Origin of the sequence: Kitasatospora cineracea (assembly GCF_003751605.1) — a bacterium.
Classification (GTDB): Bacteria; Actinomycetota; Actinomycetes; order Streptomycetales; family Streptomycetaceae; genus Kitasatospora; species Kitasatospora cineracea.
This window is the reverse complement of the sequence record NZ_RJVJ01000001.1, coordinates 2,151,302-2,208,261: the sequence shown is the minus strand read 5'-3', so window position 1 is coordinate 2,208,261 and position 56,960 is coordinate 2,151,302. Positions and strand designations below refer to the sequence as shown.

Genomic DNA, 56,960 nt, shown 5'->3' with positions numbered 1-56,960 from the left:
CTCCGGCCGCGCCAACAGTTTCGGCCTGCTGCGACTGGCGCTGGCTACCTCCGTGGTGGTCTCGCACCTGTACCCGCTGGGCTACGGGCACCTCGACCCGCTGTGGAAGCACAGCGGCGAGCAGACCGACATCGGGAAGATGGCGGTGGTCGGCTTCTTCGTGCTCTCCGGCTTCATGATCACCGGCAGTGGCCGGCGGACCGGCATCGGCCGCTACAGCTGGCACCGGGTGCTGCGCATCATGCCCGGGCTGTGGGGGTCGCTGCTGATCTCCACCCTGGTGATCATGCCGCTGCTGTACCAGTACCTGCACGGCACCATGGACGGCTTCTGGAACCACCCGGCCGGACCCTGGCACTACCTGAAGGGCACCTGGAACACCTCGCTGACCAGCGGCTGGGACGTCTCCGGCGTCATCGCCGACGGCGTCCACCGGGGCACCAACCACGACCAGAGCGTGAACGGCGCGCTGTGGTCGCTCAAGTACGAGCTGCTCTGCTACGTGATGGTCGGCATGCTCGCGGCCGGCGGCGTGCTGCTCAAGGCCCGCCGCTTCGTGCCGCTGGCCGCGCTCGCGCTCTGGGTGCTGATCGTCAACGACTGGCTGGACGCGCCGAGCATGCGCCACGGCATCCCCGGCGACATGAGCACCTCGGTCAACGTGCCGCTGCTGGGCCCGATGTCGACGCACTTCCTGATCCACCTGGGCTTCGTCTTCCTGCTGGGCGCGACCGTCCAGCTCTACCGGGAGAAGGTCCCGGTGCACGACGGGCTGGCCCTGCTCTCGCTGGTCGCCCTGGCCGTCACCATGCGCTACGGCGGCCTGTTCGTGATCGGCTACCCGGCCTTCGCCTACCTGCTGTTCTGGCTCGCGATCCGGCTGCCGAGCCCGTTCCAGCGGATCGGCCGCAACCGGGACTTCTCGTACGGCATCTACATCTACGGCTTCACCGTGGAGCAGGCACTGGCCATGCTCGGCTTCGTGAAGTACGGCAAGATCGGCTTCCTCGCCTGCGCGCTGGCCGGGACGGTGGTGCTGGCCGCGATCTCCTGGTACCTGGTCGAATCGCCCGCGATGAGGCTGAAGAACTGGACGCCGCGCCCGCTGGCCCGCCGGCAGGAGCGCCGCGCGGCCGCCGCCGCGGCGGCCGGTCCGCAGGGCGAGGACGCGGAGGGCGTCCGGGCCGGCCACTCGGACCACCCCTCGGTCCGGGCCTGACCGACAAAACCGGGCCCCGGGCCCGGACGCGCGAGAGGCGCGTCACCGTTCCCACGGTGCCGCGCCTCTCGCGTTCCGCACGTGCCGCTCGCCCCCACCCGCAGCGCGACGGGGGCTGGAACGCCGGAGGGCCCGGCCCCCTCCCTCGCGGGACGGGGCCGGGCCCTCCTGGATGACCAGGGGTCAGATCGGCAATTACTTGACGATCTTGGTGACCTGGCCGGCGCCGACGGTGCGGCCACCCTCACGGATGGCGAACTTCAGGCCCTCCTCCATGGCGACGGGCTGGATCAGCGCGACGGTCATGGCGGTGTTGTCGCCCGGCATGACCATCTCGGTGCCCTCGGGGAGGGTCACGACGCCGGTCACGTCCGTGGTACGGAAGTAGAACTGCGGGCGGTAGTTGTTGAAGAAGGGGGTGTGACGGCCACCCTCGTCCTTCGACAGGATGTAGGCCTGGGCCTCGAAGTCGGTGTGCGGGGTGACCGAACCCGGCTTGATGATGACCTGGCCGCGCTCGACGTCCTCGCGCTTGATGCCGCGGAGCAGCAGGCCGACGTTCTCACCGGCCTGGCCCTCGTCGAGCAGCTTGCGGAACATCTCGATACCGGTGACCGTGGTGGTGGTCTTGGTGGTCTTGATGCCGATGATGTCGACGGTCTCGTTGACCTTGAGGATGCCGCGCTCGATGCGGCCGGTGACGACGGTGCCACGACCGGTGATCGTGAAGACGTCCTCGATCGGCATCAGGAACGGCTGGTCGGTGAGGCGGGCCGGGGTCGGGATGGCCTCGTCGACGGCGTGCATGAGGCCGAGGAGCTTCTCGCCCCACTCCTTGTCGCCCTCGAGCGCCTTCAGCGCCGAGACGCGGACGACCGGCAGGTCGTCGCCCGGGAACTCGTACTCGGAGAGGAGCTCGCGGACCTCGAGCTCGACGAGCTCCAGGATCTCCTCGTCGTCCACCATGTCGGCCTTGTTCAGGGCGACGACGATGTAGGGGACGCCGACCTGGCGGGCCAGGAGGACGTGCTCCTTGGTCTGCGGCATCGGGCCGTCGGTGGCGGCGACGACGAGGATCGCACCGTCCATCTGGGCCGCACCGGTGATCATGTTCTTGATGTAGTCCGCGTGACCCGGGCAGTCGACGTGGGCGTAGTGACGCGCCTCGGTCTGGTACTCGACGTGCGCGATCGAGATGGTGATACCGCGCTGACGCTCCTCCGGCGCCTTGTCGATCTGGTCGAACGGCGTGAAGGGGTTGATGTCCGGGTACGCGTCGTGCAGCACCTTGGTGATGGCCGCGGTCAGCGTGGTCTTACCGTGGTCGATGTGACCGATGGTGCCGATGTTGACGTGGGGCTTCGTCCGCTCGAACTTCGCCTTCGCCACTGCAGTCCTCCTGAGGACAGTTCTGTACGCCGTACGACGTCAGTTGGTCTGGATCGGGTTTTTGGTAACGGGGCGCTGGTGTCGCGCCCCGTAGCCGTCCCGCGGGTGGGGGGTGCCGGAGGGCTCCCGGGCGGAACCCGGACGGGCAAACGTCCGGGTGCCCTCCTTCTAGCCTAAAGGGTCTGATTCATCCCGATTACCGGGACGTCACTCGCCCTTGGCCTTGGCGATGATGTCGTCCGCCACGTTCCGCGGAACCTCGGCGTACGAGTCGAACTGCATCGAGTAGCTCGCGCGACCAGAGGTCTTGCTGCGCAGGTCACCGACGTAGCCGAACATCTCGGAGAGCGGCACCAGCGCCTTGACGACGCGGGCACCGTGGCGCTCCTCCATGGCCCGGATCTGGCCACGGCGGGAGTTGATGTCGCCGATCACGTCGCCCATGTAGTCCTCGGGGGTGGTGACCTCGACGGCCATCATCGGCTCGAGCAGAGCCGGCGACGCCTTGCGGGCACCTTCCTTGAACGCCATGGAACCGGCGATCTTGAACGCCAGCTCGGACGAGTCGACGTCGTGCGACGCACCGTCGAGCAGGATCACGCGGACGCCCTGGAGCGGGTAGCCGGCGAGCACGCCGAACTCCATGGCCTCCTGGCAACCGGCGTCCACCGAGGGGATGTACTCCCTCGGCACACGGCCACCGGTGACCTTGTTGAGGAACTCGTAGCCCTCGCCGGACTCCAGCGGCTCGATCGCGATCTGGATCTTCGCGAACTGGCCGGAGCCACCGGTCTGCTTCTTGTGCGTGTAGTCGATGCGCTCGACGGCCTTGCGGATCGTCTCGCGGTACGCCACCTGCGGCTTGCCGACGTTGGCCTCGACCTTGAACTCGCGGCGCATGCGGTCGACCAGCACCTCGAGGTGCAGCTCGCCCATGCCGGCGATGATCGTCTGGCCGGTCTCCTCGTCGGTGTTGACCTGGAAGGAGGGGTCCTCCTCGGCCAGGCGCTGGATGGCGACACCCAGCTTCTCCTGGTCGCCCTTGGACTTGGGCTCGATCGCGACGCGGATGACCGGGGCCGGGAAGTCCATGGACTCCAGGATGACCGGGTTCTTCTCGTCGGACAGCGTCTCACCGGTGGTGGTCTGCTTGAGGCCCATGACGGCGATGATGTCGCCGGCGCCCACCGAGTCGATCTCCTCACGCTTGTTCGCGTGCATGCGGTAGATCTTGCCGATGCGCTCCTTCTTGCCCTTGACGGAGTTCAGCACCGAGGTGCCGGACTCCAGGCGGCCGGAGTACACGCGGACGAAGGTGAGCTTGCCCAGGTGCGGGTCCGACATGATCTTGAACGCGAGCGCGGCGAGCGGCTCGTCGTCCGAGGCCTGACGGACGATCTTCTCGTCGGGGTTGTTCGGCTTCGTGCCCTCGATGCCCTCGATGTCGAGGGGCGACGGCAGGTACTTCACAACCGCGTCGAGCAGGGGCTGGACGCCCTTGTTCTTGAACGCCGAGCCGCAGAAGATCGGGGTGAAGTCCGAGTTCAGCGTGCCCTTGCGGATCGCGGCGACGATCAGCTCCTCGGGGATGTCCTCGCCCTCCAGGGCGAGCTCCATCACCTCGTCGCTGACGTTCGACACGGTGTCGATCAGGGCCTCGCGGTACTCCGCGGCCTGCTCGGCGAGGTCGGCCGGGATGTCGACGGTGTCGTACATCTCGCCCTTGGGCGCGTCGGCCGAGTAGACCAGGGCCTTCATCTTCACCAGGTCGACGACGCCGGTGAAGTCACCCTCGGCGCCGATCGGCAGCTGCATGACCAGCGGGGTGGCGCCGAGGCGGTCCACGATGGTCTGCACGCAGAAGAAGAAGTTGGCGCCCGTGCGGTCCAGCTTGTTGATGAAGCAGATGCGCGGAACGCCGTAGCGGTCGGCCTGCCGCCACACGGTCTCGGACTGGGGCTCGACACCGGCGACGCCGTCGAACACCGTCACGCCACCGTCGAGCACGCGCAGCGAGCGCTCCACCTCGACGGTGAAGTCGACGTGGCCCGGGGTGTCGATGATGTTGATGGTGTTGTCGACACCGTCGAGGGTCCAGTGACAGGTCGTCGCGGCCGACGTGATGGTGATGCCGCGCTCCTGCTCCTGCTCCATCCAGTCCATCGTGGCAGCGCCGTCGTGGACCTCACCGATCTTGTACGAGACACCGGTGTAGAACAGGATCCGCTCGGTGGTGGTGGTCTTGCCCGCGTCGATGTGCGCCATGATCCCGATGTTGCGGACCTTGGCGAGGTCAAGGGAGGTTGCAGCCATGGTGGCTCGTTCTCTCTCTGTCTAGTGACGGGGTTGGGACTACCAGCGGTAGTGCGCGAAGGCCTTGTTGGACTCGGCCATCTTGTGGGTGTCCTCGCGACGCTTCACGGAAGCGCCCAGGCCGTTGCTGGCGTCGAGGATCTCGTTGAGCAGACGCTCGGTCATGGTCTTCTCGCGACGGGCGCGGGAGTAGCCGACCAGCCAGCGCAGCGCCAGGGTGTTGGCGCGGCCCGGACGGACCTCGACCGGCACCTGGTAGGTGGCGCCGCCGACGCGGCGGGACTTGACCTCGAGGGTCGGCTTGACGTTCTCCAGCGCGCGCTTGAGCGCGATCACCGGGTCGGCACTGGTCTTCTCGCGGACACCCTCGAGGGCGCCGTAGACGATCCGCTCGGCGGTGGAGCGCTTGCCGTGCAGCAGGATCTTGTTGACCAGCGAGGTCACCAGGGGGGAGCCGTAGACCGGGTCGATGATGACCGGGCGCTTCGGGGCGGGGCCCTTACGAGGCATTCTTACTTCTCCTTCTTGGCGCCGTAGCGGCTGCGGGCCTGCTTGCGGTTCTTGACAGCCTGGGTGTCAAGAGCGCCGCGGATGATCTTGTAACGCACACCCGGCAGGTCCTTCACGCGACCGCCACGCACGAGCACGATGGAGTGCTCCTGCAGGTTGTGGCCCTCGCCCGGAATGTAAGCGGTGACCTCGATCCCGCTGGTGAGGCGCACACGGGCGACCTTGCGGAGAGCCGAGTTCGGCTTCTTCGGGGTGGTCGTGTACACACGCGTGCAGACACCGCGGCGCTGGGGCGATGCCTCAAGCGCGGGGGTCTTGGTCTTCTGGACCTTGTCCTGCCGGCCCTTTCGGACCAGCTGCTGGATCGTAGGCACCGTTTCTCCGTTTTCTGTGTGCCAAGGCTCGGTGGAACTAACCTGCGGTGTGGCCCCGCACTCTCCGACCCACGCGGTCGGGTGTGTTGGGCCTTCTTCGGGGAAGAATCGCGGAATCCCATGAGCTGCGCTGCGGCTACGGCACACACCGAGCGGGTGGAGTCTCCGCTGCGGCGGCCGATCTGCTGGCACGCACAAGGACCCGGGCACACCCCAGGCACAAGGTCAGAGCGTACCTAGCGCACAGGCGGCGGTCAAAACAAATGGAGTGCGCCCGGGTGGGCGGGCGTCCGGGTCCGGCACGGGACCGGGCCGCACGGAGTGTGCGGCGGCCGCGGTACGGCGCGGGGCGCGCGCGGGCGGGCGGGTTCAGCCGGACGCGACGGCCAGCAGGAAGAACAGCAGCCAGCCGGCCACCGAGAGCCAGCCCAGCACCAGGCCGAGCACGGCCAGGCCGTCGCCGTCCTCGCCGGTGGTGCGCAGCTTGGCCCGGGCCAGGTGGCCGGTGACCACGGCGGGCAGGCCGGTGGCGCCGAGGGTGAGCACGGTGAGGCAGCCGAGCGTCGCGGAGGCCACCGCGAGGCCGTTGTTGCGGGCGGGCGGCGGCGGCAGGAAGGCCGGCATCGGCATGAAGGTCGGCGGCACCACCGGGACGGGCGCGCCGAACGGCTGCACCATCGGCCCGGACGGCAGGTCGGCCACCAGCGCGGCCAACTGCCCGTAGGTGGCGGCCTGGTGGGTCGCGGACATCCGGTGCTCGTACTCGGCCGCGGTCAGCCGGCCCTCGGCGAAGGCGGCCTTCAGCACGTCGATGGTGCGCTCGCGGTCGGAGTTGGCGGCCCGCATCGCGGACTGCGGCGTCGGCGCCGGCTGCCAGGGCTGCTGCCCGTACGGCGCCGGCGGTCCCCATTGTCCTGCCACCGCGGCCTCCTCCCGTTCCCCCCTGCTGCGTGTGCGCTCCCAGGATGCAGGACGAACGGAGGGGCCGGGTAGTTGCCGGTCCCGGCGGGGGAGGGGTGGCGTACCGCCGAACGGGGGATGTCCGGGTAAAGGAATGATCATAGGGTCACGTCAGGCACGCCCTCGGCCACCGCTCCCCCGTGCAGGAACCCGTCGGAAGAATCCGTCCGGACCGCCGTCGACAAGGAGACCACCCGCCATGGAGGCGACCACCCCGCCGCCCGCCGTCTCGATCCGCGACCTGTGGAAGCGCTTCGGCGCGCAGACCGCCGTCGCCGGGCTCAGCCTCGACCTGCCCGCCGGGTCGTTCATCGGCCTGGTCGGCCCGAACGGGGCCGGCAAGACCACCACGCTGTCGATGGCCACCGGACTGCTGCGGCCCGACCGGGGGACGGTGCTGGTGCACGGCGCGGACGTCTGGCAGGACCCGGTCGCGGTGAAGGCCCGGATCGGCATCCTGCCCGAGGGGCTGCGGATGTTCGAGCGGCTCAGCGGACGCGAACTGCTGCGCTTCAACGGCCGGTTGCGCGGCCTGGACGGCGCGGAGACCGACCGGCGGGCCGAGGAGCTGCTGGCGGTGCTCGACCTGACCGGCGCCGCCGACAAGCTGGTCGCCGACTACTCCACCGGCATGCGCAAGAAGATCGGCCTGGCCGCCGCGCTGCTGCACAACCCGGACGTGCTGTTCCTGGACGAGCCGTTCGAGGGCGTCGACCCGGTCTCCGCGCAGACCATCCGCGGCGTGCTGACCCGGTACGCGGCCTCCGGGTCGACGGTGGTGTTCTCCAGCCACGTGATGGAGCTGGTCGAGTCGCTGTGCGACTGGGTCGCCGTGGTGAACGCCGGGCAGGTGGTCGCCGCCGGGCCCATCGACCGGGTGCGCGGCGGGACTTCGCTGCACCAGGCGTTCCTCGGGCTGGTCGGCGTCCGCGCGGACGACGGCCAGGCGCTCGACTGGCTGGGCGGGGGCCACCGTTGACCCCCGCCACCGCCCCCGCCACCGCTACCGCCGACGACCGGGCGGTCGTCCGCACCCTCGTCGCCCTGAAGCTCCGGCTGCTGCGCAACGGGCTGCGGCGCAGCCCCGGGCTGGCCGCCGGGTACCTGATCGGGCTGCTGGTCGGGCTGCTGTTCGGCCTGTCCGCGGCCCTCGGGCTGGCCGTGCTGCACGGCCGGACGGGGGCGGCGGACGCGGCCGCGGTGCTGGTCGCCGGGCTGACCGGGTGCTGGGCGGCGATGCCGCTGTTCTTCTTCTCCAGCGACGAGAGCGCCGACCCGACCCGGCTGACCATGCTGCCGCTGCGGCCCGCCGTGCTGCTGCGCGGCAGCCTGCTGGGCGGGCTGGTCGGGCCGGGGCCGCTGATCAACCTGCTGCTGCTGACCGGCGCCGCGGTCGCGGCCGGGCGGGGCGCGGCCTCGGCGGCGGTGGCGGTGCTCGCGGTGCCGCTGACCCTGCTGGTGCTGGTCGCGCTGATCCGGGCGATCGGGGCGGCCAACGCCCGGATGCTGTCCAGTCGGCGCGGCAAGGACTTCGCCGTCTTCGGCGGCCTGCTGTTCGCGGTGCTGGCGCAGGGCGGCAACCTCGCCCTGCAGAGCTCGCTGAACGGCTCCGGCCCGGGCGTCGACCTGTCGGTGCTGCACCCGTACGCCTCGGTGGTGCGGTGGCTGCCGCCGGTCGCGGCGATCGACGCGGTGCGCTCGGCCGGGGAGGGCGCGTACGCCGTCGCGGCCGGGCAGCTGCTGCTGACCGCGGCCCTGCTGGCGGTGCTGCTGCGCTGGTGGCTGCGCAGTCTGCGGGACCTGATGGTGAGCGGCGACTCCTCGACGCTGCTGGAGAGTTCGCCCGCCGCGGCGGCCCGGGCGGCGGGCCTGTGGCGGCTGCTGCCCGCGGGCCGGGTCGGCACCGTCGCCCAGCGGCAGCTGCGGTACGTCTGGCGGGAGCCGCGGGCGAAGGCCGCGGTGTTCACCGGCATCGGGATGACCGCGGTGTTCGCGGCGCTGTCGGTGGTGCAGGGCTGGAGCTCGGTGTACGTGATCGCCATCGGCGGCCTGATGCTCGGCCTGCAGTCCGGCAACCTGTTCGGCATGGACGGCTCCGGGTTCTGGATGATCGCCGCCACCCTGGCCACCCGGCGGGACGCCCGGGACGAACTGCGCGGCCGGGCCCTGGCCGTGGCGGCGTACGGCGTGCCGGTCCTGGTGCTGTTCGGGCCGCCGGTGGCCGCCCTCACCGGCGACTGGACCGGCCTGGCCCCCGCCCTCGGACTGGCCCTGGCCGTGCTCGGCACCGCGATCGGCCTGGGCTGCCTGCTCAGCGTGCACGCGCCGTACGCGCTGCCCGCCGACGGCAACCCGATGCGCAACGCGGCGCCCGGGCAGAACGGCGCGGTGATGCTCAACGCGTTCGGCTCGATGGTCGGCGTGGCGCTGCTCTGCCTGCCCTTCGGGGCCCTGCTCGGCTTCCTGCTGCTCGGCCACCACCCCGCCTGGCCGGTGCTGCCGGTGGGCGCGCTGTACGGGGCGGGCGCGGCCCTGCTGGGCGTCCGGCTGGCCTCGGGACGGCTGCTGGCGCGGGCGCCGGAGATCCTCGCCAAGGTCGTTGAGCGGTGACCGGCGGCGCGGGCTGAGGGCCGGACGGGCGGACGGGCCCGCTCCGGCATCATGGAGGGCGTCCCCTCCCCTCGTGTCCCCCCGTCCCCCGCAGGAAGCAGGAACCGCCGTGGCCAGCACCGATCAGCCCGTGGACGAGCTGGTGGCGGAGGCGGTGGCCCGGGTGGCGGGTGCGCAGCCCGGGGGCCTGGAGTACGTGGTGGACGGGGCGGCGTCGCTGCTGGCGGCCTCCGCGGACCGGTGGCCGGGGGTGAGCCGGGCGCTGCTGGGGGTGGCCGAGCGGGCGGTGGGCCGCTGCTGGGCGGCCGGCTGGCAGCCCGCCGACCTGGTGCGGGTGGCCCGGCGGGAGCTGGGCCCGGTGCAGGTCGCGCTGGCGGTGGACCTGATCGCGGCGGAGGGCCGGCGGCACCCGGCGGCGGCGCTGGACCGGCGCTGGCGGGAGCAGGTGCGGGAGTTGGACGCCCGGCCGTGGTGGCCGTCGGACGAGGCGTTCCTGCCGGAGTTCGCGGCCCGGCACCGGCTGGACCGGTTCGCGCTGGCGACGGCGGCGCTGGAGCTGCTGCGGGCCTGGGCGCTGCTGCCGCCGGTCCAGCCGGTGGGCCCGGTGCCCGGGCAGTCCGCGCCGCGGGCGAGCGAGCCCCGGTCGGGCGAGCCGCGGATGCTGGGCCGGATCCGGGCGCTGCTGGCGAAGGCCGAGTCGACCGGGTTCCCGGACGAGGCTGAGGCGCTGACCGCGAAGGCGCAGGAGCTGATGGCCCGGCACTCGATCGACGAGGCGCTGCTGGCGGCGGGGGGCGGCCGGTCGGCGGACGACCCGGCGGCGGTGCGGATCGGCGTGGACAACCCGTACGAGGGCCCGAAGACGATGCTGCTGGACGCGGTGGCGGCGGCGAACCGGTGCCGGGTGGTGTGGGCGAAGGAGTTCGGGTTCTGCACGGTGGTCGGCTTCGACGCCGACCTGGACGCGGTGGAGCTGCTGTACACCTCGCTGCTGGTGCAGGCGACGGCGGCGATGCACCGGGCGGGCAGCCGCAAGCACAAGGACGGCGCGGCCCGCACCAAGGCGTTCCGGCAGTCCTTCCTGGTGGCGTACGCGGCGCGGATCCGGGAGCGGCTGGCCGAGGCCACCGAGCGGGCCACCGAGGAGGCCGCGGCGGGCCGCCCGGACGGTGCCGGGAGCGGTGCCGGGGACGGTGCCGGGCCGGACGGCGGGCCGCTGCCGGCCGTCCCGGCCGGGGGCCTGCTGCCGGTACTGGCGGCCCGGGCGGAGGCCGTCGACGACGCGGTGGGCAAGATGTTCCCCAAACTGGTGTCGCAGCGCGTGCGGGTGAGCGACGGCGAGGGCTGGGTCGAGGGCCGGGCCGCCGCCGACCGCGCCTCCCTGCACCGCGGCTCGGGGCGCATCGCGCGCTGACCGGCCGGCGGCACCCGACCGAGGGGGAAGAGCGATGGACTTCACGGACCGGGTACGGGGCGCGCTGCTCGGCGGCGCGCTGGGCGACGCGCTGGGCTGGCCGGTCGAGTTCCAGCGGCTGGACCAGATCCGGGCCCGGTTCGGGCCGGACGGCCTGACCGACCTGGCGGACGCCGGGCTCGGCGGGCAGGTCACCGACGACACCCAGATGACCCTGTTCACCGCGGAGGGCCTGCTGCGCGGCGGCCGCCCGGAGGACCTGCACGCCGCGTACCGGCGCTGGTTCCTCACCCAGCGGCTGCCCGAGCCGGGCCGCGACCCGGACGGCTGGCTGGCCGCCCAGGACTTCCTGTACGCCTCCCGGGCCCCCGGCAACGCCTGCACCACCGGGGTGGCCACCGACTACCGGCCCGCCGCCCCGTTCGGCCAGGACGGCCCGGTCAACCCCGGTTCCAAGGGCTGCGGGACGGTGATGCGCTCGGCCCCGTTCGGCCTGTTCGGGCTGGGCCCGCAGGAGGCGTTCCGGCAGGCCGCGGTGGCCGCCCAGCTCACCCACGGCCACCCCACCGGCTACCTCGCGGCGGGCGCGTTCGCCGCCCTGGTCGCCCGGGTCGCCGCCGGGACGCCGCTGCGCGCGGCGCTCGACGCGGTCCTGGCCCAGGTCGACGCGCAGTACCTGGGGCAGGAGACCGGCGACGCGCTGCGCCGGGCCGTCCGGATCGCCGACGAGGGCCCCGGCAGCGCGGAGGGCGTGGAGCGGGTCGGCCTCGGCTGGATCGCCGAGGAGTGCCTGGCCGTCGCCGTGTACGCGGCCCTGGCCGCCCCGGACGCCCGCACCGCCCTGGTGCTCTCCGTCAACCACTCCGGCGACAGCGACTCCACCGGAGCGGTCTGCGGCAACCTGGTCGGCGCCCTGCACGGCCTGTCCGGCCTGCCGGCCGACTGGTGCGCCCTGGTGGAGGGCCGCGACGTCGTCCTGCAGGTGGCCGACGACCTGGTCACCGCGGCCACCCACGGCGACCGGTCGGCCCTGGCCGCTCGCTACCCGCAGGCGGCCGTCGCCGCGGCTGCCCCCGCTCCCGCCGCTCCCCCCGCCGCCGTTGTCGTCCCGGCCGACCCGTCCGGGCGGACGCGGTTCCGGCAGCGCGACACCGGCGTCTGACGGGCTGTCCGTCCGGCGGTTCAGTCCCAGTGGGCGCCGAAGAACAGCAGGTCCTCGCGGTACTCGATCCGGTCGGTCCAGTCGGCCGGCCAGGCGTCCGCGCCGCAGTGGGCGCCGGCGAAGGCTCCGGCCAGGCAGGCCAGCGAGTCGGAGTCGCCGGAGGAGACGGCGGCGCGGCGGACGGCGGCGACCGGGTCGTCGGGGAACAGCAGGAAGCAGAGCAGCGCGCCGGCGAAGGCCTCCTCGGCGACCCAGCCCCCGCCGGTGCGCTCGCACGGGTCGGCCTCGGGGTCGGCGGCGGCCAGTGCGGCGTCGAGCCGGTCGAGGGCGAGCAGGCACTCGTCCCAGCCGCGGGCGATGAACTCCTCCGGGGAGCCGAAGTGGTCCCGGGCGGAGAGGTCGCCGAGCCAGAACCCGTCGTAGCGGGTGCGCTGTTCGCGGGCGTGGGCGCGCAGCCGGGCGGGGAGTTCGGCGGGGTCGGCGCCCTGGGCGAGCCAGCGGACGGTGAAGGCGGTGAGTTCGCTGGCGGCCAGCGCGGTGGGGTGGCCGTGGGTGAGGCCGGACTGCAGCTGGGACGCGCCGGATACCTGACGGTCCGTCAGTTCGCGGACCAGGCCGAGCGGGGCGACCCGCATGTTCGCGCCGCAGCCCTTGGAGCCGAGGTCGCTGGCGGCCTGCCAGGGGCCGCCGGTGGAGAGCCGGGAGCAGGAGCGCAGGCAGGTCATGCCGGGGGCGCGGTCGTTGTCCGGGGAGCGCCACCAGTCCACGAACTCCTCGCGCAGCGGGAGTTCGAGGCGCAGCGGGACGAGCGGGCCCTCGGCGAGGGCGGCGCGCAGGGCGCGGGCGAGGGCCAGGGTCATCTGGGTGTCGTCGGTGACCTGGGCCTTCTTCGGGAGCGGGAGCCGCCGCCAGTCGGGGCTGAGCAGCCCGATCTCGTCGAGGTTCAGGAACTCGGTGCGCTTGCCCAGCGCGTCCCCGATCGCCAGTCCCAGCATCGCGCCCGTCGCCCGTCGCATCGCGTGTTCCCCCTCAGATCTCGACCAGCAGTTGCTCCAGTCCGCGGATCACGTAGCCGGGGCGCCAGTCGGGTTCGCGTCGCAGCGTCAGCCCGGGGGCCTTGCGGAGCAGTGCGCCGTAGGACTCGGTGAGTTCCATTCTGGCGAGCGGGGCGCCGAGGCAGAAGTGGATTCCGGCGCCGAAGGTGAGGTGCGGGTTGTCGGTGCGGCCGAGGTCGAGCCGCTCGGGGTCGGTGAAGCGGTCGGGGTCGTGGTTGGCGGAGCCGAACAGCAGGGCGACCTCGGCGCCGCGCGGGATGCGGGTGCCGGCCACCTCGATGTCGTCCAGCACCCAGCGTTCGAACATCTGCAGCGGGGTGTCGTACCGCATGAGTTCCTCGACGGCGGTGGGCAGCAGTTCGTCCACGGCGCCGCGCAGCCGGGCGAGTTCGCCGGGGTTGCGGAACAGGGCGAGCCAGCCGTTGCCGGTGGTGTTGACGGTGGCCTCGTGGCCGGCGTTGAGCAGCAGGACGCAGGTGGAGACCGTCTCCTGCTCGCTGAGCACCTGCCCGTCCTCGGCGGCCAGGGCCAGCGCGCTGATCAGGTCGGGGCCCGGGTCGGCGCGCCGGCGGAGGATCAACTCCCGCAGGTAAGACGAGAATTCGAGGCTGGCGGTGACGGCGCGGCGGGCGGTCTGCTCGCTCGGGTGGAGTTCGAACATGCCGGTGATGTCGGCGGACCAGGGGCGCAGCAGGTGCCGGTCGGACTCCGGGACGCCCAGCATCTCGGCGATCACCGCGACCGGCAGCGGTTCGGCGACCTCGGCGATCAGGTCGCCGCCGCCGTCGGCGAGCAGGCCGTCGACGAGTTCGCCGGCCAGCCGCCGGACGGTGGGGCGCAGCGACTCGACCATCCGCGGGGTGAACGCCTTGGCGACCAGGCGGCGGATCCGGGTGTGGTCGGGGCCCTCCAGGTCGAGCAGGCCGTGGTCGTTGAGGGTGTGGAACGGCTCGTGCGCGGGGTTCGGCGCGGGCTGCCCGAACTCCTCGTGGGTGAACCGGTGGGTGTAGGTGCGGCCGAGCCGCCGGTCCCGCAGCAGCGCGTTGACGTCGGCGTACCGGGAGACCAGCCACTGGCCGGTCGGCGCGTAGTGGTGGACGGGCGCCTGCTCGCGCAGCGCGGCGTACGCCGGGTAGGGGCGGGCCACGAACGCGGCCGACCACGGGTCGAAGGCGTCGATCGACATGGGGGTCCTCCCTGCTCGTCGGGCCGTCATGCTACGTCGCCGTCCCACCGTGCCCGTCCCGCTCCCCCGCGGCTCACACCTCGGACAGGTCGCCGTCCACCAGCCGGGCCACCAGCTCGGGCAGCGCCTGCGAGATCGGCACCTGGATCACCTCGTGCGCGGCCCAGTCCCACGGCGTGGGCTCGCCGTTGACCACGATCAGCCGCGCGTCGTGCTCCAGCGCGATCCTCGGCAGCAGCGCCGCCGGGTGCACCTGCAGCGAGCTGCCGATCGCCAGGAACACCTGGCAGTTCCTGGCGATCGCGTCCGCCTGCTGCAGCACCCGCTCGTCCAGTGCCTCGCCGAACATCACGGTGCGCGGCCGCAGCACCCCGCCGCACTGCTCGCACGCCGGGTCGTCCTCGCCCGCGGCGACCCGTTCCAGCGCCGCCGCCATCGGGCCGGTCACCCGGCAGCGCACGCACTGCACCTCGGTGGCCGTCCCGTGCAGTTCGACCACCTTGCGGGCCGGGAGCCCGGCCGCCTGGTGCAGCCCGTCCACGTTCTGCGTCAGCACCCGCATCGGGACGCCGGCCCGTTCCAGGTCCACCAGCGCCCGGTGCCCGGCGTTCGGCTCGGCGCCGATCGCGCCCGCGTCCCGCCGCATCAGCCAGGACCGGCGCCGCACCTCGCCGCTCGCCAGGTACGGGCCGATCGTCACCAGGTCCTGCGCGCCCGGGTCCCGCTGCCAGAGCCCCTGCGGTCCCCGGTAGTCGGGGATCCCCGAGTCCGTGGAGATGCCCGCACCCGTCAACACCGCCACCAGCGGCCGCTTCCCAGTCATTCCCCGGACGGTACGGCCCGCAGCCCGCCGCGGCCACCGGTTATCACCGGCCGGAACGCCAGCAGGTACAGCACCGCGCCGAGCGCCAGCAGGTCCAGCGACGCCCCCATCGCCAGGGTGCCCAGCAGCACCAGCGCCGGGCTCCACCACGGGACGGTCCGGTGCAGCGCCAGCCGCACCAGCAGCGCGAGCAGGCCGACGTACAGCAGCATCGGCACCACCGAGTACACCAGCGGCATCACCCCGGGCACCGACTGCACCCGGTCGAACAGCTCCGAGCGGGCCGCCCGGTCGGCCGAGACCGCGTTGGCGTACAGGTCGATGCCGGCCTGCGCGAGCCCCGCCGCGACCCCGGCGCAGCCGAGGCCGAGCCAGGTCCGGCCCCACGCCCCGGTGCGGCCGCCGAGCCGCCACAGTTCCACCAGCCCCGCACCCAGCAGGGCCAGTCCGGCGAACAGTGCCAGGTGCCCCACCGTCCAGCCGATGCCCACTCCGCGCGAGCCCGGCAGCAGCCGCACCAGCCCGTACACCGCCAGCAGTCCCGTTGCCCAGCCCAGTGCCCGTCGTCCCGCCGCCATTGTCCCAACCGCCTTGTGAGAGTGCCTTCTTGCCGACACCTCAACCCTCCTCCGCCGGGCGGCGCGGCGCCTCCCCCGCGCCGGTGAGAGTGCCCGCTCCCTCCTGCGGAGGAGCCCCTCGGGGCCTTCTCGGGGGCCGCCCGGAGCCCGGCGGGGGCACCCTGCCGCCCCCTAGGGGCCCGGGGAGTGCGGGCGGCCTACTCCCCCGCCGTGACCGCCCCCGCCTCGTACGCGAAGACCACCGCGTGCACCCGGTCGCGGAGGCCGAGTTTCTGCAGCAGGTTGCTGACGTGCGTCTTGACGGTGTGTTCGCTGACCACCAGTTCGGCGGCGATCTCGGCGTTGGACATGCCCCGGGCGACCAGCCGCAGGGTCTCCAACTCCCGTGCGGTGAGCGACTCCAGGAGCCGGCCGAGGATCCGCGGGACGACCGGCGCGGCGCCGGCCTTGCGGGCGGTGACCTCGCCGATGACGCGGCGGGTGACGGACGGGGCGAGCAGGGCCTCGCCGGAGTCGACGACCCGGACGGCGTGGACCAGGTCGTCGCGGCGGACGTCCTTGAGCAGGAAGCCGCTGGCCCCGGCGTGCAGCGCGTCGAAGACGTAGTCGTCGACGTCGAAGGTGGTGAGCATGATGACCTTGCAGGCGGGGTGTTCGGCGCAGACCCGGCGGGCGGCCTCGATGCCGTCCATGACGGGCATCCGGACGTCGAGCAGCAGCACGTCGGGGGCGTGGGCGCGGACGGCCTCGACGGCCTGCTGCCCGTCGCCGGCCTCGGCCACGACCTCGATGTCGGGCTGGGCGTCGAGGATCATGCCGAAGCCGGCCCGGACCAGCTCCTGGTCGTCGGCGATCACTACACGAATGGTCAACTCGCTTGCCTTTCTGGGGAGTTGTTCAGGCGTTGAGCGGCAGCACGGCGGCCACCAGGTAGCCGGGTCCGTCGGTCCGGGGCCCGGTCTCGGCGCTGCCGCCGCAGGCCGCCGCGCGCTCCCGGATGGAGAGCAGGCCGCGCCCGCCGGAGCGCCCGTCGATCCCGGCCCCGGCCCCGGCCCCGCTCCCGGCCGCGCCCGCCGCCCCGGCCCCGGCCCCGTCGTCGGCGACCTCGACCGCGAGCCGGGCCCCGTCCCGGACCGCGACCCGGACGCTGACGTGCCGGGCCCCGGCGTGCTTGACCACGTTGGTGAGGGCCTCCTGGACGATCCGGAAGGCCGCCGCCTGCACCTCGGCCGGCCCGGCCTCCTCGATCTCGGCGTCGACCGCCACCCCGGAGTCGCGGACCCGCTGCAGCACGCCCGCGAGTTCCGCCAGCCGGGGCTGCGGGGCGAGCGCGGGGGCCGCCCCCTCCTCCTTCAACACGCCGAGCACCCGCCGGAGTTGCACCATCGCGTCGCGCCCGGAGTCGGCGATCGCGTCGAACGCGCGGATCGCCCGGTCGGGGTTGCCGCGCACCACCAGCGGCCCGGCCTCGGCCTGGATCACCATCAGGGAGACCGCGTGGGCGAGGATGTCGTGCATCTCGCGGGCGATCCGGGCACGCTCCTCGGCGACGGCCCGGGCGGCGTCGCTGGCGGCCCGCAGCCCGGCCTGCCGGGCCCGTTCGGCCTCGACGCCGGCCAGTCGGCGCAGTTCCCGCACCAGCGAGCCGATGGCGAAGCTGCCCACCGACACCACCAGGCTGAACAGCATGCCGCCGAAGGACCGGGTGCCGACCACGTTGCCGACCACCACGAAGGCCAGCAGCACGGCGCGCTGCCAGTCCCGGCCGCGGTCGGCGACGGTGTAGATGGCGACCGCGGTGGCGACCTGGATCTGCGGCATGGCGAAGTGCGCGGTCACCGACAGCACCGCGGTGGGGACGGCGGTGACCACCATCACCGCCCACGGCGCCCGCTGCCGCCACCACAGCGGCAGCGACCCGGCCAGCGCCAACGCGTAGGCCCACCACTGGCGTTCGTCGTCGTGCTGGTCGGCGTACACCCCCCAGAGCGAGACGCCGACGGCGAGCGCCACCAGCGGCCCGTTCACCGCCCACGGCCGGGCCCGCCCCCAGGCCAGCAGGCCCTCCGTCCACTTCCCCATGCCGCGCATCCTCTCGCACCGTCGGCCGGCCGCCGCAGGGCCCTCCCGCACGCGCGAGGGGCGCCCCCGACCGGGAGCGCCCCTGCCCGGGTGTCAGGGCGTCACAGCAGCCGCTTGATCTCGCCGCGGGCCCGGTAGAACCCGCCGGACTCGGACCGGCGCACCTCGGCGACCAGGTACCTGGCCCCGGCGACCCGGACGTCCTTCGGGAACTGCACCCGCAGCGCCGCGTCGTAGCCGGGCGTGACCACCCGGACCCGCAGCCGCCCGCCCTCGGCCACGCACTCCACCTCGATGCCCCCGGCGCCCGTCCCGGCGGCCACCGCACCGGCGCTGACGGTCTCCAGCTCGGCGCCGGCCGCGACCCGTTCGACGCCCGCGCCGCTCACCTCGGCGGTGGCCGGCAGGGTGCCCTGCTCGGCGGCCCGCACGGCGCCCGGGGAGGCGTCCAGGCAGGCCAGCGAGCCGTCGGTGGTGACCAGGTACAGCCGCCCGTCGCGGTACTGCATGCTGTACGCGGAGCCGCAGCCGGTGCCGAGCTTCCACAGCCGGGTGCCGTCGGCGGCGAAGCAGTAGACGGAGGAGTGGTTGTCGCCCGCGAACACGAACTCCCCGTCGGGGGAGGCCGCGCAGGAGAACACCGCGGCGTCGCACTTGTACGCGGCGGCCTCCGAGCCGTCGGCCTTGCGCAGCCGGTGCACCCAGCCCTGCGAGGTGCCCGCGAACACCTCGTCCTCCTCCTGCCAGCCGAACAGCACCTGGCCCTTGGTCCGGGTGTGCCAGAGCTGGTCGCCGCCGCGCTTGGCGTACCGGGCGACGCCCGCCGACCAGCCGTGGTAGACCGAGTCGGCGTCGCAGCGCACCATCCAGCCGGACGAGCCCTGGGCGTTGCGCCGCCACTGGAACTCGTCCTCGTGGTCGACGGTGGTCAGCCCGCCGCGCTCGTCGGCGACGCCGAGCACCCCGTCGTGGATGTCCAGCCAGTAGATGTCCACGTCCTGGGCGATCTCGTACGCCACCCGCGGCACCTTCCCGCCGAGGTCGTACACCTTGCCGTCGTCGCAGCCCGCGTAGATCCACCAGTCGTCGGCGACGATGCACTTGACGCCGTCGGGCAGCCCGAACCGGCCGGTGACCTGCCCGTCGGTGGTCAGCGTGTAGACGTCGCCCTGCTCGTTGCCGACCCAGGCGTGCTCCTCGCCGACGTACACGCCGAAGGCGGGCGAGCCGGAGCGGAAGCGCCACAGCAGCGGCGCCTGGTGGGCGGTGGAGCGGCTGGAGGTGATCTGCCGGCGGGTCACGGACCGGCGCTGGCGCACGCCCCGGACGGCCGGCGCGTAGCCCTTGCGGACCTTCTCGCCGATCTTCTTCGCGGCCTGCGCGGCGGCCTTCTCGGGGCTCGCGCACACCGTGGTCTTGGTGGTGCCGCTCTCACCGATCCGCCCGTAGCGGATGGTCAACTCGGCTTCCTTGACCGTGACTTCGTAGAACTTGTGGGCGCTCCCCTGGTCCTCGGAGAGTTCCAGGTAGGTCACCTGCGGGTCCGCGGAAACGGTGGCAGCCATGGCCGACGCCCCTTTCGGGCACAGAGTTCGGGGGGAGCCGGCGGGGCCTGCGCCCTCCTGCCGACACCGCTCAACCTACGGCCCCGCACCGACAGCCGTCGATCAGCCGGTGGTGACCTTCACGCCGCCGGTGTTCGCCTGCGCGACCAGCGTGCGGCCCGCCCCGGCCTGCGAGGGGACGCTCACCTGGGTCCCGCCGGTCCGGGCCCGGGCGTCCACCGCGTACGCCTCCCCGGCGGGCACGGTCAGCTCCACCCCGCCGGTGTCGGTGCGCAGTTCGGCCCGGGTCGGCGCCGCGGCGAACCGCGCCGTCACCCCGCCGGTCTCGGCCTCCAGCGTGACGTTGGCGGCGCGCAGCCCGCTGGCCTCCACCCCGCCGGTGACGGTCCGCGCGGTGATGTCGCCCGCCATCCCGTGCAGCGAGATGCCGCCGGTGGTCTCCTTCAGCCGCAGCACCGTCCCGGCCGGCACCCGCACCCGGTAGCCGATCCCGCACTGCGAGCAGGAGTACGCCAGTTTCAGCACCCCGTCGGCGAGCACGTGGGTGGACTGCGGCTCCTGGTCCCGCCAGGTGCGCTTCTCCACCACCTGCACCGGCCCGTCCCCGGCCCGCACCTCGATCCCGCCGACCTGCCCGTCCACCTCCAACTCGGTGACCTGGCCGGGCACTTCGTACGACACCGTCTTCTTCTGGTCGTCCCACGGCCCGCACCCGACCGCCCCGACCGCCAGCAGCGCCACGACCGCCGCCGCCCCCATCAACCGCTTCACCGCGGCCTCCTCTCGACACCCACCAGTCTCCCGGCCGGCCCCCCGCCGCCGCCTCCCTCCAGGGAGTGGTTCCCCCGCCTCCGTCCCCAGGGGGATCCCCTAGTGGGAACGCCGCAGGGCGGCCACCCCGAGTGGGGTGACCGCCCTGCGGTGCAGCCGTGCCGGATCAGCCGGTGTACGGGCCGTAGTCGTAGTCGTCCAGCGGGACGGCCTGACCGGAGCCCGCGCCGAACGGCGACAGGTCGTAGTCGTCGTAGCCGACGGCCGAGTACATCGCGGCCTTGGCCTCCTCGGTCGGCTCGACCCGGATGTTGCGGTAGCGGGGCAGACCCGTACCGGCCGGGATGAGCTTGCCGAGGATGACGTTCTCCTTGAGGCCCAGCAGCGGGTCCGACTTGGCGTGGATCGCCGCGTCGGTGAGCACCCGGGTCGTCTCCTGGAAGGAGGCGGCCGACAGCCAGGACTCGGTGGCCAGCGAGGCCTTGGTGATACCCATCAGCTGCGGACGGCCGGAGGCGGGGTGGCCGCCCTCGGAGACCACACGACGGTTCTCCTGCTCGAAGCGGCCGCGCTCGACGAGCTCGCCCGGGAGCAGCTCGGCGTCGCCCGACTCGATGATCGTCACGCGGCGGAGCATCTGCCGGATGATGATCTCGATGTGCTTGTCGTGGATCGACACGCCCTGCGAGTTGTAGACCTTCTGGACCTCGGCCACCAGGTGGATCTGGACGGCACGCTGGCCCATGATGCGCAGCACGTCGTGCGGGTTGGTGGCGCCGACGGTCAGCTTCTGGCCGACCTCGACCGCCTCGCCCTCGCTGACCAGCAGCTTGACGCGCTTGGAGACCGGGTAGGCGATCTCGTCGCTGCCGTCGTCGGGGGTGACGACGACCTTGCGGGTCTTCTCGGTGTCCTCGATGCGGACCCGGCCCTGGGCCTCCGAGATCGGGGCGACACCCTTGGGGGTGCGGGCCTCGAAGAGCTCGACGACACGGGGCAGACCCTGGGTGATGTCGTCACCGGCCACACCACCGGTGTGGAAGGTGCGCATGGTCAGCTGGGTGCCGGGCTCACCGATGGACTGGGCGGCGATGATGCCGACCGCCTCACCGATGTCGACCAGCTTGCCGGTGGCCAGCGAGCGGCCGTAGCAGAAGGCGCAGGTGCCGACCGCGGACTCGCAGGTCAGGATCGAGCGGACCTTGACCTCGCTCACGCCGTGCCGGATCAGCTCGTCCATCAGGACGTCGCCGAGGTCGGTGTTGGCGGTGGCGATCAGCTTGCCGTCGACGGTGATGTCCTCGGCGAGCATGCGGGCGTAGACGCTGGTCTCGACGTCGTCGGCCTTGCGCAGCACGCCGTCCGCGCCGACCGAGCCGATCGACAGCTTGAGGCCGCGCTCGGTGCCGCAGTCCTCCTCGCGGATGATCACGTCCTGCGAGACGTCCACCAGACGACGGGTCAGGTAACCCGAGTCGGCGGTGCGCAGCGCGGTGTCGGCCAGACCCTTGCGGGCACCGTGGGTGGAGATGAAGTACTCCAGCACGGACAGGCCCTCACGGAACGAGGCCTTGATGGGACGCGCGATGGTCTCGTTCTTCGCGTTCGACACCAGACCACGCATACCGGCGATCTGACGCATCTGCATCATGTTTCCGCGGGCGCCCGAGTCGACCATCATGAAGATGGGGTTCGTCTTCGGGAAGTTCGCGGCCATCGCGTCGGCGACCTCGTTGGTCGCGCGGGTCCAGATGCCGATGAGCTCGGACTTGCGCTCGTTGTCGGTGATCAGACCGCGCTCGTACTGGCGCTGGACCTTCTCCGCCTGCGCCTCGTAGCCCTCCAGGATGGCGGGCTTGCTCGGCGGGACGATGACGTCCGAGATCGAGACGGTGACACCGGAACGGGTCGACCAGTGGAAGCCGGCCGCCTTCAGGTTGTCGAGCGCCGCGGCGACGACGACCTTCGGGTAGCGCTCGGCGAGGTCGTTGACGATCGCCGAGAGCTGCTTCTTGCCGATCTCGTAGTCGACGAACGGGTAGTCCTCGGGCAGCAGCTCGTTGAAGAGCGCCCGGCCCAGCGTGGTGGTGATCCGGAACGGCTCACCCTCGTGCCAGGTCGGCTGCCCGTCCTCGTCCACCGGCGGGGTCCAGCCGCGGGGCGGGACGGTGCCGGCGGCCATCCGCAGGTCGATGGTGGCCTGGACGTCCAGCTCGCGGGCGTCGAAGGCCATGATCGCCTCGGCGGTCGAGGAGAAGGAACGGCCCTTGCCCTTGACCTCCTCGCGGTCCGAGGTGAGGAAGAACAGGCCCAGCACCATGTCCTGGGTCGGCATGGTGACGGGGCGGCCGTCGGCCGGCTTCAGGATGTTGTTCGAGGACAGCATCAGGATGCGGGCCTCGGCCTGCGCCTCCGCGGACAGCGGCAGGTGCACGGCCATCTGGTCGCCGTCGAAGTCCGCGTTGAACGCGGTGCAGACGAGCGGGTGGATCTGGATGGCCTTGCCCTCGACCAGCTGCGGCTCGAAGGCCTGGATGCCGAGGCGGTGCAGGGTGGGCGCGCGGTTCAGCAGCACCGGGTGCTCGGCGATGACCTCTTCGAGGACGTCCCACACCACGGGGCGGGCGCGCTCGACCATGCGCTTGGCCGACTTGATGTTCTGCGCGTGGTTCAGGTCGACCAGGCGCTTCATCACGAACGGCTTGAAGAGCTCCAGCGCCATGGCCTTGGGCAGGCCGCACTGGTGCAGCTTGAGCTGCGGGCCGACGACGATGACCGAACGGGCCGAGTAGTCGACGCGCTTGCCGAGCAGGTTCTGGCGGAAACGACCCTGCTTGCCCTTGAGCATGTCGGACAGCGACTTCAGCGGACGGTTGCCGGGGCCCGTGACCGGGCGGCCGCGGCGGCCGTTGTCGAAGAGCGCGTCGACGGCCTCCTGGAGCATGCGCTTCTCGTTGTTCACGATGATCTCGGGCGCGCCGAGGTCGAGAAGCCGCTTCAGGCGGTTGTTGCGGTTGATGACGCGGCGGTACAGGTCGTTCAGGTCGGAGGTGGCGAAGCGGCCACCGTCGAGCTGGACCATCGGGCGCAGGTCCGGCGGGATCACCGGGACGCAGTCGAGCACCATGCCCTTGGGCTTGTTGCTGGTCTGCAGGAAGGCGGAGACGACCTTGAGGCGCTTGAGCGCGCGGGTCTTCTTCTGGCCCTTGCCGGTGCGGATGATCTCGCGGAGGCGCTCGGCCTCCTCGCCCAGGTCGAAGGACTCCAGGCGGTCCTTGAGGGCCGCGGCGCCCATCGAGCCGGAGAAGTAGGTGCCGAAGCGGTCGCGCAGCTCGCGGTAGAGCAGCTCGTCGCCCTCCAAGTCCTGGACCTTGAGGTTCTTGAACCGGGTCCAGACCTCGTCGAGGCGGTCGATCTCGCGCTGCGTGCGGTCGCGCAGCTGCTTCATCTCGCGCTCGGCGCCCTCGCGCACCTTGCGGCGCACGTCGGCCTTGGCGCCCTCGGCCTCCAGCTCGGCCAGGTCGGACTCGGCCTTCTTGGCCCGGGCCTCCAGGTCGCTGTCGCGCCGGTTCTCGATCTGCTGGCGCTCGACCGAGACGTGCGCCTCCAGGGACGGCAGGTCGCGCTGGCGGCGCTCGTCGTCGACCCAGGTGATCATGTAGGCGGCGAAGTAGATGACCTTCTCGAGGTCCTTCGGCGCCAGGTCCAGCAGGTAGCCCAGGCGCGACGGGACGCCCTTGAAGTACCAGATGTGGGTGACCGGGGCGGCCAGCTCGATGTGGCCCATCCGCTCGCGGCGCACCTTGGCGCGGGTCACCTCGACGCCGCAGCGCTCACAGATGATGCCCTTGAAGCGGACGCGCTTGTACTTGCCGCAGTAGCACTCCCAGTCCCGGGTGGGACCGAAGATCTTCTCGCAGAAGAGGCCGTCCTTTTCCGGCTTCAGCGTGCGGTAGTTGATGGTCTCCGGCTTCTTCACCTCGCCGTGCGACCACTGGCGGATGTCGTCGGCGGTGGCCAGTCCGATGCGGAGCTCGTCGAAGAAGTTGACGTCAAGCACTGGTCGTCAAGCCCTCTTTCGTGATTCGAGAGTCTGTCTGTTGGTCTGAGGGGGGCCTGGGGGCGGGCCGGCCGTTCGGGAACGGCCGGCCCGGCCTCCGTCAGACCTCTTCGACGCTGCTCGGCTCGCGCCGGGACAGGTCAATGCCGAGCTCCTCGGCGGCGCGGAACACGTCCTCGTCGCTGTCGCGCATCTCGATGGACTGGCCGTCCGAGGACAGCACCTCCACGTTGAGGCAGAGCGACTGCATTTCCTTGATGAGGACCTTGAAGGACTCGGGAATGCCGGGCTCGGGAATGTTCTCGCCCTTGACGATGGCCTCGTAGACCTTCACGCGGCCCAGGACGTCGTCGGACTTGATGGTGAGCAGCTCCTGCAGCGCGTAAGCGGCGCCGTACGCCTCAAGGGCCCACACCTCCATCTCACCGAAGCGCTGACCACCGAACTGCGCCTTACCACCGAGCGGCTGCTGGGTGATCATCGAGTACGGACCGGTCGAACGGGCGTGCAGCTTGTCGTCGACCAGGTGGTGCAGCTTGAGGATGTACATGTAGCCGACCGAGACCGGCATCGGGAACGGCTCGCCGGAGCGGCCGTCGAACAGGCGGGCCTTGCCGGTGGAGTTCACCAGGCGCTCACCGTCACGGGTGAGGGTGGTGTTGTCCAGCAGGCCGGTGATCTCGTCCTCGCGGGCGCCGTCGAAGACCGGGGTGGCGAGGTTGGTGCCGCCCTGGACCGTGTCGGCGCCGATCGCCTGGAGCCGCTTGGCCCACTCGTCGGCGAGGCCGGAGACGTCCCAGCCCTGCATGGCGAGCCAGCCGAGGTGGATCTCCAGGACCTGTCCCGGGTTCATTCGGGACGGGACGCCCAGCGGGTTCAGGATGATGTCGACCGGGGTGCCGTCCTCCAGGAACGGCATGTCCTCGACCGGCAGGATCTTGGAGATGACGCCCTTGTTGCCGTGGCGGCCGGCCAGCTTGTCACCGTTGGTGATCTTGCGCTTCTGGGCGACGTAGACGCGGACCAGCTGGTTCACGCCGGGGGGGAGCTCGTCCCCCTCCTCGCGGTCGAAGACGCGGACGCCGATGACCTTGCCGGACTCGCCGTGCGGCACCTTCAGCGAGGTGTCGCGGACCTCGCGGGCCTTCTCGCCGAAGATCGCGCGGAGCAGGCGCTCCTCCGGGGTCAGCTCGGTCTCGCCCTTCGGGGTGACCTTGCCGACCAGGATGTCGCCGGTGACGACGTCGGCGCCGATCCGGATGATGCCGCGCTCGTCGAGGTCGGCGAGGACCTCCTCGGAGACGTTCGGGATGTCCCGGGTGATCTCCTCGGGGCCCAGCTTGGTGTCACGGGCGTCGACCTCGTGCTCCTCGATGTGGATCGAGGAGAGGACGTCGTCCTGGACGAGGCGCTGCGACAGGATGATCGCGTCCTCGTAGTTGTGGCCCTCCCACGACATGAACGCCACGAGGAGGTTCTTGCCGAGGGCCATCTCGCCCTCGTCGGTGCACGGGCCGTCGGCCAGCACCTGGTTGACCTCGACCCGCTGGCCCTCGTCCACGAGCACCTTCTGGTTGAAGGCGGTGCCCTGGTTGGAGCGGGTGAACTTTGCGGCCCGGTAGGTGTTGTACGTGCCGTCGTCGTTGGCGACGGTGACGTAGTCGGCCGAGACCTCCTGCACCACGCCGGCCTTGTCGGCGGTGATCACGTCCGCGGCGTCGACGGCGCAGCGGTACTCCATGCCGGTGCCGACCAGCGGCGCCTCGCTGCGCAGCAGCGGGACGGCCTGGCGCATCATGTTCGAGCCCATCAGCGCGCGGTTGGCGTCGTCGTGCTCGAGGAAGGGGATCATGGCGGTCGCGACCGACACCATCTGGCGCGGCGAGACGTCCATGTAGTCGATCTCGGTGCCGGGGATGTAGTCGATCTCGCCGCCGCGGCGGCGGACCAGGACGCGCGGCTCGGCGAAGGTCAGCTCCGCGGTGAGCGGGGCGTTGGCCTGCGCGATGACGTACCGGTCCTCCTCGTCCGCGGTCAGGTAGTCGACGGCCTCGGTGACGACACCGTCGACGACCTTGCGGTACGGGGTCTCGATGAAGCCGAACGCGTTGACCCGGCCGTACGAGGCGAGCGAGCCGATCAGACCGATGTTCGGGCCTTCGGGGGTCTCGATCGGACACATGCGGCCGTAGTGCGAGGGGTGCACGTCACGGACCTCGAAGCCGGCCCGCTCGCGGGACAGACCACCGGGGCCGAGCGCGGACAGACGGCGCTTGTGGGTCAGGCCCGACAGCGGGTTCGTCTGGTCCATGAACTGCGACAGCTGGCTGGTGCCGAAGAACTCCTTGATGGAGGCGACGACCGGCCGGATGTTGATCAGGGTCTGCGGCGTGATCGCCTCGACGTCCTGGGTGGTCATCCGCTCGCGGACCACGCGCTCCATGCGGGCGAGGCCGGTGCGGACCTGGTTCTGGATCAGCTCGCCGACGTTGCGCAGGCGGCGGTTGCCGAAGTGGTCGATGTCGTCGACCTCGATGACGATGTCGCGGCTCGTGTCGTCGCGCCACTCGGTCTCGCCGGCGTGCAGCTTCACCAGGTACTTGATCGTCCCGATGATGTCCGGCTCGGTGAGCACGCCGGAGTCGAGCGACTCGGCGTTGCCCAGCTTCCGGTTCACCTTGTAGCGGCCGACCTTGGCGAGGTCGTAGCGCTTCGGGTTGAAGTACAGGTTCTCCAGCAGCGTCTGCGCGGCCTCGCGGGTCGGCGGCTCGCCCGGGCGCAGCTTGCGGTAGATGTCGAGCAGCGCGTCGTCCTGGCCCTGGGTGTGGTCCTTCTCCAGGGTGGCGCGCATGGACTCGTACTCGCCGAACTCCTCGAGGATCATCTCGGTGGTCCAGCCGAGGGCCTTGAGCAGCACGGTGACCGACTGCTTGCGCTTGCGGTCGATGCGGACACCGACCATGTCGCGCTTGTCGATCTCCATCTCCAGCCAGGCACCGCGGGAGGGGATGATCTTGGCGGAGAAGATGTCCTTGTCGGAGACCTTGTCCAGGGTGGAGTCGAAGTAGACGCCGGGGGAACGCACCAGCTGGGACACGACGACACGCTCGGTGCCGTTGATGATGAACGTGCCCTTGTTGGTCATGAGCGGGAAGTCGCCCATGAACACGGTCTGGGACTTGATCTCACCGGTCTCGTTGTTGGTGAACTCCGCGGTGACGAAGAGCGGGGCCGCGAAGGTGAAGTCGCGGTCCTTGCACTCGTCGATGGAGTTCTTGGGCGGCTCGAAACGGTGGTCCCGGAAGGTCAGGGACATCGACCCGCTGAAGTCCTCGATCGGGGAGATCTCTTCGAAGATCTCCTCCAGACCGGACTTGGTGGGGACGTCCTGACCGCTCTCCAGGGCAGCCTCGACCCGGGACTTCCAGGCCGCGTTCCCGAGCAGCCAGTCGAAGCTCTCGGTCTGCAGGGCGAGGAGGTTGGGGACCTCGAGGGGCTCCTTGATCTTCGCGAACGAGACGCGGAGCGGGGCGGTGGATGCGGAATTGTTCGAGGCGTTGCGCGGCGCGGCCAAGAGGGGGGTCCTTCCGAGGGCTCGGAGCTCACTACGCGCATACCGGCCGGGCCTTGGCCGAGGCGGAAAACCCCAGGTCAGGACAGGGACCACTCCGGGCGACGAGTCACGGAGCAGCTAACAGGCAGCGCAAAGGGACAGTGTAGCCAAAGGCGACACTGCTAGCAAGCCCTGATTCGGAGACCGAATCGGACGCTCCTCCCGTACAACCGACAACCCGGGCAGTGATCCCTCACCGGCCGGGCCGTCGCACCCACTTCTGCGTCACCGGGAACCTTCCCAGTGCCGCCGCCGAATATGCATCGGAGACGGTTCCGCTTGGGCACGCGCCTTGAGAATCGCGCGCCGCGTGCTGTTCGTCAAGGCCCGCACCAGGGTGTGGACCTCGTACTGCCCATCGTCCGGACCGCCCGGCGCGTTACACGCTGCCCGTGTCCGGGGGCCGACGACAGCGATCACCCTACTCCCGGCCGCCGACAGGAGCCGAGTCCGGCTTGGGCCATCGGGAGCAACCCGGCCGCCCCGGCCCGGAACGCGAGCAGGCCGGGCCGGCCACCCCGAAGGGTGGCCGGCCCGGCCGGAGGAGCACCTCTCAGAGAGAGGGACGAGTCACTTGACGGTGACCTTGGCGCCAGCGCCCTCGAGCTGGGCCTTCGCCTTCTCGGCGACGTCCTTGGCGACCTTCTCGAGAACCTTCGCACCGGCGGTGTCGACGAGGTCCTTGGCCTCCTTCAGGCCGAGGGAGGTGAGGGCGCGCACCTCCTTGATGACCTGGATCTTCTTGTCGCCGGCACCGTCGAGGATGACGTCGAACTCGTCCTGCTCCTCGACGGCCTCGGCGACGGCGCCCGGGCCGGCAACGCCGGCAACGGCGACCGGGGCGGCGGCGGTGACGTCGAACTTCTCCTCGAACGCCTTCACGAACTCGGAGAGCTCGATCAGGGTCATGCCCTCGAACTGCTCGAGCAGGTCCTCGGTGCTGAGCTTCGCCATGATTGGCGTCCTTCCACTAAATCGGCAGGTGCCGGATGTACGGGTTGGCGGGCGTGCTTACGGGCCCGCTGGGACGGGAGTGGTTACTCCGCGTCCTCGGCGGGAGCCGGAGTACCGGCACCGCCCTGCTCGACCTTCTCGCGCAGCGCCTCAACGGTGCGCACGAGCTTGGACGGGAGCGCCTGGAAGACGGCGGCAGCCTGGGAGGGCTTGGCCTTCAGGGCGCCCGCCAGCTTGGCGAGCAGCACCTCGCGGGACTCGAGGTCCGCGAGCTTCTTGATCTCATCGGCGGACAGCGCCTTACCGTCAAGGACACCGCCCTTGATGATGAGAGCAGGGTTCTCCTTGGCGAAGTCACGCAGAGCCTTCGCCGACTCCACCGGGTCACCGGTGACGAAGGCGACAGCCGTCGGACCGGCGAACAGGTCGTCCAGCTCGGAGATCCCGGCCTCGTTGGCCGCGATCTTGGTCAGCGTGTTCTTCACCACGGCGTAATCGGCGTTGCCGCCGAGCGAGCGACGAAGCGTCTTCAGCTGCTTCACCGTGAGACCGCGGTACTCGGTCAGAACGGCGGCGCTGGAGGCACGGAACTTGTCCGTGATCTCGGCGACGTCGGCAGCCTTGTCGGGCCTGGCCATAGGCTTACGCCTCCTTCCGTGATGTCGAAGTCGGGCCGACCTTCGAGAAGTCGACCATCCAACGCCGCGGACCCCAGGAAGCGAAGAAGCCCCGGCGCGCAGGCGCACGGGGCTTGCAATGACCTCGACGGACCGTGAACGGCCCGGAGATCCTCACTCTGCTCCACAACCTGCGCGGGCGGTCCGCAACGTGTGCGGACCCTTCGGTACCGTCCACCCTCGCGGGGAACGGCGACAACCAGCGGTCTTTGGCTCGGCCAGCCTAACGGGACGAAACGGGTTTGGCCAAATCGGCTTCCGGGAACGGCCCCGGCCTACGGGAGCGGCGGCGGGCTGGCGCCGGTGCCGGGCGCGGTGTCGGCCTCCGCGGGGGCCTGCACCGAGATCGCGGAACTGCCGAACTCGGTGTAGTCGACGGTGTCCACCTCGGCGGCGGCCCGGCGCAGCCGGACCAGCTGGTCGTGGTCGTCGAGCCAGAGGTCGAGCACCACGTCGCCGGGGCCGAGCGCGGCCTCCAGCGCCTGCCGCCGGCCCTGGTCGAGCTGGTTCTGCGCGGCGGCGTACCGGGCGGCGCTCACCGTGACCCGGTAGTGCTCGACGGTGGTGTCGAGCAGCTTCTCCTCGCCGATCAGCCGCGGCTCGTCCGCGGCCGCCGCGGCGGCGACCGCGATCACCGGGCTGAGCCGGTCGATCAGGCCGCCGTACGGGATCCGGCCGTCGGAGAACTTCTGCCAGTGCGGGCCGCCGAGCCGGGCCGCGGTCCCCGGGTCACCGCCCAGGTAGGCGGAGGTGTCCAGCACCACCAAGGTCCGGCCCACCCCCTCGGCCTGGTACTTCAGCACCGTCTTGGGCGCCCAGAACAGCGCGCCCTTGGCGTCCTCGCCGCCGAGCACCGCCGTGTACTCGGCGCGCCGGGCGTCGTGCAGCGCCAGCTGGGCGGAGAGCAGCACCCCGTGCGGGGAGCGGTCGGTCGGGCTGGGCTCCCCGGTGGACGGGGTCGGGCTGGACGGGGAGGCGGGGTCGGCGGCGGTGCCCGAACCGGTGCAGGCGGTGGCCGTGCCGGCCAGCAGGACGGCCGCCAGCAGGGCCGCGGCCCAACGCGCCGGTGCCGCCATCGGTCCCTCCTCCTGCCGTTCCCCGCCGTCCGGTCCCCCCACGATGCCATGCGGTCCGCCCGCGTCCCGGAGCCGCCCCCGGGACACGGGCCGGGCCGGGCCTACTGCTGCATCAGGTCGGTGAGGGAGAAGACCTCGGAGGCGGCCGGGGCCGGGGTGGCCTTGACGCTGCCCAGGTCGCCGTAGGTGACCACGCCGGGGGTGCCGCCGCTGTCGGCCGCCAGGTCGGCGCTGGACTGCTGGACCAGCTCGCCCTTGCTGTTGACCCACAGGTCCACGGTGGAGCTGGTGCCGTTCTTCTTGAGCTCGGCCAGCACCTGGGCCTTGAGCGCCGGGTCGAGCTGCATCTTGGCGACCAGCTCGTCCACCTTGATGTCGCTGCGGTAGTGGGTGGCGCTCTGGCCGGCCACCGTCTCGGTGCCGACCAGGGTGGCGGTCGGGGCGGCGGCGACCAGCTGCACCGACGGGTTCATCATCTGCATCATCCCGGCGAAGGTGCCGGCCTCGTCGCCCGCGGCGCCCGCGGCGTCCTTGCTGCTGAGCGACATCCACTTCTTGCCCTTGGCCACGGCGGCCATCTCGGGGGTGGCCCCGATGTACATCTGGTCGCCGGCGAACAGGACGTCGACCTGCTTGCCCTCCTGCGTGGTGTGCATCAGGAAGGAGGACGGGGACTTCCAGACGTAGTCGGCGGTGCCGTCGCTGCCGCCGCCCTTGACGGTCAGCTTGGCGCTGCCGGCCTTGTCCATGACCGCGGCCGCGGCGAGCAGGGCCTCCTTGGGCGCGAGCTTCGAGCCGCCCTTGCCCGCGGCGTCGGCCGCCGGGGCGGAAGCGGCCTGCGAGCTGCCGGAGCCCCCCGTCGAACCGGTCGAGCCGGAGCTGCTGCAGGCGGTCAAGGCGCCGAGGGCCAGACAGGCCACGGCAACGGTACGCAGTGCGCGCACGGAGGTCCCCCTCTAATCGGATTCTCATCCTGATGACGACCCTGGACTCTACCGAACCGCTCCGCCGCCCGCGCAAACCGTTTCCGAACGCCACCGGGCCCGCACCCCCGAAAGGGTGCGGGCCCGGTGAAGCGTTGACCGCGCGGGGAACTGACTCGGGGTCAGACCGCCGCCGGGTCCTCCTCGACGAGGAGGTTGCGGGTGCGGTTCGGGTCCACCTGGATGCCGGGGCCGATCGTGGTGGAGAAGGCGATCTTCTTGATGTAACGGCCCTTGGCGGCGGACGGCTTGGCCCGGAGGACCTCGTCCAGCGCGGCGGCGTAGTTCTCGACCAGCTGCTCGTCGGAGAACGAGGTCTTGCCGATGATCAGGTGCAGGTTCGAGTGCTTGTCGACGCGGAACTCGATCTTGCCGCCCTTGATGTCGTTGACGGCCTTGGCGACGTCCGGGGTCACGGTGCCGGTCTTCGGGTTCGGCATCAGGCCACGGGGACCGAGCACGCGGCCCAGGCGGCCGACCTTGCCCATGAGGTCCGGGGTGGCGACGACGGCGTCGAAGTCCAGACGACCCTTGGCGACCTCGTCGATCAGCTCGTCGGAGCCGACGATGTCGGCGCCCGCGGCACGCGCGGCCTCGGCACGCTCACCGTTCGCGAAGACCAGGACCCGAGCGGTCTTACCGGTGCCGTGCGGGAGGATGACGGTGCTGCGGACCATCTGGTCGGCCTTGCGCGGGTCGACGCCCAGACGCATGGCGACCTCGACGGTGCCGTCGAACTTGGTGGTGGAGGTCGCCTTGGCGAGGCGGACGGCCTCGAGCGGGGCGTAGATCCGGGCGCGGTCGACCTGGGCGTCCGCGGCCTTGAGGGCCTTGCTGCGCTTCACTGCTGCTCCTGGTGATTAATGGAGTTCGTGGTAGTCGCGGGCCGCGCTGGCCCTACCACGGGGGACGTACGGGCTGGTCAGCCCTCGACGGTGATGCCCATCGACCGGGCGGTGCCGGCGATGATCTTCTCCGCCGCGTCCAGGTCGTTGGCGTTCAGGTCGGGCATCTTGGTGGTGGCGATCTCGCGCACCTGGGCCGAGGTCAGCTTGGCGACCTTGGTCTTGTGCGGCTCCTTGGAGCCCTTGTCGATGCCCGCGGCCTTCAGGATGAGGCGAGCAGCCGGCGGGGTCTTCGTGACGAAGGTGAAGGAACGGTCGTCGTAGACCGTGATCTCCACCGGCACGATCATGCCGCGCTGCGACTCGGTGGCCGCGTTGTACGCCTTGCAGAACTCCATGATGTTGACGCCGTGCTGGCCGAGCGCGGGGCCGACCGGCGGCGCCGGGTTGGCCGCACCGGCGTTGATCTGGAGCTTGATAAGCCCCGTGACCTTCTTCTTCTTGGGAGGCATTTCTCTCCGGGTCCTTCCGAGAGGTGATTGCTGATGTGCCCGACCCCGGGGCGAAACCCGGCCGCCAGGACACACATCGGACCAGGCTAACCGCTGAGGCGGCGCTGGACCAAAACGGTTCCGGGGCGGGGGCCTTCGCCCCCGCCCCGGAACCGGAGTACGTGGATCAGTTCTTCTGGATCTGGTCGAAGGAGAGCTCGACCGGGGTCTCCCGGCCGAAGATCTCGACCAGGCCCTTGACCTTCTTCGAGTCGGGGTTGATCTCGTTGATGGTCGCCTGCAGGGTGGCGAACGGACCGTCGGTGACGGTGACCGAGTCGCCGACCTCGAAGTCCAGCACCTGCACCTCGACCGGGCGCACCGGCGAGGCCTTGCCGGCCTCCTTGGCGGCGGCGCGCTCCACGTCGGGGGCGAGCATCTTGACGACCTCGTCCAGGGTCAGCGGGTACGGGTCGTAGGCGTTGCCGACGAAGCCGGTGACACCGGGGGTGTTGCGCACGACGCCCCAGGACTCCGGGGTGAGGTCCATCCGGACCAGCACGTAGCCGGGGAGCTTGTTCTGCCGGATGGTCTTGCGGTCGCCGTTCTTGATCTGGACGACCTCCTCCTGCGGAACCTGGGACTCGAAGATGTAGTCCTCGACGTTCAGCGAGACGGAGCGCTGCTCCAGGTTCTGCTTCACCCGGTTCTCGTAGCCGGCGTAGGTGTGGATGACGTACCACTCGCCGGGGGCGCGGCGCAGTTGCTCGCGGAACTCGGCGACCGGGTCGCTCTCGACCTCCTCGGCGGCCTCGGCCTCTTCCTCGACGTCGTCGGTCTCGACGTCGGCAGCCTCGGCCTCGGCCTCGTCCACCTCGTGCACGGCGGCGGCCTCGGCGGGCTCCCCCGCCTCCAGCTCGTCGGCGGCCTCGACCTCGTCCTCCTCGGCGTCCGCCTCGTCCACGATTTCCTCAGCGGTCTCGACGTCGTCGGTCTCGACGTCGGCAGCCTCGGCCGCGTCCAGCTCGGCGGCGACATCCGCCTCGCGGACGGTCTCGTCGGCGTCGTACAGGGGGGACTCAGACACGGTCGCTGCTTCTTTCCTGGTTGTGGAACGGATACCTCAACAGTACCGACTCAACGGTAGTCGCCCGCTGTCCTTCGCGCCGACAGCTCGACCCGGGCCGAAGGATTCGGCCCGGGTCGGGGTGAGGTATGTGGTGCGGGACCCGCGGGGTCCCGGTGGTTTTCTGCCGGATCGGACGTCAGCCGAAGATCCAGAAGGCACCCTTGGCGAAGACCCAGTCGAGGCCGGCGACCAGCAGCATCATCACGATCACGAAGGTCACCACGACGGTGGTGTACTGGATCAGCTGGCTGCGGGAGGGCCAGACCACCTTGCGGAGCTCGGCGATGATCTGGCGGTAGAAGATCGCGGTCCGGGCGAACAGGCCCTTCTTCGCCCGCTTGCCGGACTTCTTCCCCTCGCCGCCGGACGCCTTGTTGGCCCGCCGGCGCTCGCGCCGGGAGAGCTTGCCGTCCTCGGCGGTCGCACCGTCCGCGGCGCCTTCGGTCCCCTCGGGGTTGCCGCTCTCAGGCGTTGCGGTGGAGCCCGTGGTCTCCGTCACTCGTCCTCACCTGAATCCGGTCCTGCGGAGGCCCGTGCCTGGTGCACGGGCTGTCCGGCGAAAGCTGTGCTGGGTGGGGCCCTCTCCGCATCAAGCCCGCTCGCTCTGCGGAGCGAACGGGCTTGGCACAGATCGAGCAGCAGGGCACGAGGGACTCGAACCCCCAACCGCCGGTTTTGGAGACCGGTGCTCTACCAATTGAGCTAGTGCCCTACGGAACCTCGCGGTTCCGGTGCGGCCCCCAACCTACCGCATCCGACCGGCCGTGTGGTGTACCCGGCCGAAGGATCCGCACTTCGGGAGCCATCGAGCAGTGAGTGTACGGGTTCTTCGCCGATTGGTCGAACCTCATTCACCGAGATCCACATTCGCCGACTTTCGACGCCGTCCGCCCGAGATCCTCCGGCTTCGATCGGCTTCCGCCCGAGATCGTCCGGGTCCGCGGGACGGTCGCTGGAACACCTCTCTACTCCTGCTGAAACCGCGATGCCCCCCGCCCGTGGGGTCTGGGAGCATTCAGGCATGAGCGCACCCACCCCCGAGAACCTGTCCCCCGCGAACCGCCGGGTCTCCGCCCGGGTCGGCGCCATCGCCGAGTCCGCGACCCTCGCCGTCGACGCCAAGGCCAAGGCCCTCAAGGCCGCCGGGCGCCCGGTGATCGGCTTCGGCGCCGGCGAGCCCGACTTCCCGACCCCCGGCTACGTCGTGGACGCCGCCGTCGCCGCCTGCCAGGACCCGGCGAACCACCGCTACACCCCGGCCGCCGGCCTGCCGGAGCTGAAGGCCGCGATCGCCGCCAAGACGCTGCGCGACTCCGGCTACCAGGTGGACGCCTCGCAGGTGCTGGTGACCAACGGCGGCAAGCAGGCGATCTACAACGCCTTCGCCGCGATCCTCGACCCGGGCGACGAGGTGATCATCCCGGCGCCGTACTGGACCACCTACCCGGAGGCCGTGAAGCTGGCCGGCGGCACCCCCGTCGAGGTGCTCTCCGACGAGACCACCGGCTACAAGGTCTCGGTGGCGCAGCTGGAGGCCGCCCGCACCGCCAGCACCAAGGTGGTGCTGTTCGTCTCGCCGTCCAACCCGACCGGCGCGGTGTACACCGAGGCCGAGGCCGAGGCGATCGGCCGCTGGGCGCTGGAGCACGGCCTGTGGGTGCTCACCGACGAGATCTACGAGCACCTGGTGTACGGCGACGCGACCTTCACCTCGCTGCCGGCCCTGCTGCCCGAGCTGGCCGACAAGTGCATCGTGGTCAACGGCGTGGCCAAGACCTACGCCATGACCGGCTGGCGGGTGGGCTGGCTGATCGCCCCCAAGGACGTCGTCGCCGCGGCCGCCAACCTGCAGTCGCACGCCACCTCGAACGTCTCCAACGTGGCGCAGCGCGCGGCGCTGGCCGCGGTGGCCGGCGACCTGTCCGCGGTGGACGAGATGAAGACCGCGTTCGACCGCCGCCGCCGCACCATCGTGGCGATGCTGAACGAGATCGAGGGCGTGCTCTGCCCCGAGCCGGAGGGCGCGTTCTACGCCTACCCGTCGGTGAAGGGCCTGCTGGGCAAGGAGATCCGCGGCAAGCGCCCGCAGACCTCGGCCGAGCTGGCCGCGCTGATCCTGGACGAGGCCGAGGTCGCGGTCGTCCCCGGCGAGGCCTTCGGCACCCCCGGCTACCTGCGGCTGTCCTACGCGCTGGGCGACGCCGACCTGGTCGAGGGCGTCAGCCGGATGCAGAAGCTGCTGTCCGAGGCCCGCGACTGACGGTCCGTCACGGCCGCCCCCCGCACCTCACCCCTTCGGGCGATGTGCGGGGGGCGGTTCCTGTTCCGGGGGGTTTTGCGGCAGGATCGGTGAATGGATCGCCTGCGTGATGTCCGGAGCCTGCCGAAGGCCCATCTGCACCTGCACTTCACCGGTTCGATGCGCCCCGCGACGCTGCTCGAACTCGCCGACAAGCACGGCATCCGGCTGCCCGAGGCGCTCAGCTCCGAGCATCCGCCCAAGCTCCGGGCCACCGACGAGCGCGGCTGGTTCCGCTTCCAGCGGCTCTACGACACCGCCCGCTCCTGCCTGCGCGACGAGTCCGACATCCGCCGGCTGGTCCTGGAGACCGCCGAGGACGAGCGCGCCGACGGCTCCCGCTGGCTGGAGATCCAGGTCGACCCGACCTCGTACGCGCCGCTGCTCGGCGGCCTGACCCCGACCCTGGAGCTGGTCCTGGACGCCGTCCGGGAGGCGTCCGAGGCGACCGGCGTCGGGATCCGGGTGCTGGTCGCGGCGAACCGGATGAAGTCCCCGATGGACGCCCGGACGCTGGCCCGGCTCGCCGTCCGGTACGCCGACCGGGGCGTGATCGGCTTCGGCCTGTCCAACGACGAGCGCCGCGGCCTGGCCCGGGACTTCGACCGGGCCTTCGCCATCGCCCGGAACGGCGGGCTGATCGCGGCCCCGCACGGCGGCGAGCTGGCCGGGCCGGAGTCGGTCCGGGACTGCCTGGACGACCTGGGCGCCGCCCGGATCGGCCACGGCGTGCGCGCCGCCGAGGACCCGCGGCTGCTCCAGCGCCTCGCCGACCGGCAGGTCACCTGCGAGGTCTGCCCGGCCTCCAACGTCGCCCTCGGCGTCTACGACAGCCCCGGGCAGGTCCCGCTGCGCGCGCTCTTCGAGGCCGGCGTCCCGCTCGCCCTGGGTGCCGACGACCCGCTGCTGTTCGGCTCCCGGCTGGCCGACCAGTACACCCTGGCCCGCGAGTCGCACGCCTTCACCGACGCCGAGCTGGCCGAGCTCGCCCGCCAGTCGATCCGCTCCTCGCAGGCCCCCGAGCACGTGGTGAAGGAGCTGCTCGGCGAGGTCGACGCCTGGCTGGTGGAGGAACCGGCCTAGACGAGTAGTTCCGAAGTCGGTTAGTCGGTCAGTGGTCGTAGGCGATCAACGAGCGTGTGACGGGTTGGCCGGTGGCCCGGTTGTGCCAGATCGCGCAGGTCATTGCGAGTAGCCGTTGGCCGACTCGGGCGCCGAGGCCCTCGATGGTGCGGCCGCCGTGCTGTTCGAGGCCGAGTTGGCCCTTGAGGGTGTCGTTGACGGACTCGATCAGCTGGCGGACGGACTTCAGCAGCCCTTCCCCGGGGCGTGGGGTTCGGTTGCGGTAGGACGGTCGCAGCAGTTGGGCGCCGTGCTGTTCGAGGAAGCGGTCGAGTTCGGCGGAGACGTAGCCCTTGTCGGCGAGGATCAGCAGGCCGGGCCGCTCGCGGGCCAGCTCCGGTTCGGTTTCGACGAGCGCGGCCAACACCTCGCGCTCGTCGACCTTCGGACTGGCCAGGGCCCAGGTGACGGGGAGTCCGGCCGGGGTGCAGACCAGGTGCAGTTTCAGGCCCCAGAACCAGCGTGAGTGCGAGCGGCTGTAGCCGTAGCCGGCCCACCCGGCCAGGGCCGAGCGGCGCACGGTGTCGCGGGAGCGCCCGCACTCCACGGGTGTGGAGTCGGTGATCCACACCGGGTCCGCCCACAGGTCGGTGTCCCGGGCCAGGTCGCGGATCGCCTGCTGGAGCAGCGGGCGCGCGGCGCGCAGGCGCTTGTTGTAACCGGGGCGTTCGGGCAGGTGCGGGAACATGCCGCGCAGGCGGGCGCGGGCGAAGCGGATCCAGCGGGCCTCGGAGTGGAAGCCCAGCAGCACCTGGGCCACGGCCAGGCACACCAGTTCCGAGTCCGTCAGCCGCGGCGGGCGCCCCAACCAGCGCGTTCGAGGCAGATGATCATCGATCCACACGTAGAGTGCCGTCAGGAGGGTGTCCAGCTCTTCGGTCGTCACAACCCGAAGCCTGGACACCCTCCCCGCATGTCCGAAGCAGAACAGCCAAAGACACCCGACTTCGGAACTACTCGTCTAGGGCCCGTCTTCAAACCCCCGTCGCAACCCTGCGGCGTCTGGTGCGTGCTCTCGGCGTGCCGGGTGGAAGGCCTCGTACTGGATGTACTTGGCCTTTCGCCCGGTGCGGCGAGAGGGCGTGCCAGGCGTCGTGGGGCAGGCGGGGGTTTGAAGACGGGCCCTAGGACCGACGGCGCCGGCCGCGCCGCCCCGGGGGCTTCAGAGGCTGACGCCCACCATCACCGGCTCGTTGACGAGTTCCACCCCGAACGCCGCCCGGACGCCGTCGCGGACCTCGCGGGCCAGGGCGAGCAGGTCCTCGGTGGTCGCCGAGCCGCGGTTGGTCAGGGCGAGGGTGTGCTTGGTGGAGAGCGTCGCCGGGCCGCTGCCGTGGCCCTTGCGGAAGCCCGCGTTGTCGATCAGCCAGGCCGCGGAGGTCTTGGTGAGCCCCTCCCCCGCCGGGTAGGCCGGCGCCCGCAGGTCGCCCAACCGGGCGGTGAACGCGGCGAACTGGGCGTCCGTCAGGACCGGGTTGGTGAAGAACGAGCCGGCCGACCAGGTGTCGTGGTCGGCGGCGTCCAGCACCATGCCCTTGCCCGCGCGCAGCCGCAGCACCTCGGCGTGCGCGTCGCCGAGCTTGACCCGCTGCTCCGGCTCGACGCCCATCGCCCGGGCCACCTCGGCGTACTTCACCGGCGAGGACAGTCCGCCCTCGTCCGCGAGCCGGAACCGCACCCGCAGCACCACGTACCGGTCCGGGTCGGCCTTGAAGCGGCTGTGCCGGTAGGAGAAGGCGCAGTCGGCGTTGGCCAGGGTGACGCTCTCGCCGAGCAGGCGGTCGTACGCGACCACCTCGGTGATGCTCTCGGCGACCTCCTGCCCGTACGCCCCGACGTTCTGCACCGGGGTGGCGCCCGCCGAGCCGGGGATGCCGGCCAGGAACTCGAGGCCGGCCAGGCCGGCGGCGACGGTGCGGGCCACCGCGTCCGACCAGACCTCGCCGGCCGCCAGTTCCAGCAGCGTCCCGTCCAGGGCGAAGCCCTCGGTGGCGATCCGCAGCACCGTGCCGGGGAAGCCGGCGTCCCCGATCACCAGGTTCGACCCGCCGCCGAGCACCAGCAGCGGTTCCCCGGCCGCGTCGGCGGCCCGCACCGCGGCCACCACCTCGGCGTCCGTCCCGGCGGTCACCAGCCGGCGGGCCGGGCCGCCCAGGCGCAGCGTCGTCAACGGGGCCAGCGGCGCATCCATCTGCTCGATCACCGCCCCAGCGTAAGCGAGATCCGGCCCGCCCCCGGCCACCGGGCCGGTGCGCGGGAGCGGATCGCGCGGGCCCCGGAACGGGCGCTACCCGGCTTCGGCGAGCCGGCTGCGGGCCTCGGTCCAGCCGGGTTCGGCCGCGCTCTGCGCCTCCCAACTGGCGAACGCGGAGCGGTCCATCACGGGGCGGAGCGCGGTCATCGCCTGCCGGTGCGGCCCGGAGCGGACGAACGCGGCGAGCGCCTCCTGGTCGCTCCAGCTGGAGAGCACCCAGAAGGTGCGGCGCAGCGGTGCGGCGCGCAGGGTGACGCCGAGCGCGCCGGGGGCGCGGCGGGCTCGGTCGCGGACCTTCAGGGACTGCCGCAGGAAGCCGGGGACGTGGCGCAGTCCGCGGACCCGGAGTTCGGCGGCCATCACCACGGGCCGGGCCGGGGGTCGCTGCGCGGCGGGCCCCGGGGTCCAGGGGAGTGTCATGGCGAGCACGGTCGGTTCCTCCTCGTTCGGTGGCGGGTGCCGGGGCCGGTCAGGACCGGCCGGCCAGGACGGGTTCGGGGCGGGCTCCGGCGGCGGTCCGCATGCCGTGCCGCCGGGGGACGAGCGCGGCGGCGACCGCGCCGGCCCCGATCGCGGCGGCGCCGACCAGCAGCGCGGCGGTGAGCCCGTCGGTGAAGGCCGCGGTGCTGCCGTAGCCGCCGCGGGCGGAGAACACGGCGGAGAGCACGGCCACTCCGAGCGCGCCGCCGACCTCGCGCATCGCGTTGTTCGCGCCGGAGGCGATGCCCTGTTCGGCGGGGCGGACGCTGGCCATCACCAGGTTGGCGGTGGGCGCGAAGTACAGGGACATGCCGATGCCGCAGACCATCAGGACCGGGACCTGCTGCCCGTACCCGGCGGAGTGCTGGGCGAGCAGGGCGATCCCGAGCAGGCCGAGGGCCTGCAGGACCAGTCCGGTGACCACGATGGGGCGGCCGCCGATCCGGTCGGTGAGCAGTCCGGCGACCGGGGCGACCAGCAGCGGCATGGCCGTCCAGGGGAGCATCCGGACGCCGGCCTGCTCGGAGCTGTAGCCGTTGACGCCCTGGAAGTACTGGCTGATCAGGAAGATCGAGCCGAACATGCCCAGGTACATCAGCAGGCTGGCGGCGTTGACGGCGCTGAACGCCCGGCTGCGGAACAGCCGCATCGGGAGCATCGGCCGCTGCGCCCCGCGGATCTCGTACCCGACGAAGGCGGCCAGCAGCAGGGCGCCGCCGGTCAGCGAGCCGAGCACCAGCGGGTCGGTCCAGCCGTCGGGGTTGCCGCGGACCAGGCCGAGGACGAGGCCGAACAGTCCGGCGCTGACCAGTGCGGTGCCGGGGAGGTCGAGGCGGGGGTGCTCGCTGCGGCTCTCGCCGAGCACGGCGCGGGACAGCGGCAGCAGCACCAGGCCGACCGGGACGTTCACCCAGAAGATCCACTGCCAGGAGAAGTGCTCGGTGAGGCTGCCGCCGATCAGCGGGCCGGTGGCGACGGCCAGCCCGGCGACGCCGGACCAGATGCCGAAGGCCATGCCGCGCCGGGCGGCGGGGACCGCGACGGTGAGCAGGGTCAGGGTGAGCGGCACCATCACCGCCGCGCCGGCGCCCTGGACGGCGCGGGCGGCGATCAGCGTCCCCATGTCGGGGGCGAGCGCGGCGGAGGCCGAGCCGAGGGTGAAGACGGCGAGTCCGGCGACGAACATCCGGCGGCGGCCGAAGCGGTCGCCGAGGGCCGCGCCGAACATCAGCAGGACGGCGAAGGTCAGGGTGTACGCGCTGACCGTCCACTCCAGGTCGGCGAGCGCGCCGCCGAGGTCGGTGCGGATCGCGGGGAGCGCGGTGGTGACCACCAGGTTGTCGAGTCCGGCCATGAAGCTGGCGACGCTGACGACCACCAGGGTCCAGACGGCTTGCCTGTTCATCTCACTTTCCCCAAGGTTGTGATTGATCAATAACTTTCGTGGGCCGAAAAAGGGCGCGCCGCCGTCACCGGCGGAGCGCCTCAGCCTTCCCCGGCCTCCTGCGCGCGGGGCGCTTCGAGCCCGGACCAGATCCGGTGGCCCGCCGGGTACCCGAGCGCCACCAGGGTGTTGATCAGCATGCCGTGCGCCATGAACCCGGTCGCCGCTTCCTGGTCGCCGCCGATCCGCTCCCGGACCCGCTCGAACAGCCGCAGCCAGCCCTCCCGGGCCGCCTCCCCGATGCCGTGCTCGCCGGCCGACTCCGCCGCGAACACCGAGACGTAGATCTGCATCTGCATCATGACCTGCTCGCGGTCCGCGATCAGGTCCAGGTACGCGGCACCCATCGCCGCGCACGCCGCCTCCCCGGTCAGGCCCTCCGACGCCCGGTCGAAGACCCGCCAGGTCTCCTCGATGCAGTGCTCGGCGGCCGCCTCGAAGATCGCCTGCTTGTTGGGGAAGAGCCGGAACAGGTACGGCTGCGAGACGCCCACCCGGCGGGCGATCGCCTCGGTGGACGTCCCCCGGTACCCGCCCCGGGCGAACTCCACCATGGCCGCCCGGACGACGCTCTCGCGCCGCTCCTCGGCGGACATCCGCATGCTGTTCCTGGCCATGCCCCCAGGTTAGTGATTGGCCAATAACTTTGGCAAGCGGACCGGTGGGGCGCGTTCCGGAGGCCGGGCCCCCGGAAACCGTACCCCGCGGGCGCTCAGCCCAGCCGGACGACCGCCCGGGCCATCCCGAGCACCTTCTGCCCGGCGCTGGTCGCCACCAGGTCGACCCGGACCCGGTTGTCCTCCAGCAGCGCGGCGACCTTCCCGGTCACCTCGACGGTGGCACCGACGCCGTCGTTGGGGACGACCACCGGCTTGGTGAAACGGACGCCGTACTCGACCACCGCACCCGGGTCGCCGACCCAGTCGGTGACCACCCGGGCGGCCTCGGCCATGGTGAACATGCCGTGCGCGATCACGTCCGGGAGGCCGACCTCCAGGGCGAACTTCTCGTTCCAGTGGATCGGGTTGAAGTCCCCGGAGGCACCGGCGTACTGCACCAGCGTCGCCCGGGTGACCGGGAACGACTGCGCCGGCAGCTCGGTGCCGACCTGGACCTCGTCAAAGCGGACCGTCACGGTCACTCCTCCCCGGCTTCGGCGGCGCGCGCCACCAGCGTCATGATCGACGTCACCACGTGCTCGCCGCCGGCGTCGTCGACCTCGCCGCGGACGGTCAGCACGTCGTTGCCCGCCAGCGACTTGATCGCGTCGATGCTGATGGTGACCGAGAGCCGGTCGCCGGCCCGCACCGGGCGGGCGTAGACGAACTTCTGGTCGCCGTGCACCACCCGGCTGTAGTCCAGCCCGAGTTCGGGGTCGTTCACGACCTGCGCCGCGGCCCGGAAGCTCAGCATGAAGGGGAAGGTCGGCGGAGCGATGACGTCCGGGTGCCCGAACGCCTTGGCCGCCTCGGTGTCGGTGTACGCCGGGTTCGCGTCACCGATCGCCGCGGCGAACTCGCGGATCTTCTCCCGGCCCACCTCGTACGGTTCGGTGGGCGGGTAGGTCCGCCCGATGAACGAGGGGTCGAGCGGCATGGAGGCAACTCCTCTGGTCGTGCGTCCGGCCCGGCGTCCGGCCCGTCATGCAGAAATGACTCCAGGCCGCTCCCCGTGGTGGGGTGCGGCCTGGAGTCGAGGCAAAGTCAGCGGGTTTCGCGGTGCGCCGTGTGAGAGTTGCAACGCGGGCAGTGCTTCTTCATCTCAAGACGGTCCGGGTCGTTACGCCGGTTCTTCTTGGTGATGTAGTTCCGCTCCTTGCACTCCACGCAGGCCAGCGTGATCTTCGGGCGGACATCGGTGGCAGCCACGGGAGTGCCTTCCTTGGACAACGAATAAGAACACAGACAAGAGTAGCCGATCGGGAGTGATCCCCCGATCGACTACGCGGGGTAGCGGTGACCGGACTTGAACCGGTGACACAGCGATTATGAGCCGCTTGCTCTACCAACTGAGCTACACCGCTTTGATGATCGGAACCCCGCCGAGGCGAGGAACTCTTCACCAGAGCCCCCATGCGGAATCGAACCGCAGACCTTCTCCTTACCATGGAGACGCTCTACCGACTGAGCTATAGGGGCGAACGAGGAAGAGATTACACGGTTCCGGGCCAGAGGTGAAATCCGTATCCGCGCCGGATCTCCGCAGGTCGGCGGGCCCGTACTGACGGGCCGTCACCCGACACCCGTTCGACCCCCGCCGCAACCCGGGCCCGCCCGACACGTCCCGACACGTCCTGGCGGCCCGCATCCACCGGTCCCCGCCGAGCGCGGCCTAGGCTCGACCGTCAGTGATCCCCCGCGCGGCCGCCCACGGCCGCACGGGCGCGCCGCCGGCCGGCCGCCCGCACCGGGCCCCGGAGCCGCCGGGCGGTCAACGGGACTGGAGGAGCGGGCCGATGAGCGAACCCACCGAGGGCGCCCAGCCACCGCCCGCCAACCCGCTCGGGCACGGGCCGGTGCTGCTGCTCACCGGCGCCCGCCTGCTGGACGGCCGGGTGGTGGACGTCCGGATCAGCGGGGACCGGATCCAGGCCGTCGGCACCGTCGGCAGCCTCGGGCCGCTGCCCGCCCTGCCCGGGCAGCCCACCGTCACCACCGGCGCCCGGATCGACCTCTCCGGCTACCTGCTGCTGCCCGCCCCCGCCGAACCGCACGGGCACCACGACAGCGCGTTCGCCGCCGCCCTGCCCGAACCCGCCCCGGACGGCCCGGCCGAACTGGTCCGCCGGGCCACCGAGTCCGCGCTCACCTCGCTCGGCTACGGCGCCACCGCCCAGCGCACCCATGTCCGGATCGGCGACGCGCACGGGCTGCGCCGGCTGGAGGCCGTCCTCACCGCCCGCCAGGCGCTGCGCGGGCTGGCCGAACTGCAGGCGGTGGCGATGCCCCGGCTGCTCACTGGCCGCGCCGGGGCCGACGGCCGGGCCCTGCTGCGGGACGCCCTCAAACTCGGCGCGGACGCGGCGGGCGGCTGCCCCGACCTCGACCCGGACCCGGTCGGCTACGTGCAGGCCGTCCTGGACGCCGCGGCCGAGGCGGACTGCCCGGTCGACCTGCACACCAACGCCGCCGACCAGGCCCAACTCGCCCGGCTGGTCGCCGCGCTGGCCCCGCACCGGCCCCGGGTCACGCTCGGCCCGTGCAGCGCGCTGCCGCCCGGCGGCGCGGGCGTGCTGGCCGGCGCCGGCATCCGGGTCGCCTGCCTGCCGCAGAACGGCGGCTGCACCGGCCTCGAAGGCCCTCCGATCGGCCTGCGCCCGTCCCTGGTACGGGAGTTCGCCCACGCCCGGGTCGCCCTCACGGCCGGCGCCGGAGCCCTCCGCGACCCCTCCAACCCGGTCGGCCGGGCCGACCCGCTGGACGCCGCCCGCCTGCTCGCCGCGAGCGGCGCCCTCTCCCCCGAAGCCGCCTACGACGCCGTCTCCGCCCAGGCCCGCACCACCCTCGGCCTGCCCCCCGTCCGGGTCGACGCCGGCTTCCCCGCCGAACTCCTCGCCGTCCGTGGCGACACCCTGGACGGCGCCCTCTCCGGCGGCCACTCCCGCCTGGTCGTCCACTGCGGCCGCATCGTCTCCCGCACCAGCGCCGTCCGCGAATTCGCCGACACCGTCACCCTGGCCCTCCCCCGCCAGAACCACCCGGGCTGAGCCGCCCGGCCTGCGGCAACGCAAGAAGCCCCTGGGCTGCGTTTCCGCAGCCCAGGGGCTTCTTCACTATCCGGTGGCTGGTGCAGGGTTCGAACCTGCGTAGCTTGCGCGACAGATTTACAGTCTGCTCCCTTTGGCCGCTCGGGCAACCAGCCAGGGATGGTGTCTCGCGGGACGGTGCCCCGTTCGACGTCGTAAACGATACCTGATGTTGGGGGGTGGTCTGCCACTCGGTTACGTCACGTCGTGATCAAGGTCGGCGCGCGGCTGTTGCGGGCGGGGGCGCGGGGTGCTGGATAGGCTGGGGCGTCGCCCGCCGGTGGCGGGCGGCGCGACCGTGCAGCCTGTAGTGCAAGGAGACCAACACCCATGGCCGACTCCAGTTTCGACATCGTCTCGAAGGTCGAGTGGCAGGAGGTCGACAACGCGATCAACCAGACCTCCCGCGAGATCGCCACCCGCTTCGACTTCAAGAACGTGGGCGCCGAGATCAAGCGGTCCGGCGAGAAGATCGAGATGAAGGCCAACGGCGAGGAGCGGGTCCGGGCGATCCTGGACGTGCTGCAGACCAAGTTCGTGAAGCGCGGGCTGTCGCTGAAGGCGCTGGACGCGGCGGAGCCGCAGCTGTCCGGCAAGGAGTACAAGATCTTCGCCGACATCAAGGAAGGCATCACCACCGAGGATGCCAAGAAGGTCGCGAAGATCATCCGCGACGAGGGCCCGAAGGGCGTCAAGGCGCAGGTCCAGGGCGACGAGCTGCGGGTCAGCTCGAAGTCGCGCGACGACCTGCAGACCGTACAGACGCTGCTCAAGGGCAAGGACCTGGACTTCGCCGTCCAGTTCGTCAACTACCGCTGATCCGCAGGCGGCCCCGCCGGGGAGGGCGGTGGTGCGGGCGCGGCGCCGGGTTCCTGGGCGCCTCCCCCGCACCACCGCCCTCCCCGTTCCGCGCCGTGCCACCCTGGAGGGCGTGTCCTCGGAACCCGCCGCCCCTGACAGTTGGTACACCCCGGCCGAACTGGCCCCGCTCGACGGCGGCGAGCCCTTCCGGGGCGCCGACGCCGGGACGGTGCTGGACTTCTGGCGGTACGCGATGCCCGACCTCCGGAGCAACACCGTCCGGGGGATGCTCGCGGAGTTCCTGGTCCACCGGGCGGTCGGCGCCGCGGCGCGCAACCCGGAGTGGGAGAGCTTCGACGTCCTGACCCCGGAAGGGCTCAGGGTCGAGGTCAAGACCAGCGCCTACCTGCAGGTCTGGGGCCAGCGCCGACTGTCGGAGATCCGCTTCTCCCGGCTGCGCGGACGCACCTGGACCGCCGAGGACGGTAGCGCCGCGACTCGGTCCTACAACGCGGACGTCTACGTCTTCGCCCTCCACACCGCGGTCACCCACACCGACTACGACCCGCTCGACATCGGCCAGTGGAGCTTCCACGTCGCCCCCCGCGCCCTCGTGGAGGCGACCGGCCAGTCCAGCGTGGGCCTGGCCGCGGCGCGTCGGCTGTGCGGCGATCCCGTCGGCTACGAGCGGCTCGCGGACCGGATCGCGGCCTGCGCCCCGCAGGTGACCCCGACCGGCGGAGCCGCCGGGGCGTGACGGACCTCCCGGCTCGATCGACGCGACGGCGCCGACCCGCGGGCACCCCGGAGGGTGCTCACGGGTCGGCGCAGCGGCCCCGGAGCGGGTCGACTACCGCTGAACGGCGGGAAGGGCGCCGGGCAGGCCCTGCAGAACGGCGGTGAGCTGGTCGACCAGGTGCTGGATCGCGCCGGCGTCGGGGAGGGCGGGAGCGCCCGGGACACCAGGGGCGCCGGGGGCGGTGGGGGCGGTGGGGACCGCGCCGAGGAGGCCGGTGAGGGTGGTGAGCAGGCCGGTGACGGTGCCGAGCAGGTCGGCGGTGTCGGGGGCGGCGGTCGGCAGCGGGGGGAGGGCGACGGGGCCCGCGGTGGTGGCGGGGCGGGTGCGGAACGCGTCGGCGGGGTCGGCAGCGGACGCGGGGGCGGCGGTCGCCAGGGTGGCCGTGCTGAGGGTCAGGACTGCGGTCAGCGCGACGGCCGGCCAGTGGGCACGCATGGGTAAAGCCGTTCCTTTCGGGGGGAGTTCAGGCGTTTCGCCTGCATCCACACGTTGAGCCACCCGAAAGGGCCCGGCCACCGCTCGTACGCCGAATGGGGCGGGGCCGGGTCAGTCCTCGGCCGGCCGGCGGCGGTACGCGTCGAGGGCGGCGGCGACGGCCGGGGCGGCGGGGCCGGTGGCGCCGAGGGCGTGCAGGACGCGGTCGAGCGGGGTGCCGTCGGCGGGGGTGAGCGGGCCGAGGGTGATCCGGCCGTCGTACCAGAGCGCGGTGCGGCGTCCGCCGGGGTGGCCCTCGTCAGTCTCGGCGTAGGCGATCGGGGCGGCCTTGGACCAGCCGGCGATCCGCAGGGCGAATCCGGAGGGGAACCGTTTGAAGCCGAAGTCCGGCGTGTTGGAGGGGTGTTGGAGCGCGTCGTGGAGTTCGTCGGTCATCGGCACCAGTGCGAGACCGTGCGGCAGGGGCGCGGGACGGGCGAGCGGGACTTCGGCCGCCACCACCGCGATCAGTTCCGACGCGGCGATCAACGCGTTCAGTTCGTATGACACCGCCCCATTCTCCGTCAGAGAAGTCATCAGGTCAGGAAAACAATCGAACTGACTATCCATCCGATATGCCGGACATCGACCGCACCCGCTCCGACCTGCCGGAACACCCTTCCGGGAAGGCGGTTCCGAAAACTGTTCGCAGGCGCTCGACGGCGTGCGCGCGCCCACCGGTACGGCGCCGGTACGGCAGAGTGGGCGGGGTGACCCGTACTCCGCCGCAACAGCGCCCGGCCGCCGGTGCCAGGCCCACGCCCGAACAGCTCGCCGCCGCCCAGGACAGCACCATCGAGGACGTGGCCGCGCCCGGCCTGCGGGTGCTGTTCTGCGGGATCAACCCGGGCCTGTGGTCGGGCGCCACCGGGCAGCACTTCGCCCGGCCGGGCAACCGGTTCTGGCCCGCCCTGCACCGCTCCGGCTTCACGCCCCGGCAGCTGCGGCCGGACGAGCAGCGGGAACTGCTCGGGTTCGGGCTCGGGATCACCAACGTGGTGGCCCGGACCACCGCGAAGGCGTCCGAGCTGACCGCCGAGGAGTACCGGGAGGGCGGCCTGGCGCTGGAGGCCCGGGTGCGGCGGCTGCGGCCGCGCGCGCTGGCGGTGCTCGGGATCGGGGCGTACCGGGCGGCGTTCGGCCGGCCGCGGGCGGCGGTCGGGCCGCAGCCGGAGCCGATCGGCGGCACCGAGGTCTGGCTGCTGCCGAACCCGAGCGGCCTGAACGCGCACTACACGCCGGACGCGCTCGCGGCCGAGTTCCGGACCCTGCGCGAGCACCTGGAGCGGTTGGAGCGGTAGCCCCGCGAACGCCCGGGCGCCGGGGTCACTCCGCCAGCAGCCGGGCCTCGAACCGGGCCCGCTCGCGCACCACGTACGCGGCGTCGGCGAGGTACTGCAGGTGGTGCCCGTCGGCCAGGTGCGAGGCGAACGCGGCGCTGCCGGCGGCGGCTTCGGCCCGCATGTGGGCGACCAGGGCGTGCAGTCGGGCCTCGATCGCGTCCACCAGGCCCGCCCGGTCGGCCCGGCCGAGCCCGTACGCGTCGCAGAACTCCCGCACCCGGCCGGCCTGTTCGTCGGGGGTGCCGAAGCCGTCGGCGTTGTCGGGCGCAGTGGTGGGCGCCCAGCGGTAGACGGCGTGGGCGACGTCCCAGATCCGGGGGCCGGGGTGGGCGGTGTCGAAGTCGATGACGCCGACCACCCGTTCGCCGTCCAGCACGCAGTTGTGCGGGGCGTAGTCGCCGTGGCAGATCACCTCGACGGGCTCCAAGGCGGGCAGCATCCAGCCCTCGGCCGTGCAGCCGGCCGTGGCGTCGTGGTACCGGCGCAGCAGTCGGGCGGCGTCGAGCAGCGCGGTGCGGGAGGCGGAGGCCGGGGTGGCCGGGTAGTTCGGGACGTCGCCGGGCAGGAAGTCCAGGACCTCCCGCCCGTCCTCGGCCAGGCCGTGGAACCGCGGGGCGGCCGTGAACCCGGCCGCCCGCAGGTGCGCCAGCAGCCGGTGCACGGCCGGCGACCACGGCCCGGTCGGCCGCAGCACCCGGTCGCCGCGCCGCTCCACCTGGTTGACCCCGCCGGCCATGAGCTCGCCGTCCGCCACCCGACACCCCTTCGACGACCTGCCGCGACCGGACGGTTCTACCCCGGACGCCGCCGGGGCGCGAACGGTTTTCCGGTCGGCGGGTGCCGGGGCCCGGTCGTCAGCGGGTGCCGAAGCCCCGGTCGGTGGAGACCACGTCGCGGCCGAGCGGGGTGAGCGAGATCGGGACCATCTTGAGGTTGGCCCAGCCGAACGGGATCCCGATGATCGACAGGAACAGCGGGATGCTGGTGACGATGTGCCCGAGGGCCAGCCACCAGCCGGCCAGCACCAGCCAGATCACGTTGCCCACGCAGGAGGGCGCGCCCGCGTCGTCCCGGACCACGGTGGTGCGCCCGAACGGCCAGAGCATGAAACCCGCCAGGCGGAAGGCCGCGACGCCGAACGGGATCGTGACGATCAGCAGGAAGCAGACGATCCCGGCGACCGCGTAGCCGATCGCCATCCACAGGCCGCAGAACAGCAGCCAGATCACGTTGAGCAGGAAGTTGACCAGCTTCATGCCTCCAGGCTCGCACACCGGGGCCGGGACGGGCGGGCGGCGGCGCGGCTCCGTGGCGGCGGCCTGGCGGGACGGGGGGCGACGCCTCCTCAGATCCGGCCGTTCACCGGGTGTTCAGCCGGTGCGCGGTGGTCGGGGGGCCGGAGTTCGCCGGGGGCTGCGAGCGTCCCGGCGGTCCTCGACTGTCTACAACGGAGGCGACAGTGGCTCACCCCCCGGCCCACCCCTCGCGCAGAACGGTGCTCCGCACCACCACCACGGCGGGCCTGCTGGCCGCCGTCCCCGGCTCGGCGGTGCTCTGGTCGCAGCCGGCCGTGGCCGGGGTGCCCGGCCCGGAGCAGGTGCACCTGCAGTGGGGCGAGGAGCCGTCCACCCGGATGACCGTCTCCTGGGCGACGGCCGGCTCGGTGCGCCGGCCCAGGCTGCGCCTGGGCACGGCCGACGGCGGCTTCGGCCGCACCGAGCAGGCCCGCAGCCGCTCGTACGTGGACGGGCTGAACAAGGTGGAGACGTACACCCACCACGTCCGGCTGGACGGGCTGCGCCCGGACACCGTGTACGTCTACGAGGTGTCGCACGACGGCGCCGCCCCGGTCCGCGGCACCTTCCGGACCGCGCCGCGGCCCGGGCGGGCGAAGTTCCGGTTCACCAGCTTCGGCGACCTGGGCGCGGGCGACCCGAAGTGGTCGAAGTCCTCGGTGCACGCGGCGGCGGCGGTCCGCCAGGTCGAGCGCTTCGACCCGCTGTTCCACCTGCTCAACGGGGACCTCGCGTACGCCAACAACAACCCGCAGCTCCAGCCGCAGTGCTGGGACGCGTTCATGAACAACCTCCAGCAGTCTGCGGCCAACCGCCCGTGGATGCCCGCGCCCGGCAACCACGAGGTGGAGGCGGGCGGCGGCGAGCTCGGCTACGCCTCGTACCACGCCCGGTTCGACCTGCCGGACAACCGGACCCGCGACTACTGCGGCAACTGGTACTCCTTCCAGGTCGGTTCGGTGCTGTTCCTGAGCCTGGACGGCAACGACCTCGCGGTCGAGGACGACGCCTCGATCGACCCGGCCACCGGGCAGTCGGTGTACGTGCACGGCTACAGCCAGGGCGCCCAGCTGCGCTGGCTGGAGCGCACCCTGGCGAAGGCCCGCGGCGGCAGCGAGGTGGACTGGGTGGTGGTCTCGATGCACCAGTTCGCCATGTCCTCCTCGGCGGGCAGCCACGGCGGCGACATGGGCCTGCGCGAGGACCTGCTGCCGCTCCTGGACCGCTACTCGGTGGACCTGGTGCTGGCCGGCCACGACCACGACTACGAGCGCACCCACCCGGTCCGCGGCACCGACCCGGGCACCCTGCTGCGCCCGGCCGTGGTGGACGACGAGCTGCGGCAGATCGACAGCTCCAGGGGTACCGTGCACCTGATCCTGGGCGGCGGCGGCACCGCCTCGCACGACGACGTCTTCCTGACCGACCCGGCCGGCGGCGTCCCCGACGCGTACGTCCGCACCCAGCGGCTGACCTTCAAGGCCGACCCGGACGCCAGGGAGAAGGCCACCTGGTCGGCGGTGCGCGACCCCGACACCGCGTACCCGTACGGCATGGCGGTGTTCGACGTGGACCCGGGCCTGGCGCCGGGCGGGCGGACCAGCATCACCGTCGGCTACTACCACTCGGTGCCGGCCACCGCCGCGAACCCCGACCCGGTGCCGGTGCTGTTCGACCGGTTCACCCTGGTCCGCGACCGCAGCGACGGCCGCCCGCACCGCGGCGGCCGGGACGCGCGGGGCGACCGGCCGTAGCCGGGAGCGGGAACGACGGGAGGCCCGCCACCGGGGCGGGCCTCCCGTCGTTGCGCCGGACGGGTGTCAGGCGAGCAGCTTGTCCTTGGCCCGCTGGTACTCCTCCTCGCTCAGCGCGCCACTGTTCCTGAGTTCGGACAGCTTCGCCAGGTCCTCCACGTGGCCGCCGCCCGCGGGGGCCGGGCCGCCCCCCGTGCCGGCCGCCTTGCGGACGTACTCCTGGAAGGCGGCGTCGGCCTGCTGGGCCTGGGCGACGTCCCGTTCGTGCATGGACCCGCCGCGGACGATCAGGTAGACCAGCACGCCCAGGAAGGGCAGCAGGATCACCAGGATCGTCCAGCCTGCCTTGGCGCCGCCGCCCATGTCGTGGCTGCGGAAGATGTCGGTGATGATCTTGAAGAGCAGGAAGAACCAGAGGATCCAGAGGAACAGCTCCAGCATCGTCCAGAAGATGTCGAGCAGCGGATAGTTGTCCATGACGCTCCGATCCCGCGTGCAGTCGGACGGCACGTCCCCGCACCGAGGGCGGCGCAGGGACGAAACGATTCGTACCACCGTGGAACGGACACCGCATTCCGGGCGGTGCGGGCGTCAGCGCGGGTCGTTCTGCAGCTGGTCGAACTCGGCGATGTCCGGGTGGTGCAGGTCGAAGGCCGGGGACTCGGAGCGGATCCGCGGCAGGGTGGTGAAGTTGTGCCGCGGCGGCGGGCAGGAGGTCGCCCACTCCAGCGAGCGGCCGTAGCCCCACGGGTCGTCCTCGGCCACCCTGGGCGCGTACTTGGCGGTCCGCCAGACGTTGTAGAGGAACGGCAGGGTGGACAGGCCGAGCAGGAAGGACCCGATGCTGGAGACGGTGTTCAGCGTGGTGAAGCCGTCGCTCGCCAGGTAGTCGGCGTACCGGCGCGGCATGCCCTCGGCGCCCAGCCAGTGCTGCACCAGGAAGGTGGTGTGGAAGCCGACGAACAGCGTCCAGAAGTGGATCTTCCCGAGCCGCTCGTCCAGCATCCGCCCGGTCATCTTCGGCCACCAGAAGTAGAAGCCGGCGAACATGGCGAAGACCACCGTCCCGAACACCACGTAGTGGAAGTGCGCGACGACGAAGTACGAGTCGGAGACGTGGAAGTCGATTGGCGGCGAGGCGAGCAGGACGCCGGTCAGGCCGCCGAACAGGAAGGTCACCAGGAAGCCGACCGACCAGAGCATCGGGGTCTCGAAGGAGAGCGAGCCGCGCCACATGGTGCCGACCCAGTTGAAGAACTTCACGCCCGTCGGCACCGCGATCAGGAAGGTCATGAACGAGAAGAAGGGCAGTAGGACCTGCCCCGTGACGAACATGTGGTGCGCCCAGACGGTGACCGACAGGCCCGCGATGGCGATGGTGGCGCCGATCAGGCCGGTGTAGCCGAACACCGGCTTGCGGGAGAAGACCGGGAAGATCTCGGTCACGATGCCGAAGAACGGCAGCGCGATGATGTACACCTCGGGGTGGCCGAAGAACCAGAACAGGTGCTGCCACAGGATCGGGCCCCCGTTGGCCGGGTCGAAGACGTGCGCGCCGAACTTGCGGTCCGCCTCCAGGCAGAGCAGTGCCCCGGCCAGCACCGGGAAGGCCATCAGCACCAGGATCGAGGTCAGCACCACGTTCCAGACGAAGATCGGCATCCGGAACAGCGTCATGCCGGGCGCCCGCAGGCAGACCACGGTGGTGATGAAGTTGACCGAGCCGAGGATCGTCCCGAAGCCGGAGAAGGCCAGCCCCATGATCCACATGTCGGCGCCGACGCCCGGCGAGTGCACCGCGCTGTTCAGCGGCGCGTAGGCGAACCAGCCGAAGTCGGCCGCGCCGTTCGGGGTCAGGAAGCCGCCGACCGCGATCAGCGAGCCGAACAGGTACATCCAGTACGCGAAGGCGTTCAGCCGGGGGAAGGCCACGTCCGGGGCGCCGATCTGGAGCGGCATGAACCAGTTGGTGAAGCCCGCGAACAGCGGGGTGGCGAACATCAGCAGCATGATCGTGCCGTGCATGGTGAACGCCTGGTTGAACTGCTCGTTCGACAGGATCTGCGTCCCCGGCCGGGCCAGCTCGGCCCGCATCACCAGCGCCAGCACCCCGCCGAACAGGAAGAAGGCGAACGAGGTGACCAGGTAGAGGGTGCCGATCTGCTTGTGGTCGGTGGTGGTCAGCCACGTCACCAGCGCCCGGCCGCGGCGTGGGCGGGAGGCCCGGCCGAAGCGGCGGCGCGGGGGCGGCGGCGGGGCGGGCGGGCCGGTCGGACCGCCCAGTTCGGCATCGCTCGGCAGCATGGTCACCGCACCGCACCTCCGGCCTCGGACTGGTCAGTGCGTTCAGCCCTACCAGGGGGACGGGAGCGGTCGGCGGACGCTCGCCGGGCGGTCGCCCGAAGGAGTCAGTGCCCGGCCATCCGCTCCAGCCGGGCGATCCGCTCGCGCATCGGCGGGTGGGTGGAGAACAGCTTCGCGCCGCGCTCGCCGGGCCGGAACGGGTTGGCGATCATCATGTGGCTGGCGGTCTGCAGCTTCGGCTCGGGCGGCAGCGGCAGCCGCTGGGTGCCCGCGTCGAGCTTGCGCAGCGCGCTGGCCAGGGCGAGCGGGTCGCCGGTGATCCGGGCCCCGTCGGCGTCCGCCTGGTACTCGCGGGAGCGGCTGACGGCCAGCTGGATCAGCCCGGCGGCGACCGGCCCCAGGATCATGATGGCCAGCATGCCGACCAGGCCCGGGCCGTCGTCGTCGTCCGAGCGGCCGACCGGGATCAGCCAGGCGAAGTTGACCAGGAACATCACCACCGAGGCGAGCGCCCCGGCCACCGAGGAGATCAGGATGTCCCGGTTGTAGACGTGGCTCAGCTCGTGGCCGAGGACGCCGCGCAGCTCGCGCTCGTCCAGCAGCTGCAGGATGCCGTCGGTGCAGCAGACCGCCGCGTTGCGCGGGTTGCGGCCGGTGGCGAAGGCGTTCGGCGCGGGCGTGGGCGAGATGTACAGCCGGGGCATCGGCTGGCGGGCCGCGGTGGAGAGCTCGCGGACGATCCGGTACAGCTGCGGGGCCTCGATCTCGCTGACCGGGCGGGCCCGCATCGCGCGCAGCGCCAGCTTGTCGCTGTTCCAGTACGCGTAGGCGTTGGTGCCGACCGCGACCAGCAGGGCCACCAGCAGGCCGGTGCGGCCGAAGAAGCCGCCGATCACCAGGATCAGTGCGGACAGACCGCCCAGCAGGACGGCCGTCCGCAATCCGTTGTGGTGGCTGTGCACTGCGGGCCCTCCTGTGGCGCCGGTGGAAGCCGTGGAGCCGCTTCCCTCTGCCGGGACCAACGCGCCGAACTGGCCGGTTCGTTCCCCTCGGCATTCGACCACAGGTCAGAACAGGCTGCCCGACACCACCTGGAGCACCAGCTGGGGGGCCACCGAGAGCACCACCGCGCCGCAGGCCGCCAGGCCCAGGGCGGCGGTCAGGGAGGCCGGGACGCGGCGCGGACCGGCCGCCTCCGGGGCGGGCGCGGACCCGGACGCGGGCTCGGTCCCGGGCTCGGCGGGCGCGAACAGCAGGGCGGTCCACTTCAGGTAGTAGGCGAGCGCGACCACCACGTTCACCGCCATCACCACGGCCAGCCAGCCCAGGCCCGCGTCGACCGCCGCGCGGAACACCACGACCTTGCCGAACAGGCCGACCACGCCCGGCGGCAGGCCGGCCAGGCAGAGCAGGAAGAACGCCAGCGCGAGCGCCGCCCACCGGTTGCGCCCGGCCAGGCCGCGGAAGCCGTCCAGCCGGCCGGAGCCGCCGACCAGCGCGACCGCGCCGAACGCGCCCAGGTTCACCAGGCCGTAGACCAGCGCGTACGCCACGGTCGCGCCCAGCGGCTCGGCCGAACCCGCGTACCCGGCGGCGGCCAGCGGCACCAGCAGGTAGCCGGCCTGGCCGACCGAGGACCAGGCCAGCAGCCGGACCGCCCCGTGCGGGGTGTCGGTGCGCTGGCGCAGCGCGGCCGCGTTGCCGACCGTCATGGTGAGCGCGGCGAGCACCGCCAGCACCAGGCCCCAGGTGTGGCCGTACGGGCGGAAGGCGAGGGTGGTGACCAGCGCGAGGCCGGACAGGCCGGCCGCCTTGCCGACCACCGAGAGGTAGCCGGCCACCGGGAGCGGTGCGCCGACGTAGGTGTCGGGGACCCAGAAGTGGAACGGGACGGCGGCGGTCTTGAACGCGAAGCCGACCAGGGTGAGCACCGCGCCCGCCTCGGCGAGCGGCTTCAACTGGCCGGGGGCGTGGGCCAGTCCGTCGGCGATGCCCTGGAGCTGGATCGTTCCGGCGGCGGCGTAGACGAAGCTGACGCCGAGCAGCATCACGGCGGTCGCGGTGACCGAGGAGAGGAAGAACTTGAGCGCGCTCTCCGCGCCCCGGCCGTCCCGGCGCAGCGCGACCAGGGCGAACGCGGGCAGGGTGGCCACCTCCAGGGCGATCACCAGGGTGGCGAGGTCGCGGGCGGCGGGCAGCAGGGCGGCGCCGCAGGCGGAGGAGAGCAGCAGGAACCAGTACTCGCCGCCGGGCAGCTTCTCCTCGTCCACGGTGTGCAGGGAGAGCAGCACGGTCAGCAGCGCGCCGCCCAGCGCCAGCAGTTGGAAGGCGAGCGCGAAGTGGTCGGCGGTGTAGGAGCAGCCGCCGCTCTTGAAGCAGAAGGTGGAGCGGGTGTCGCCGACCGCCAGCGGGACCAGCACGGCCAGCGCGGCCAGCAGGCCGGCCGCGCTCAGCCACCCCAGCAGGCGCTTGCGGGCCGGCGGCAGGAACAGGTCGGTGACCAGCACGGCGAGGGCGGCGAGCGCGGCGATCAGCGGCGGGGCGACGGCCACCCAGTCGACGGACTGGATCAGGCCGCCCGGGTCGGCGACGGCGAGCGGAGTCATGAGGGGCTGCCCCAGGTCGTGAGCGGTGGCCATCAGCCGCCTCCGAGGAGGTGCTTGACGGCCGGGTCGGAGAGGCCGAGGAGCAGGGCCGGCCACAGGCCCGCGAGCAGGGTGAGCGCGGCGAGCGGCGTCCAGCTGGCGGCCTCGTAGCCCTTGAGGTCGGGCAGGTCGGCGACCGGGGCGGGCTGCTCCGGGTCGCCCATGCAGACCCGCTTGACCACGACCAGCAGGTAGCCGGCGGTCAGCAGGGTGCCGAGGCCGGCCAGCACCATGTAGGTGACGAACGCGGGCCGGGAGAGCCCGGCGGCCGGGTCGAACGCGCCGTACATGGCGAGCAGTTCGCCCCAGAACCCGGCCAGGCCCGGCAGGCCGAGGCTGGCCACGGCGGCGAACGCGAGCAG

General features: G+C 72.0%; 52 protein-coding genes and 4 tRNA genes (2 of these 56 running past the window's edge). 12 read left to right on the top strand and 44 right to left on the bottom strand.

Annotated elements, in window-relative coordinates; genetic code table 11:
• Positions 1–1,219: the 3' portion of an acyltransferase family protein gene (locus EDD39_RS10185; protein ID WP_123554989.1), read on the top strand. The gene continues 50 nt to the left of window position 1, outside the view; 1,219 of the gene's 1,269 nt are visible here — the last part of the coding sequence; its start codon lies beyond the left edge, outside the window; the stop codon is at positions 1,217–1,219.
• Positions 1,220–1,414: 195 nt separating this feature from the next.
• Here EDD39_RS10185 and tuf read toward each other — a convergent pair whose 3' ends face one another.
• The 5 genes from tuf to EDD39_RS10160 form a co-directional block, all read right to left on the bottom strand.
• A complete protein-coding gene (tuf, locus tag EDD39_RS10180) occupies positions 1,415–2,608 on the bottom strand; it encodes an elongation factor Tu (RefSeq protein WP_030457430.1) in 1,194 nt (397 codons plus the stop codon).
• A gap of 207 nt (positions 2,609–2,815) precedes the next feature.
• Entirely contained in the window at positions 2,816–4,921 is a 2,106-nt protein-coding gene (gene fusA / locus EDD39_RS10175) for an elongation factor G (protein WP_123554987.1), read from the bottom strand.
• A gap of 39 nt (positions 4,922–4,960) precedes the next feature.
• Positions 4,961–5,431 carry a 30S ribosomal protein S7 gene (rpsG, locus tag EDD39_RS10170; protein WP_123554985.1) on the bottom strand — a complete coding sequence of 157 codons (471 nt, stop codon included), beginning with the start codon at positions 5,429–5,431 and terminating at the stop codon, positions 4,961–4,963.
• Positions 5,432–5,433: 2 nt separating this feature from the next.
• Positions 5,434–5,805, bottom strand: coding sequence for a 30S ribosomal protein S12 (rpsL, locus tag EDD39_RS10165; RefSeq protein ID WP_014136303.1), 372 nt, complete (start codon positions 5,803–5,805; stop codon positions 5,434–5,436).
• 369 nt (positions 5,806–6,174) lie between these two features.
• Positions 6,175–6,726 carry a DUF1707 and DUF4190 domain-containing protein gene (locus EDD39_RS10160; protein ID WP_341869150.1) on the bottom strand — a complete coding sequence of 184 codons (552 nt, stop codon included), beginning with the start codon at positions 6,724–6,726 and terminating at the stop codon, positions 6,175–6,177.
• 238 nt (positions 6,727–6,964) lie between these two features.
• Between EDD39_RS10160 and EDD39_RS10155 the strand changes: the two genes are divergently transcribed.
• The 4 genes from EDD39_RS10155 to EDD39_RS10140 all read left to right on the top strand — a co-directional run bounded on the left by EDD39_RS10155 (position 6,965) and on the right by EDD39_RS10140 (position 11,951).
• Positions 6,965–7,744 (top strand): ABC transporter ATP-binding protein, encoded by a 780-nt coding sequence (locus EDD39_RS10155; protein WP_123554981.1) that lies wholly within the window; start codon positions 6,965–6,967, stop codon positions 7,742–7,744.
• On the top strand, positions 7,741–9,375 hold the full coding sequence (locus EDD39_RS10150) for a transporter (RefSeq protein ID WP_123554979.1): 1,635 nt from the start codon (positions 7,741–7,743) through the stop codon (positions 9,373–9,375). The genes EDD39_RS10155 and EDD39_RS10150 overlap by 4 nt, the downstream gene beginning before the upstream one ends.
• Before the next feature lie 109 nt (positions 9,376–9,484).
• Complete coding sequence (locus EDD39_RS10145; RefSeq protein WP_123554978.1) at positions 9,485–10,789, top strand: DUF2786 domain-containing protein; 1,305 nt, start codon at positions 9,485–9,487, stop codon at positions 10,787–10,789.
• A 34-nt stretch (positions 10,790–10,823) separates the two neighbouring features.
• Positions 10,824–11,951: an ADP-ribosylglycohydrolase family protein gene (locus EDD39_RS10140; protein ID WP_123554976.1), complete on the top strand. Its 1,128-nt coding sequence runs from the start codon at positions 10,824–10,826 to the stop codon at positions 11,949–11,951.
• Between the two features lie 20 nt (positions 11,952–11,971).
• On the opposite strand, the gene EDD39_RS10135 is transcribed toward EDD39_RS10140, so the two are convergent.
• The 19 genes from EDD39_RS10135 to EDD39_RS10045 form a co-directional block, all read right to left on the bottom strand.
• Positions 11,972–12,967, bottom strand: coding sequence for an ADP-ribosylglycohydrolase family protein (locus EDD39_RS10135; RefSeq protein WP_162869985.1), 996 nt, complete (start codon positions 12,965–12,967; stop codon positions 11,972–11,974).
• A gap of 13 nt (positions 12,968–12,980) precedes the next feature.
• On the bottom strand, positions 12,981–14,192 hold the full coding sequence (locus EDD39_RS10130) for a cytochrome P450 (protein WP_123554971.1): 1,212 nt from the start codon (positions 14,190–14,192) through the stop codon (positions 12,981–12,983).
• A gap of 73 nt (positions 14,193–14,265) precedes the next feature.
• Complete coding sequence (locus tag EDD39_RS10125; RefSeq protein WP_123554969.1) at positions 14,266–15,015, bottom strand: SIR2 family NAD-dependent protein deacylase; 750 nt, start codon at positions 15,013–15,015, stop codon at positions 14,266–14,268.
• Positions 15,012–15,593: a hypothetical protein gene (locus EDD39_RS10120; RefSeq protein ID WP_123818183.1), complete on the bottom strand. Its 582-nt coding sequence runs from the start codon at positions 15,591–15,593 to the stop codon at positions 15,012–15,014. The genes EDD39_RS10125 and EDD39_RS10120 overlap by 4 nt, the downstream gene beginning before the upstream one ends.
• 197 nt (positions 15,594–15,790) lie before the next feature.
• The gene (locus EDD39_RS10115; RefSeq protein WP_030457444.1) at positions 15,791–16,465 is read right to left on the bottom strand and encodes a response regulator transcription factor; all 675 of its coding nucleotides are present in this window, start codon (positions 16,463–16,465) and stop codon (positions 15,791–15,793) included.
• A 25-nt stretch (positions 16,466–16,490) separates the two neighbouring features.
• Positions 16,491–17,675: a sensor histidine kinase gene (locus EDD39_RS10110; protein WP_123554966.1), complete on the bottom strand. Its 1,185-nt coding sequence runs from the start codon at positions 17,673–17,675 to the stop codon at positions 16,491–16,493.
• Positions 17,676–17,776: 101 nt separating this feature from the next.
• Positions 17,777–19,240, bottom strand: a complete 1,464-nt coding sequence (locus tag EDD39_RS10105) for a WGR domain-containing protein (RefSeq protein WP_123554964.1) — start codon at positions 19,238–19,240, stop codon at positions 17,777–17,779.
• 102 nt (positions 19,241–19,342) lie between these two features.
• Entirely contained in the window at positions 19,343–20,011 is a 669-nt protein-coding gene (locus tag EDD39_RS10100) for a DUF4097 family beta strand repeat-containing protein (RefSeq protein WP_123554962.1), read from the bottom strand.
• Between the two features lie 166 nt (positions 20,012–20,177).
• Positions 20,178–24,071: a DNA-directed RNA polymerase subunit beta' gene (locus EDD39_RS10095; protein ID WP_123554960.1), complete on the bottom strand. Its 3,894-nt coding sequence runs from the start codon at positions 24,069–24,071 to the stop codon at positions 20,178–20,180.
• Between the two features lie 100 nt (positions 24,072–24,171).
• Complete coding sequence (rpoB, locus tag EDD39_RS10090) at positions 24,172–27,645, bottom strand: DNA-directed RNA polymerase subunit beta (protein ID WP_030457449.1); 3,474 nt, start codon at positions 27,643–27,645, stop codon at positions 24,172–24,174.
• 609 nt (positions 27,646–28,254) lie between these two features.
• Positions 28,255–28,638 (bottom strand): 50S ribosomal protein L7/L12, encoded by a 384-nt coding sequence (gene rplL, locus EDD39_RS10085; RefSeq protein WP_123554958.1) that lies wholly within the window; start codon positions 28,636–28,638, stop codon positions 28,255–28,257.
• Between the two features lie 83 nt (positions 28,639–28,721).
• Positions 28,722–29,276 (bottom strand): 50S ribosomal protein L10, encoded by a 555-nt coding sequence (gene rplJ / locus EDD39_RS10080; protein ID WP_014136320.1) that lies wholly within the window; start codon positions 29,274–29,276, stop codon positions 28,722–28,724.
• A 314-nt stretch (positions 29,277–29,590) separates the two neighbouring features.
• The gene (locus EDD39_RS10075; protein WP_123554956.1) at positions 29,591–30,391 is read right to left on the bottom strand and encodes an SCO4651 family lipoprotein; all 801 of its coding nucleotides are present in this window, start codon (positions 30,389–30,391) and stop codon (positions 29,591–29,593) included.
• Between the two features lie 101 nt (positions 30,392–30,492).
• Positions 30,493–31,335 (bottom strand): SCO4651 family lipoprotein, encoded by an 843-nt coding sequence (locus tag EDD39_RS10070; protein ID WP_148089422.1) that lies wholly within the window; start codon positions 31,333–31,335, stop codon positions 30,493–30,495.
• 161 nt (positions 31,336–31,496) lie between these two features.
• The gene (gene rplA / locus EDD39_RS10065) at positions 31,497–32,219 is read right to left on the bottom strand and encodes a 50S ribosomal protein L1 (RefSeq protein ID WP_014136322.1); all 723 of its coding nucleotides are present in this window, start codon (positions 32,217–32,219) and stop codon (positions 31,497–31,499) included.
• A gap of 77 nt (positions 32,220–32,296) precedes the next feature.
• Positions 32,297–32,731 (bottom strand): 50S ribosomal protein L11, encoded by a 435-nt coding sequence (gene rplK, locus EDD39_RS10060; RefSeq protein ID WP_030457453.1) that lies wholly within the window; start codon positions 32,729–32,731, stop codon positions 32,297–32,299.
• A gap of 166 nt (positions 32,732–32,897) precedes the next feature.
• Positions 32,898–33,797: a transcription termination/antitermination protein NusG gene (nusG, locus tag EDD39_RS10055; protein WP_123554952.1), complete on the bottom strand. Its 900-nt coding sequence runs from the start codon at positions 33,795–33,797 to the stop codon at positions 32,898–32,900.
• Positions 33,798–33,975: 178 nt separating this feature from the next.
• A complete protein-coding gene (gene secE / locus EDD39_RS10050) occupies positions 33,976–34,338 on the bottom strand; it encodes a preprotein translocase subunit SecE (RefSeq protein ID WP_123554950.1) in 363 nt (120 codons plus the stop codon).
• A gap of 140 nt (positions 34,339–34,478) precedes the next feature.
• Positions 34,479–34,551: transfer RNA gene (locus EDD39_RS10045), tRNA-Trp, on the bottom strand.
• A 309-nt stretch (positions 34,552–34,860) separates the two neighbouring features.
• Here EDD39_RS10045 and EDD39_RS10040 point away from each other — a divergent pair.
• Entirely contained in the window at positions 34,861–36,099 is a 1,239-nt protein-coding gene (locus EDD39_RS10040) for a pyridoxal phosphate-dependent aminotransferase (protein ID WP_123554948.1), read from the top strand.
• Positions 36,100–36,192: 93 nt separating this feature from the next.
• A complete protein-coding gene (locus EDD39_RS10035) occupies positions 36,193–37,221 on the top strand; it encodes an adenosine deaminase (protein WP_123554946.1) in 1,029 nt (342 codons plus the stop codon).
• Between the two features lie 28 nt (positions 37,222–37,249).
• On the opposite strand, the gene EDD39_RS10030 is transcribed toward EDD39_RS10035, so the two are convergent.
• The 10 genes from EDD39_RS10030 to EDD39_RS09985 form a co-directional block, all read right to left on the bottom strand.
• Positions 37,250–38,146: an IS982 family transposase gene (locus tag EDD39_RS10030; protein WP_123554944.1), complete on the bottom strand. Its 897-nt coding sequence runs from the start codon at positions 38,144–38,146 to the stop codon at positions 37,250–37,252.
• Positions 38,147–38,422: 276 nt separating this feature from the next.
• The gene (locus tag EDD39_RS10025; protein ID WP_030462153.1) at positions 38,423–39,463 is read right to left on the bottom strand and encodes a UDP-N-acetylmuramate dehydrogenase; all 1,041 of its coding nucleotides are present in this window, start codon (positions 39,461–39,463) and stop codon (positions 38,423–38,425) included.
• An 84-nt stretch (positions 39,464–39,547) separates the two neighbouring features.
• Positions 39,548–39,934, bottom strand: a complete 387-nt coding sequence (locus tag EDD39_RS10020; RefSeq protein ID WP_123560300.1) for an antibiotic biosynthesis monooxygenase family protein — start codon at positions 39,932–39,934, stop codon at positions 39,548–39,550.
• A 49-nt stretch (positions 39,935–39,983) separates the two neighbouring features.
• Positions 39,984–41,399 (bottom strand): DHA2 family efflux MFS transporter permease subunit, encoded by a 1,416-nt coding sequence (locus tag EDD39_RS10015; protein ID WP_123554941.1) that lies wholly within the window; start codon positions 41,397–41,399, stop codon positions 39,984–39,986.
• A gap of 80 nt (positions 41,400–41,479) precedes the next feature.
• The gene (locus tag EDD39_RS10010) at positions 41,480–42,055 is read right to left on the bottom strand and encodes a TetR/AcrR family transcriptional regulator (RefSeq protein WP_244256666.1); all 576 of its coding nucleotides are present in this window, start codon (positions 42,053–42,055) and stop codon (positions 41,480–41,482) included.
• A 95-nt stretch (positions 42,056–42,150) separates the two neighbouring features.
• Positions 42,151–42,579, bottom strand: a complete 429-nt coding sequence (locus EDD39_RS10005; RefSeq protein ID WP_123554937.1) for a MaoC family dehydratase — start codon at positions 42,577–42,579, stop codon at positions 42,151–42,153.
• Positions 42,576–43,034: a MaoC family dehydratase N-terminal domain-containing protein gene (locus EDD39_RS10000; protein ID WP_030462148.1), complete on the bottom strand. Its 459-nt coding sequence runs from the start codon at positions 43,032–43,034 to the stop codon at positions 42,576–42,578. The genes EDD39_RS10005 and EDD39_RS10000 overlap by 4 nt, the downstream gene beginning before the upstream one ends.
• 107 nt (positions 43,035–43,141) lie before the next feature.
• Positions 43,142–43,306 (bottom strand): 50S ribosomal protein L33, encoded by a 165-nt coding sequence (gene rpmG, locus EDD39_RS09995; RefSeq protein WP_006604855.1) that lies wholly within the window; start codon positions 43,304–43,306, stop codon positions 43,142–43,144.
• An 82-nt stretch (positions 43,307–43,388) separates the two neighbouring features.
• Positions 43,389–43,461: transfer RNA gene (locus EDD39_RS09990), tRNA-Met, on the bottom strand.
• A gap of 42 nt (positions 43,462–43,503) precedes the next feature.
• Positions 43,504–43,576 (bottom strand) — tRNA-Thr (locus tag EDD39_RS09985).
• Between the two features lie 317 nt (positions 43,577–43,893).
• On the opposite strand from EDD39_RS09985, the gene EDD39_RS09980 reads away from it, so the two are divergent.
• Positions 43,894–45,144, top strand: coding sequence for an amidohydrolase family protein (locus tag EDD39_RS09980; protein ID WP_123554935.1), 1,251 nt, complete (start codon positions 43,894–43,896; stop codon positions 45,142–45,144).
• A gap of 74 nt (positions 45,145–45,218) precedes the next feature.
• Here EDD39_RS09980 and EDD39_RS09975 read toward each other — a convergent pair.
• Positions 45,219–45,299: transfer RNA gene (locus EDD39_RS09975), tRNA-Tyr, on the bottom strand.
• 214 nt (positions 45,300–45,513) lie between these two features.
• Here EDD39_RS09975 and EDD39_RS09970 point away from each other — a divergent pair.
• Together EDD39_RS09970 and EDD39_RS09965 are read left to right on the top strand one after the other, a co-directional pair.
• Positions 45,514–46,002, top strand: a complete 489-nt coding sequence (locus tag EDD39_RS09970; RefSeq protein ID WP_123554933.1) for a YajQ family cyclic di-GMP-binding protein — start codon at positions 45,514–45,516, stop codon at positions 46,000–46,002.
• A 112-nt stretch (positions 46,003–46,114) separates the two neighbouring features.
• Positions 46,115–46,741 carry a hypothetical protein gene (locus EDD39_RS09965; protein ID WP_123554931.1) on the top strand — a complete coding sequence of 209 codons (627 nt, stop codon included), beginning with the start codon at positions 46,115–46,117 and terminating at the stop codon, positions 46,739–46,741.
• A 93-nt stretch (positions 46,742–46,834) separates the two neighbouring features.
• On the opposite strand, the gene EDD39_RS09960 is transcribed toward EDD39_RS09965, so the two are convergent.
• Both EDD39_RS09960 and EDD39_RS09955 read right to left on the bottom strand, forming a co-directional pair.
• Positions 46,835–47,218, bottom strand: coding sequence for a hypothetical protein (locus tag EDD39_RS09960; protein ID WP_123554929.1), 384 nt, complete (start codon positions 47,216–47,218; stop codon positions 46,835–46,837).
• 111 nt (positions 47,219–47,329) lie between these two features.
• Entirely contained in the window at positions 47,330–47,767 is a 438-nt protein-coding gene (locus EDD39_RS09955) for a hypothetical protein (protein ID WP_123554927.1), read from the bottom strand.
• A 200-nt stretch (positions 47,768–47,967) separates the two neighbouring features.
• Between EDD39_RS09955 and mug the strand changes: the two genes are divergently transcribed.
• On the top strand, positions 47,968–48,558 hold the full coding sequence (mug, locus tag EDD39_RS09950; protein ID WP_123560299.1) for a G/U mismatch-specific DNA glycosylase: 591 nt from the start codon (positions 47,968–47,970) through the stop codon (positions 48,556–48,558).
• Positions 48,559–48,583: 25 nt separating this feature from the next.
• Here the strand turns inward: mug and EDD39_RS09945 are convergent, their stop codons facing one another.
• Positions 48,584–49,354 carry a phosphotransferase gene (locus EDD39_RS09945; RefSeq protein WP_244256665.1) on the bottom strand — a complete coding sequence of 257 codons (771 nt, stop codon included), beginning with the start codon at positions 49,352–49,354 and terminating at the stop codon, positions 48,584–48,586.
• A gap of 100 nt (positions 49,355–49,454) precedes the next feature.
• A complete protein-coding gene (locus tag EDD39_RS09940; RefSeq protein WP_030462142.1) occupies positions 49,455–49,856 on the bottom strand; it encodes a YccF domain-containing protein in 402 nt (133 codons plus the stop codon).
• Positions 49,857–50,059: 203 nt separating this feature from the next.
• Here EDD39_RS09940 and EDD39_RS09935 point away from each other — a divergent pair, with 203 nt between their 5' ends.
• On the top strand, positions 50,060–51,649 hold the full coding sequence (locus EDD39_RS09935; RefSeq protein WP_148089421.1) for a purple acid phosphatase family protein: 1,590 nt from the start codon (positions 50,060–50,062) through the stop codon (positions 51,647–51,649).
• 66 nt (positions 51,650–51,715) lie between these two features.
• Here EDD39_RS09935 and EDD39_RS09930 read toward each other — a convergent pair whose 3' ends face one another.
• From EDD39_RS09930 to EDD39_RS09910, 5 genes are all read right to left on the bottom strand, one after another.
• The gene (locus EDD39_RS09930; protein WP_123554923.1) at positions 51,716–52,126 is read right to left on the bottom strand and encodes an SHOCT domain-containing protein; all 411 of its coding nucleotides are present in this window, start codon (positions 52,124–52,126) and stop codon (positions 51,716–51,718) included.
• A gap of 114 nt (positions 52,127–52,240) precedes the next feature.
• Positions 52,241–53,953, bottom strand: a complete 1,713-nt coding sequence (ctaD, locus tag EDD39_RS09925; RefSeq protein WP_123560296.1) for an aa3-type cytochrome oxidase subunit I — start codon at positions 53,951–53,953, stop codon at positions 52,241–52,243.
• Positions 53,954–54,057: 104 nt separating this feature from the next.
• Entirely contained in the window at positions 54,058–54,915 is an 858-nt protein-coding gene (htpX, locus tag EDD39_RS09920) for a zinc metalloprotease HtpX (RefSeq protein WP_123554921.1), read from the bottom strand.
• A gap of 105 nt (positions 54,916–55,020) precedes the next feature.
• Positions 55,021–56,559 carry an NADH-quinone oxidoreductase subunit N gene (locus EDD39_RS09915; RefSeq protein WP_123560294.1) on the bottom strand — a complete coding sequence of 513 codons (1,539 nt, stop codon included), beginning with the start codon at positions 56,557–56,559 and terminating at the stop codon, positions 55,021–55,023.
• Between the two features lie 32 nt (positions 56,560–56,591).
• Positions 56,592–56,960, bottom strand: partial view of a complex I subunit 4 family protein gene (locus tag EDD39_RS09910; RefSeq protein ID WP_123554919.1) — the end only. 1,158 nt of this gene lie beyond the right edge of the window; only the last 369 of its 1,527 coding nucleotides appear in the window; its start codon lies beyond the right edge, outside the window — the gene reads right to left on this strand; it ends in the stop codon at positions 56,592–56,594.

Excerpts from the sequence above, each read along its gene's own strand:
- fusA (WP_123554987.1), bottom strand. The coding sequence starts at position 4,921 with ATGGCTGCAACCTCCCTTGACCTCGCCAAGGTCCGCAACATCGGGATC.
- rpsG (WP_123554985.1), bottom strand. The coding sequence starts at position 5,431 with ATGCCTCGTAAGGGCCCCGCCCCGAAGCGCCCGGTCATCATCGACCCG.
- EDD39_RS10155 (WP_123554981.1), top strand. The coding sequence starts at position 6,965 with ATGGAGGCGACCACCCCGCCGCCCGCCGTCTCGATCCGCGACCTGTGG.
- EDD39_RS10140 (WP_123554976.1), top strand. The coding sequence starts at position 10,824 with ATGGACTTCACGGACCGGGTACGGGGCGCGCTGCTCGGCGGCGCGCTG.
- EDD39_RS10135 (WP_162869985.1), bottom strand. The coding sequence starts at position 12,967 with ATGCGACGGGCGACGGGCGCGATGCTGGGACTGGCGATCGGGGACGCG.
- EDD39_RS10130 (WP_123554971.1), bottom strand. The coding sequence starts at position 14,192 with ATGTCGATCGACGCCTTCGACCCGTGGTCGGCCGCGTTCGTGGCCCGC.
- EDD39_RS10125 (WP_123554969.1), bottom strand. The coding sequence starts at position 15,015 with ATGACTGGGAAGCGGCCGCTGGTGGCGGTGTTGACGGGTGCGGGCATC.
- EDD39_RS10120 (WP_123818183.1), bottom strand. The coding sequence starts at position 15,593 with ATGGCGGCGGGACGACGGGCACTGGGCTGGGCAACGGGACTGCTGGCG.
- EDD39_RS10110 (WP_123554966.1), bottom strand. The coding sequence starts at position 17,675 with ATGGGGAAGTGGACGGAGGGCCTGCTGGCCTGGGGGCGGGCCCGGCCG.
- EDD39_RS10105 (WP_123554964.1), bottom strand. The coding sequence starts at position 19,240 with ATGGCTGCCACCGTTTCCGCGGACCCGCAGGTGACCTACCTGGAACTC.
- rplL (WP_123554958.1), bottom strand. The coding sequence starts at position 28,638 with ATGGCGAAGCTCAGCACCGAGGACCTGCTCGAGCAGTTCGAGGGCATG.
- rplJ (WP_014136320.1), bottom strand. The coding sequence starts at position 29,276 with ATGGCCAGGCCCGACAAGGCTGCCGACGTCGCCGAGATCACGGACAAG.
- EDD39_RS10075 (WP_123554956.1), bottom strand. The coding sequence starts at position 30,391 with ATGGCGGCACCGGCGCGTTGGGCCGCGGCCCTGCTGGCGGCCGTCCTG.
- rplK (WP_030457453.1), bottom strand. The coding sequence starts at position 32,731 with ATGCCTCCCAAGAAGAAGAAGGTCACGGGGCTTATCAAGCTCCAGATC.
- EDD39_RS10040 (WP_123554948.1), top strand. The coding sequence starts at position 34,861 with ATGAGCGCACCCACCCCCGAGAACCTGTCCCCCGCGAACCGCCGGGTC.
- EDD39_RS10035 (WP_123554946.1), top strand. The coding sequence starts at position 36,193 with ATGGATCGCCTGCGTGATGTCCGGAGCCTGCCGAAGGCCCATCTGCAC.
- EDD39_RS10020 (WP_123560300.1), bottom strand. The coding sequence starts at position 39,934 with ATGACACTCCCCTGGACCCCGGGGCCCGCCGCGCAGCGACCCCCGGCC.
- EDD39_RS10015 (WP_123554941.1), bottom strand. The coding sequence starts at position 41,399 with ATGAACAGGCAAGCCGTCTGGACCCTGGTGGTCGTCAGCGTCGCCAGC.
- EDD39_RS10010 (WP_244256666.1), bottom strand. The coding sequence starts at position 42,055 with ATGGCCAGGAACAGCATGCGGATGTCCGCCGAGGAGCGGCGCGAGAGC.
- EDD39_RS10000 (WP_030462148.1), bottom strand. The coding sequence starts at position 43,034 with ATGCCGCTCGACCCCTCGTTCATCGGGCGGACCTACCCGCCCACCGAA.
- EDD39_RS09980 (WP_123554935.1), top strand. The coding sequence starts at position 43,894 with ATGAGCGAACCCACCGAGGGCGCCCAGCCACCGCCCGCCAACCCGCTC.
- EDD39_RS09970 (WP_123554933.1), top strand. The coding sequence starts at position 45,514 with ATGGCCGACTCCAGTTTCGACATCGTCTCGAAGGTCGAGTGGCAGGAG.
- EDD39_RS09960 (WP_123554929.1), bottom strand. The coding sequence starts at position 47,218 with ATGCGTGCCCACTGGCCGGCCGTCGCGCTGACCGCAGTCCTGACCCTC.
- EDD39_RS09940 (WP_030462142.1), bottom strand. The coding sequence starts at position 49,856 with ATGAAGCTGGTCAACTTCCTGCTCAACGTGATCTGGCTGCTGTTCTGC.
- EDD39_RS09930 (WP_123554923.1), bottom strand. The coding sequence starts at position 52,126 with ATGGACAACTATCCGCTGCTCGACATCTTCTGGACGATGCTGGAGCTG.
- ctaD (WP_123560296.1), bottom strand. The coding sequence starts at position 53,953 with ATGCTGCCGAGCGATGCCGAACTGGGCGGTCCGACCGGCCCGCCCGCC.
- EDD39_RS09915 (WP_123560294.1), bottom strand. The coding sequence starts at position 56,559 with ATGACTCCGCTCGCCGTCGCCGACCCGGGCGGCCTGATCCAGTCCGTC.